The following is a 56,763-nucleotide window of genomic DNA, read 5'->3' on the forward strand; positions in this document are numbered from 1 at the left end:
CTTTGCCCACGATATGAATGTCCAAATGAATGCCTATTCGACTGTTGTCTGATTGGATTGTCAGGTGGTAGGTTCGTGGGCGAAGCCCACACTACGGGTTCGGTTTATCCAAAGTGTTCATTGAATAAGACCCGTATCGATTGAATAAAAAGGTCGTCTGAAAACCGAAATCTTAGGATTTTCAGACGACCTTTTTTAATGAAATCAATCACTAAATTTCAAACGACGCTTATCCCAATAACCGTCGCGCGGTTTCCTTCGATTTGAAACCTGATTTTATAATCCTCAATATTCATAACGTAAATCCGTTCGGGAATATTCTGATAGGCGGGGCGCGGGTCTTGGGCAATGCTTTGGCTGATGAGGTTTTTGGTGCTTTCAGATAAATTTTCTGCGCCGATGTTTTCCAGCCATACGACTTCAAGCTCTTCGGGTTTGCCGCTGACGAAGCCGGATGATGCGTCGGGTTTGGATTCGACAAAGGGGATGTAGGGCTTGATATCGACAATCGGCGTACCGTCGAGCAGATCTGCGCCGCTGCAATAGAGGCGGACGGATTTGTCGGTTTCGATGCGGTCGAGTTTTAAGAGTGATAGTCCGAGATGATTGGGGCGGTGGGGGCTGCGCGTGGCGAATACGCCCATTTTCTGCTTGCCGCCGAGCCGTGGCGGGCGCACCATTTTCGCCCAGCCTTCATCCAATACGCCGTGAAAAATAAAACTTATCCACACATAATCGAAGTGTTCTAATCCGCGTACGCTGTCTGCGGTAAATTCGGGATTCAGTTCGATGCAGACCTCTGCGGCGGGAACCAAACCGGGCTGGCGGGCGACGCCGAATTTCTGTTTGTAGGGCGAGCGGGCGGTGGCGATGGGGACGATGGTGTAAGTCATGAGGATTGTGGACAAGTTTTTCGGAAAAACGTTATCTTATCACAGCCGGTTTTACCGCTTTCGGGCAGTAATTTGTTATAATACAGGGCATTTTAATCGCTTTGAAATGATGAGATGATTGTTTCCATTGATGTTGATGCACAAAAAACTTTTACGCCTTTGTGTCCTAAAGAGCTGCCTGTAAAAGAGGGGCATTTGATTGTCGAAGAATTGAATGCCCAAGCCGCTTTGGCGGATTTGCGCGTGATGACGAAAGATGCGCATCATATGGCGGCGAAATGGCTTGTGGATAACCCTGTTGATATGTTGAAGCCGACAGGTTTGCCTGATGCGGATTTGACTTGGGTGGCTCATGCGATGGTCGGTACGCGCGGCTATGAATTGTTGGACGGACTGCCTTCTTCCAAGGAATACGATTATTGCGTTTGGAAAGGCGTTGATCCTGAATTGCATCCTTACGGCGCGTGTTTTCACGATATCGAGGAAAAACTGAGCACTGGATTGATTGAATGGCTGCGTTGTCAAAATACGGATACGATCATTGTCGGCGGTTTGGCTACGGATTATTGTGTGAAAACAACGGTTTTGCAGTTGCTCAAAGGCGGCAATTGGCAGGTTATCGTTAATGAAGCGGCTTGTCGGGGCATTGCGCCGGATACCATCGAAACGGCATGGCAGGAAATGCGTTCTGCCGGTGCAATGATCTTAAAAAACGCTGAAGAAATTAAAAAATATATTAATAATCAATAAGTTAAAATTGTTTCACGTGAAACACCCTTCCTAAATATGAAAATTTTGCTTGTCCGCTTGTCCAGTATGGGCGATTTAATTCACACTTTGCCCGCAATCGAAGATTTGGCGCGACAATGCCCTGATGTGGAACTCCATTGGCTGTGTGAAGCCGGATTTGCGGATATTGCGCGCCTGCATCCGTTTGTGAAAAAAATCCATGTGATGAAATGGCGGCAATGGCGCAAACATCTCTTTCAGGCAGAAACTTGGCAGGAAATAGGTCGTCTGAAACAGGCCTTGCGGCAGGAAGCATTTGATTTTGTATTGGACAGTCAAGGTCTGATTAAAAGCGCGTGTTTCGCCAAAATGGCAAAATCCCCTATTTATGGTTTGGATAAACACAGCGCGCGCGAGGGACTGGCTGCGCTGGCGTATGCGAAAACATACGCTGTACCGAAAGGGAAAAATGCTGTTTGGCGCAACCGTGAACTGTTTGCCCAAGTATTTGGGTATGCAATGCCGGAAACGCAGGTATTCGGCTTGACCGTTCCCGAAGCAGGTCGTCTGAAAAATTTGGAGCAACCGTATTATGCTGCTTTGCACGCGACTAGCCGAGACAGTAAATTATGGCCTGTGGAAAACTGGCGGGCGTTGCTGCAAAAGTTGAATGAAGAACAGCAATGCAATATTTACCTGCCTTGGGGAAATGAAAATGAAAAAACGCGTGCCAAACAAATTGCAGACGGACTGCCGTTTGCTATTGTGTGCGACAAAATAAATTTATTGCAGGCAGCGTATTTGCTGAAACATGCGGTCGGAATTGTCGGCGTGGATACCGGTTTGCTGCATTTGGCAAATGCCTTGGAAAAACCTGTGGTCGGTATTTATACCGATACCGATCCGATTAAAACAGGCGTTCAAGTTTCGGCTGTTGCAAAAAATTTAGGCAATATCGGGCAGATTCCGACTGTGGATTTGGTTTATCAAACGTTGATGGATTGTGTGGCTGCCGATGAAGGTTCAAAGGTCGTTTGAAACTGAAATAGCGCTTGATATTTTTCAGTTTGTTGAGTGTGGAATGTATATTCGCCAGTCTGAGTAAATGCTTTAAAAATGGTATAATCGGCAAGCATTATCCGAAAGATTTCTGAATGAATTCGTTTTTAAGAAAAACGGATTTGATTTTATAGAGAAGAAGGTTTGGTTTCGCTGGATGGTGAAAGCAGCGTTCTTTTTAGGAGAATTCAATGAAAGCACTGGTCGCAGTAAAGCGCGTAGTGGACTATAACGTCAAAGTTCGTGTAAAAGCCGATGGTTCGGATGTGGATATCGGTAATGTCAAAATGTCGATGAACCCGTTTGACGAAATCGCTGTGGAAGAAGCCGTCCGTTTGAAAGAAGCCGGAAAAGTAAGCGAAATCGTAGCGGTTTCTTTGGGCGAGAAAAAATGCGAAGAAACGTTGCGTACAGCTTTGGCGATGGGTGCCGACCGTGCAATTCATGTTGAAACCCATGCGAAATTGGAGCCGCTGGCAGTTGCCAAGCTGTTGAAAGCTGTTGCGGACAAAGAAAATCCGCAAATTTTCTTTTTGGGCAAACAGGCGATCGATGATGATGCCAATCAAGTGGCGCAAATGTTGGCAGCTTTGCTGAATGCGGCGCAAGGTACGTTTGCTTCAAAAGTACAAATTGAAGGCGACGAAGTTCAGATTGTGCGCGAAATCGATGGTGGCGAAGAAACCATCGCATTGAAACTGCCTGCGGTTATCAGTGCTGATTTGCGCTTGAATGAGCCGCGCTTTGTCAAACTCCCCAATATTATGGCAGCAAAGAAAAAACCTTTGGAAAAGCTGGCTCCTGCCGATTTGGTTGCGGATATTTCACCTCGTCTGAAAACGGTGAAATTCGCCGAACCTAAAGCGCGTCAGGCAGGCGTGAAAGTAGCAAGTGTTGCCGAATTGGTTGAAAAATTGAAAAACGAAGCCAAAGTGATTTGAGGAGACTGAAATGAGTGTATTGATTATTGCTGAACACGACAACAAACAGTTGAATCCTGCCACTTTGCATGCCGTTACCGCCGCTGTCAAACTGGGCAAAGTCGATTTATTGGTTGCCGGAAGCGGTGCATCGGCCGTAGTGGAATCCGCGAAACAAGTTGCGGGTGTGGAAAAAGTTTTGGTTGCGGATGCTGCCCATTATGCCGAAGGTTTGGCTGAAGAACTGGCTCCGCTGGTTGTCAAATTGGCGGCGGATTACCGCTATGTTGCAGCAACGGCAACCACATTTGGTAAAAACCTTTTGCCTCGCGTAGCGGCCTTATTAGACGTCCCGCAAATTTCTGATTTGACCGAGATTGTGGATAACACGACTTTTGTGCGCCCGATTTATGCGGGTAATGCATTTGAAACCGTGCAAGCTGATTCGGAAAAATTAGTGCTGACCTTCCGTGCGACGGCTTTTGACGCAGCGGCGGCGCAAGGTGGTAATGCTGAGGTAATTAATGTTGAAGCAACCCCTGCCCAAAACCTGAGCCGTTTTGTGAACCGCCAGCTTTCCCATTCCGATCGTCCTGAGCTGACTCAGGCAAAAGTCATTGTCTCCGGTGGCCGTGCTTTGGGTAGTGCGGAAAAATTCAATGAAGTGCTGACACCGTTGGCGGATGTTTTAGGCGCGGCAATCGGAGCATCCCGTGCGGCGGTTGATGCCGAATATGCGCCGAATGATGTGCAGGTCGGACAAACTGGTAAAGTGGTTGCACCGCAGCTCTATTTTGCAATCGGTATTTCAGGTGCGATTCAACACGTTGCCGGTATGCAGGACAGCAAAGTCATTGTCGCAATCAATAAAGATGCCGATGCGCCGATTTTCAATGTAGCCGATTACGGATTGGTAGGCGATTTATTCGAAATCGTTCCGCAATTAACAGAAGCATTGAAAAATTGATGTTTCACGTGAAACGTTCAGACGACCTTGTTATTAATGAGGTCGTCTGAAAACATTTCAGCATGATTACGACTTATAAAACCATTACTTCCCCGACGCAGGCTGAGTTTAAAGATAAAGGCAGCCGTTTTATTGCATTTGCCTATCCGATTCGGACGTTTGCTGATGTGAAAAAATACCTCGATCCGTTAAAGGAAGAACATCATAAAGCGCGGCATTGGTGCTATGCCTATCGTTTGGGCGTAGATGGCATGCAATTTCGTGCCAATGATGATGGAGAGCCGTCAGGAAGCGCTGGGCGACCAATTTTAGGACAGATTGATTCGGTGGGTGTAACCGATGTTTTGGTCGTTGTCGTGCGCTATTTCGGCGGTACTTTATTGGGTGTTCCCGGTCTGATTCACGCATACAAAGAGGCGACGGCTCAGGCGTTGGCAATTTCGGAAGTGGTTGAAAAGAATATTGAAAAAACCGTTTGGCTGAAATGTGAATATCCGTTTTTGAATGAAGCAATACGCATTGCTAAACAATATCAGGCGGATATATTGGAGCAGGATTTACAGTTGGATTGCCGATTGACGGTAAGTTTATCGTTGGCAAATTATGAGGCCTGTGTTGCAGCTTGGAAGAATACACGGCAGATTGAAGTAAATACGGAAAAGCCTTTTGAATGAAAGGTCGTCTGAAATGCTTTGTGATGGTATTTCAGACGACCTCTTTGCTGATTAATCTTCTTGCGTATATCTGTCCAAGGCATCGACGCTGGAGCGCAAATATAGCCAAGCCAATTGATGGAATTCGCCCAGCGCGTTCCATAAGGCATCTTCGCTCATAATGCTATATTCGCCTTCTGTACGCAAATCCACCTCCACTCCATCTTCAATAGCCCGATGGCAAGCCTGATATTCGTGGGTATAGAAATTATCCATATCGCGAATCAAAGCGACGGCATGTTTCCAACGCCGGATGTCTTCTTCCAATTGCGGTAGTAAATGACACCATTCGCGGTATTTACTTTGGATTTCATCAATACGTTTTTGCATAGCTGCTTGTCCTTTTTCAATTTTGTGGATAAGTTAAATAGGTTGCAGAGTGGAATGAAGCGGTTTTTGTTTGATTCCACTAAAATTTCTTTAAATGGGACAATAGTCCCTTTGTGTCGAGTTTTCGTTAAAAGTACATATTTGTCAAGGAGATGGGATGAAGTTGCTTGTTATCGGTAATGGCGGTCGCGAACACGCGTTGGCTTGGAAATTGGCGCAGTCGTCTAAAGTGGAAACAGTATTTGTTGCACCCGGTAATGCCGGTACGGCGATTGAACCTAAATTGCAAAACATCGCCTTGACTGCGCATCAGGATTTGATTGAATTCTGCCGCAAAGAAAATATTGCTTTTATCGTCGTTGGTCCTGAAGCGCCTTTGGCGGCGGGTATTGTGGATGATTTCCGTGCCGCAGGGCTAAAAATATTTGGTCCGACACAATATGCAGCGCAGTTGGAAAGTTCTAAAGATTTTGCCAAAGCATTTATGGCGAAATACAATATTCCGACCGCGCAATACCAAACCTTTGAAAACGCCGATGCTGCACACGATTACGTCAATCAGAAAGGTGCGCCTATCGTCATCAAAGCCGATGGTTTGGCGGCAGGTAAAGGCGTGATTGTGGCGATGACTTTAGATGAAGCGCATGCCGCGATTGACGATATGCTGCTGGGCAACAAAATGGGCAATGCCGGCGCGCGCGTTGTGATTGAAGATTTCCTGCAAGGCGAAGAAGCGAGCTTTATCGTCATGGTTGATGGCAATCATGTGTTGCCTATGGCGACCAGCCAAGACCACAAGCGTCTTTTAGACGACGATAAAGGCCCGAATACGGGCGGTATGGGCGCGTACAGTCCCGCGCCTGTGGTAACGCCCGCCGTGTACGAGCGCGCGATGAACGAGATTATTTTGCCGACCATAGCGGGAATGAAAGCGGAAGGGTATGAGTTCACCGGCTTCCTGTACGCAGGTTTGATGATTGATCAAAGCGGCGCACCCTATACGATTGAGTTTAACTGCCGTTTCGGCGATCCCGAAACCCAGCCGATTATGAGTCGTCTGAACAGCGACTTGTCGGATTTGGTCGAAGCGGCAATAGACGGCAAACTCGATAGCGTAACCGCGGAATGGAACCCGCAAACTGCCGTAGGTGTAGTGCTGGCAGCGCAAAACTATCCTGAAACGCCTAAAAAAGGCGATGTTATTTCCGGTCTGGATGCTGCCAACCAAATCGGCAAAGTTTTCCATGCAGGCACAACGGCAAATGAGAAAGGCGACGTATTGACCAACGGCGGCCGCGTATTGTGTGTCGTAGGGTTGGGCGACGATGTGGCTCAAGCCAAAGCCAAGGCGTATGGCGCATTGGAAAAAATCAGCTTCGACGGCATGCAATACCGTAAAGACATTGCTGATAAAGCAATCAACCGTTAATCAAAGAAACAGGTCGTCTGAAAACGTGGTTGTGTTTCAGACGACCTCCCCTATCATGTTATTCCCCAGAATCCTTTCAGCTTCGACGCTTTGCAAGCTGCAATCCCATCTTAAAAAAGGCGGCTTGGTCGCCTATCCTACCGAGTCTTGTTACGGCATAGGCTGTATTCCGACCTTGCCTAAGGCACTCAACCGATTGATTCATCTAAAAAAAAGACCGCAACATAAAGGCATGATTGTCATTGGCAACCAATTGGAACAATTACAGCCCCTGCTCAAAAGGTCGTCTGAAAACATTCAAACCATGCTCAGAAACGAATGGCCTGCGCCCAAAACCTTTCTGCTTCCTGCTGCTGCTGATGTTTTGCCCGCATTACGCGGAAAAGGACGCAGTAAACTGGCGGTCAGGGTTCCCGCCCATGCAGGTGCGCGCCGCTTGTGTCAGGCTTTGAAAACGCCTTTGGTCTCGACTTCATGCAACCGCGCGGGTAAACGCGCGTGTAGAACGGAGCGGGAAGTAAGAAGACAGTTTGGGAGGAATATATGGGTAGTCAGCGGTTTAATCGGCAAACAAAAATCGCCGAGCCAGATTATTGATGGAGAAACGGGCGTTCGCTTGCGTTAGAAAATCGGATGGATGGGATGAGTGGGAATTATGGTTTGAACCGATAAACCGCATATTTGAGAAAATGTGGATAATCCTGAATATAACTTTCCCGAAAAAAACAAAAAGGTCGTCTGAATCCCCATATTCATGGTTTTCAGACGACCTTTTGATTTGACTATTTTGTGGATAAGTATGTAGATAAGTTGAGTATTAGAGCTTACTGCCGCATACGGCTTCGAATTGTTTTTCGGTAATCGTACCGTTCATCACGCTCATCGGGCGGATATTCGTCGCGGTGTAGCTGTGTTTAGAAATTTCTTTGCCATGTTCGTCGAGGAGTTGCAAAGCGGTCAGGCGGTAGGTTTTGTTGGTGCAATGGATTTCCCAGTCGCCGATGGCGGTTTTGTAGGCGGGCGTGTTGACGAAGCGTTCTTCTTTCATCTTTGACACGGTTTTTCTATCGCGGAAAGTGACCAAAGTGCCGTTTTTCTTGATGCTGTTTTTATCAATCGCCACTTTGATATTGCCTTCGGAAATCGTACCGATGTTGTCCCAGTTGCCGCTGACGCCGCCACTTGTCGTCGTAGTCGTTTGACAGGCACTCAAAAGCAGGGCTGCGGATAAAGTTGAAATAAGGGAAAAGTGTTTGATGTTCATAAGTTTCGGTTGCTTAGGATAAATTATTAGACTGCCGTATTATGCGCGAAGACGGCGGGGCAGTAAATCGGCTTTGCAAAGTCTTAAAACCGCCAAAACATGAAAAGGTCGTCTGAAAACAGGTTTTCTAGTCGATTGACTTGAAACCAGTATGCCTCCTCGTCTGAGATTAAAGAGAACGGTTTTCCGTTGTAAAGCAAAAAGTGAGTCGGCTTCCTACTATCTGCATTGTCAGCAGTTCCGCCATCTTGTCTCAATCACAAATCAATCCACGATACCCAACCAAGCATAACCCGTTTTCAGACGAACTCATGTGGATAACTCAAATATCCCCCATGCAGGCAGTGTCTAAAACCGCTAAAATAACGCTTTTCCCTCCCTACGGAACCATCATGCCCCAGCCTTCCGCCCAACAGATTTTGCACGAAGTATTCGGCTATCCCGAATTTCGCGGCAAGCAGGAGGCTGTCGTCAATACATTGGCAGGCGGCGGAAGCCTGATGGTATTGATGCCGACGGGCGGGGGCAAGTCGTTGTGTTACCAAATTCCCGCGCTGATGCGCGAAGGCGTCGCCATAGTCGTTTCGCCGCTGATTGCCTTGATGAACGACCAAGTGGCGAGCCTGCACGCCGCAGGCATAGAAGCAGCAGCGGTCAACAGCAGCACAACAGTGGAAGAAGCCCGCGAAGTGGCGGACAAACTCGCCCAAGGTCGTCTGAAACTGCTCTACGTCGCACCGGAGCGGCTTGTTACCGACCGTTTCCTGCGTTTTCTCGATCAGCAAACCATCAGCCTTTTCGCCATAGATGAAGCACATTGCGTCAGCCAATGGGGACACGATTTCCGCCCCGAATACCAGCAATTAGGGCTGCTTGCCGAACGCTATCCGCAAGTGCCGCGCATTGCCCTGACTGCGACCGCTGATGCGGCGACCCGCGCCGACATCAAACATTTCCTCCATCTGGAAGACGCGCCCGAATTCATCTCCAGCTTTGACCGTCCGAATATCTATTATCAGGTTATCGAAAAAAACAACGGCAAAAAGCAGCTTCTCGATTTCATCCGCAAAGAAATGGAAGGGCAAAGCGGCATCGTCTATTGCTTAAGCCGCAAAAAAGTCGAAGACATCGCCCAATTCCTCTGCGAAAACGGATTGGACGCGATTCCCTACCATGCCGGCTTGAGCATGGAAGTGCGCGAAGCAAACCAACGCCGTTTTACCCGCGAAGACAACATCATCGTCGTCGCCACCGTTGCCTTCGGTATGGGCATAGACAAACCGGACGTGCGCTTCGTCGCCCATCTCGATATGCCCCAAAGCGTCGAACATTTCTACCAAGAATCCGGCCGCGCCGGGCGGGATGGGCTGCCTGCCGTGAGTTGGCTGTGTTACGGGCTGAACGACTGGGTATTGCTGCGCGAACGTATCGCCGAAGGCAACAGCGACGAAGTGCAGAAGCAAATCGAAATGCAGAAGCTCGATGCCATGCTTTCCGTCTGCGAAACCGCCGCCTGCCGCCGCGTCCTGCTGCTCAAGCATTTCGGCGAAGAATCCGCCCCCTGCGGGCATTGCGACAACTGCCTGCATCCGCCCGTACGCTTCGACGGCACCGTCCTCGTACAAAAGCTCCTCAGTTGCGTGTATCGCGCCGGACAACGCTTTGCCGCCGGCTATATCACCAACCTGCTGCGCGGTAAAAGCGACGACTGGATAGAGCGCAACGGCCACGACAAACTCTCCACCTTCGGCATCGGCAACGGGCAAACCGACAAAGAATGGCGCAGCGTCATCCGCCAGTGCATCAGCCTCGGCTACCTCACCGTCAATACCGCACAATATCAGGCATTGCAACTGACCGAAGCTGCAAAAAAAGTCCTTAAAGGCGAAACCGAAGTCATGTTGCGCCCGCTGCGCCGCGAAAAATCCGCCACTCAAAAGCCCAAAGACAACTGGCTGCGTACCGAACGCGAAGAACGCCTATGGCAAGCATTGCGGCATTGGCGGCAGCAGCGCGCCCATTCCGAAGAAGTCCCTGCTTATGTCGTCTGCGGTGACAAAACCCTGCGCGACATCGTCAAAAAAATGCCGCAAACGCTGGAAGATTTGCACCAAATCTACGGTTTGGGTGAGGCGAAAATCAAAAAATTCGGCATCGATATCCTCAATGTCTGCAAGAACGCAGCCGAAAACCAAAGCGGACAAGCGGGCAACGAAGACCCCCTATTTACCCCCCAAACCGAGCGCGAACAGCAATTACAGCAAAAGCTGGAAACCTGGCGTGCCGAGCAGGCAGCCGCCAAACAATGCGCCTTGGGCAAAATCCTTTCCAACATCAGCCTGACCGACCTTGTCGTCTTCACGCCCGCCGAAGAAGCCGACCTGCTCGGTATTCACGGCATAGGCAGCGAAAGAATTGCCCAATACGGGCAGGTAATACTCGACATCTGCCGCCCCTACGCAGACGGGCTTTCCGAGCCGAAACAGGCAGAACGCCAGCTCGCCCGCCGCCTGTTCCAATGGTGTTTCGATACCGCCCGATATGAAGGCGGAGAGATGCACGCCGTCGCCAGAAAACAGACTTTACGCGCCATCGCCAAAGCCCGGCCGCAAACTTTGACGGCGCTTTCCAAAATTGATGACGTGAGCGGGGAATGGTTGGAAAAATACGGCGAAGAAATCGTAGAAATCTGCACGCAAGATTGACCGTTAAAAAGACACAGAAAAAGGTCGTCTGAAACCTTGAAAACCTATTTCAGACGACCTTCTGAATATTAATATCGTTATAAAACAATAACAAACAAAATTTTTTCAATTGGCTTGTAAGCATTTTCAAGCTGTCGCGTCTAATCGGGCATGAAATGATTTTATGAAACGGTTATCATGAAAACGAATATCACAGCCCCGTGGCAATCAGCTTTAGGTTTATTGGTTTTGCGCCTGTTTGCCGCTTACGAATTTTGGGAATCGGGCATGCAGAAATGGAACGGCGAAAACTGGTTTGCCGAAATCAACGACCAATTCCCCTTTCCGTTCAATTTACTGCCCGACAGCATGAATTGGAACTTGGCGATGTGGGCGGAGCTAGTTTTTCCGGTTTTGCTGCTTTTAGGATTGGCAACCCGCCTGTCTGCCTTGGGATTAATCATTGTAACGGGGGTAGCATGGGCGGCAGTCCATGCGGGTGCGGGTTATAATGTCTGCGACAACGGCTATAAAATGGCTTTGATTTATATCGTGGTTTTAATCCCGATTCTGCTGCAAGGCGCGGGCTGTTTATCGCTGGATGCGCTGTTGAAAAAACGCTTCTGCCCGAAATGTCGCGTCGGAAATCAATGAAAAAGGTCGGGGAGCGGACTTTAAACGCGCCAACTCAAATTTTTAATCTGTTTAACTTGATACTTTAAAAAGGAAATCAACATGAAAAAAAATGTAGCCGCTGCCCTTGCAGGTGCTTTGTCTTTGGCCGCCGGCGTTGTTGCCGCTGACAAACCGGTAAGTAGCAAAGCAGGTGTTCAAAAATCTGCCCAAGGCTCTTGCGGTGCGGCTAAAGCTGCCGAAGGTTCATGCGGCGCCGCTGCTTCTAAAGCAGGCGAAGGCAAATGTGGCGAGGGTAAATGCGGTTCAACTGTGAAAAAAACCCCCGCTAAAAACGCCAAAGCAGCAAAAGCCAAAGCTAAAGCAGTTGAAGGCAAATGCGGCGAAGGCAAATGCGGTTCTAAATAATTTAGAACAAAAAGCCGCATTTTATTGATAAATGCGGCTTTTTATATGATTTTGACAGCAATTTCGTACCAAAACCGTCGGAACACCATCCAAAACGGAGCAACATCATGATTCAACACGCAGGTTTAGGCTACCGCCGCGACTTGGCGGAAGACTTCCTCTCGCTTTCAGACGACAGCCCGATACGCTTTATCGAAGCCGCACCCGAAAACTGGCTGAAAATGGGCGGTAGGGCGCGCAAACAGTTTGACCGCGTGGCGGAACGGCTGCCGCTGGCGTTGCACGGATTATCCATGTCGCTGGGCGGACAAGCCCCGCTGGATACCGCCTTGATAGACGGCATCAAAGAGATGATGCGCCGTTACGATTGCACGTTTTTCTCCGACCATTTGAGCTACTGCCACGACGGCGGCCATCTCTACGACCTGTTGCCGTTGCCCTTCACTGAAGAAATGGTGCGGCATACCGCGCGGCGTATCCGCGAAGTGCAAGACCGGTTGGGCTGCCGCATCGCCGTAGAAAACACCTCCTACTACCTGCATTCCCCGCTTGCCGAAATGAACGAAGTCGAGTTCCTCAACGCCGTTGCACGCGAGGCCGACTGCGGCATTCATCTCGATGTGAACAATATCTACGTCAACGCCGTCAATCACGGACTGTTGTCGCCCGAAGCCTTTTTGGAAAACGTTGACGCAGGTCGCGTGTGTTACATCCACATCGCCGGACACGACGTCGAAACCCCCGAGCTTTTGATTGATACCCACGGCGCGGCGGTTTTACCGACCGTTTGGGACTTGCTCGAACTCGCCTACACCAAGCTGCCGACCATCCCGCCCACCCTGTTGGAACGCGATTTCAATTTCCCGCCTTTTGCCGAACTCGAAGCCGAAGTCGCCAAAATCGCCGAATATCAAACGCGCGCCGGAAAGGAATACCGCCGTGCAGCCTGAAACCTCCGCCCAATATCAACAACGCTTTGCCCAAGCAATACGCGAAGGCGAAGCCGCCGACGGCTTGCCGCAAGACCGCCTGAACGTCTATATCCGCCTGATACGCAACAATATCCACAGCTTCATCGACCGCTGTTATACCGAAACGCCGCAATATCTCGACAGCGAAGAATGGGGTCGTCTGAAAGAAGGCTTCATCCGAGACGCGCGCACCCAAACCCCTTATTTCCAAGAAATCGCCGGCGAATTCCTCCAATACTGCCAAAGCCTGCCGCTTTCAGACGACCTCTTGGCACTGATGGACTTCGAACACACTCAACTGCTCGCCGAAGTCGCACAAACCGACAGCCAAGCCTCGCCCGCCGATTCAGACGATTTGGTGTACACCCTTTCTCCCGCCTCCTTTGTCCGCCGTTACCACTGCGACGTTACCGACGAATTGCAGGTGGCGGAAACCGCCGTTTTGGTGTGGCGCAACAGCGAAGACGACGTGATGTACCAAACCCTCGACGATTTCGACGCATTATTGCTGGAAACGCTGGCAGACACGCCCGCTTCCCTGAACGGACTGCAAGCCATGCTGGCAGAATTCATGTCGTCTGAAAACGGCTGGCAGGACGCATTAAGGCAGAAATGGGTGGATTGGCTGGAACAAGGTATTTTGGTTGCCGCATAAGCCAATGGCAATTAAGATTCGCATTTCGAGAGCAATGTATAGTGGATTAAATTTAAACCAGTACGGCGTTGCCTCGCCTTGCCGTACTATTTGTACTGTCTGCGGCTTCGTTGCATTGTCCTAATTTAAATTTAATCCACTATATTAGTGGGGCTGCCGTATTTGCTAGGGCAGCCTCAAAAAGAAAAAGGTCGTCTGAAAACTTTTCAGACGACCTTCTTGTTTACTGTTTTACCGTACGACAGTATCAATCGAGCAACGCGTCCACAAACGCGCGCGCGTTAAACGGGCGCAAATCGTCTATGCCTTCGCCCACGCCGATGTAGCGGACGGGAATAGGGCGGTCGGAGGCAAGCGTGGCAAGGATGCCGCCTTTTGCCGTACCGTCGAGTTTGGTCACAATTAGCCCCGTCAGCCCCAGCGCATCGTCAAAGGCTTTGACTTGGTTGACAGCGTTTTGCCCGATGTTGGCATCGAGGACGACGATGATTTCGTGCGGCGCGTCGGGCATCGCTTTTTGCAGCACGCGCTTCACTTTTTTGATTTCTTCCATCAAATGAAGCTGCGTGGGCAGACGGCCGGCGGTGTCGGCCAGCACGATGTCGATGCCGCGCGCTTTGGCGGCTTGGACGGCATCGAAGCAGACGGCGGCGGAATCGCCTGTGGTTTGCGAAATGACGGTAACGTTGTTGCGTTCGCCCCATGCTTGAAGCTGCTCGCGGGCGGCGGCGCGGAAGGTGTCGCCGGCGGCAAGCAGCACGGATTTGCCCTGCGCTTGGAAATATTTGGCGAGTTTGCCGATGGAGGTGGTTTTGCCCGCGCCGTTGATGCCCGCCAGCATGATGACGAACGGCTCTTTCGTCTCGGGCAAGACCAGCGGTTTTTCCAACGGTTTAATCAAGTCGTACAAAGCTTCTTTCAATGCGCCGCGCAACTCGTTGCCGTCTTTCAGTCCTTTGAGGCTGACGCGGTTGCGCACGTCTTTCATCAGGTATTCCGTCGCTTCCATACCCATGTCGCTGGTAATCAGCACGGTTTCCAGCTCTTCGTACAAATCTTCATCGATTTGCCCGCCGCCGAACACGCCCGCCAGCGATTTCGCCATTTTGTCGCGCGATTTGGTTAAACCCTGTTTCAAACGCGCCGCCCAGCCGAGTTTGGGTTCGGTTTCGGACGGTTCAGAGGTTTCAGACGACGTTGCGACGGCTGTATTTTCAGGGGTTTTTACGGAATGTTCTTCGGATGTTGCAGGCGCGGCTTCAGCTTGAATTTCTACGGTTTCGACAGTTTCTGCGGTTTCAGACGACCCGTCGCTGACCGCTTCATGGACGTGTTCTACTGCTGCGGAAACATTTTCGGCAACGGTTTCGCTGACCGCTTCCACGCGTTCTTCCACTTTTTCGACCGTTTCAGACGACGTTTCGCCGACTGCCTCGCGGACGTGTTCGACCGTTTCGGAAACATGTTCAACCACAGTCTCGCGGATTTCTTCGGCGCGCTCTTTTGCGTTTTCTACCGCCGTTTCGACTGCCTCCGTCAGCTCTTCCGCTTTTTCGCCGATGTTTTCCTGAACCGTTTCAAGCGTTTGCGAAACGGCAGTTTCGGCGTGTTCTACGGCTTCGGCGGCGGTTTCCTGAATGCGGGTTTCTTCTTGAGCGGGCGTTTCCTGTTTTTTCTTGCGGCGGAAGAAGCTGAACATTGAATTTTCCTTTTAATTTTAGAAGCTTGAAATAGAGCGTATTGTAGCGTATTTTACGCGGCAAGGTCGTCTGAAAATCCAGGCTGTAAGGTTTTGGCATCTTCAACGTCTAATAATACAAACCGTCCACACAGGAAACATAGAGATGAAACCTCGTACCTTCTTTTCCCTTTGCGCCAAGTTCGGCTGCCTGTTTGCGCTGGGCGCTTGTTCGCCCAAAATCGCCGATGCCGAAGCCGCGACCGTGCCGCACACTTTGTCCACGTTAAAAACCGCGGACAACCGCCCCGCCAGCGTTTATTTGAAAAAAGACAAACCCACCCTGATTAAATTCTGGGCGAGCTGGTGTCCTTTGTGTTTGTCCGAATTGGGGCAGACCGAAAAATGGGCGCAGGACAAGCGCTTCAGCTCCGCCAACCTGATTACCGTCGCCTCCCCCGGTTTTCTGCACGAGAAAAAAGACGGCGACTTCCAGAAATGGTATGCCGGGTTGAACTATCCCAAGCTGCCCGTCGTGACCGACAACGGCGGCACCATCGCCCAAAGCCTGAATATCAGCGTTTACCCTTCGTGGGCGTTAATCGGTAAAGACGGCGACGTGCAGCGCATCGTCAAAGGCAGCATCAACGAAGCGCAGGCATTGGCGTTAATCCGCGATCCGAATGCCGATTTAGGTCGTCTGAAAAACGCGTTCTACAAACCCGACACACAGAAAAAGGATTCAAAAATCATGAGCACGCGCACCATCTACCTCGCAGGCGGCTGCTTCTGGGGCTTGGAAGCCTATTTCCAACGCATAGACGGCGTGGTGGACGCCGTATCCGGCTACGCCAACGGCAAAACAAAAAATCCGAGCTACGAAGACGTGTCCTACCGCGACACGGGTCATGCCGAGACCGTCAAAGTCACCTACGATGCTGACAAACTCAGCCTCGACGACATCCTGCAATACTATTTCCGCGTCGTTGACCCGACCAGCCTCAACAAACAAGGCAACGACACCGGCACGCAATACCGCAGCGGCGTGTACTACACCGACCCCGCCGAAAAAGCCGTCATCGCCGCCGCCCTCAAACGCGAGCAGCAAAAATACCAACAGCCCCTCGTCGTCGAAAACGAGCCGCTGAAAAACTTCTACGACGCCGAGGAATACCATCAGGACTACCTGATTAAAAACCCCAACGGCTACTGCCACATCGACATCCGCAAAGCCGACGAACCGCTGCCGGGCAAAAGCAAGGCCGCCCCGCAAGGTAAAGGCTTCGACGCGGCAACATATAAAAAACCCAGTGATGCCGAACTCAAACGCATCCTGACCGAAGAGCAATACCAAGTTACCCAAAAAAGCGCGACCGAATACGCCTTCAGCCACGAATACGACCATCTGTTCAAACCCGGCATTTATGTGGACGTCGTCAGCGGCGAACCCTTGTTCAGCTCCGCCGACAAATTCGATTCCGGCTGCGGTTGGCCGAGCTTCACCCGCCCGATTAACGCCGCCGCCGTTACCCAACACGACGATTTCAGCTACAACATGCGCCGCACCGAAGTCCGCAGCCATGCCGCCGATTCGCACTTGGGACACGTCTTCGCCGACGGTCCGCAAGACAAAGGCGGACTGCGCTACTGCATCAACGGCGCGAGCCTGAAATTCATCCCGCTGGAACAAATGGATGCGGCAGGCTACGGCGCGTTGAAAGGCAAAGTGAAATAAAGGCGCGATAACACGAAAGGTCGTCTGAAAACGGCGGGTCGAGTAGGAATGCCCGACCCGCAAATTTTAGTGAATCAAAATAATAAACTTGCATACCATCATTTTCAGAAATGTTTCGCAGTTTCCGTCATTTCAAGCCTCTGGATTTCAGCCTGCGGAAAATGACAGCCGATGGGAAATGGCGTATTGAAAGTTGAATGAATCAGCTAAGGAAGAAAGGTCGTCTGAAAACGTTTTAACACCATTCGTTAGACGTTTTCAGACGACCTTTCATTTGTTTTGACAAACTGTTCAGCCTTTCGGATAAAACCGCACCACATTTTCCCCCTCGGGCAGCGTCAATTTTTTCACGGCATGGCCGTACACGGTTTCGAGTGTAATGGTCAAGCCACCTTCGGTTTCAAAAATCTTATCCACAAAGGCTTCAGCCGCGCGGTCATCGCTGAATTTCAAGGCGTGCCATAGACCTAAGGTTTCCATGTCCTGCTGGAACGTCGCCGCTTTGCGGTAGCTCAATTCGAGCTTGGCAGTATCGGTAACGGGGTCGTAGAAACCGTTATCGGCAAGCATGTCTCCGAGGTCGTGCATATCGATTAAGGTCGGCGTTTCATACGTTATCCCCGCGCTTTTCAGACGACCTGTCAGCTCGGTCAGGCTGTCGCGGCCGAAATGGGTGAAGAATAATAAACCGTCTGTTTTCAAGGCGTTTGCCCAGTTTTTCAGGACGGGCAGGATTTCGTCCGCGCGGGGCAGGCTGAGGTTCGCCCACAACATATCGGCAGCGGCTTCGGGCAGCGGGGCGGTGAGGGCTTGGCAATGTTGGGCGACGGTTTTGCCGGTGAGCTTTTGCCAAAAACCGTTTTTGCGCGCGGCTGCGGCGGTTTGAAGGAAGTCGGCGCGCGGGTCGTATTCTTCGAATACCGCGTTCGGATAACGCGCGGCAAGCAGGCTGCGGCTGATGTCTGCGTCCGCGCCGACCAGCAGGACGCGCTTGGGCGCGTTGCGGACGATTTGCAGCCGCTCGTCGGTGTCTTGGGCGAGATGGCGGTGGATTTGCCAGCGTTTGTCTTGGGGGTTCATGTTTCAGACGACCTTTTTTTCTTTTTTTGAAGGAGTAGTACCGTTATTGATGTTTGTATAGGAGTGGCGGTTCTATGTTCTTATGCCGTATTCCGAAAACCACCCTAATCCTCGTATGTCGTCATTCCCGCCTGCGCGGGAATGACGAAACGGGTTTTCTGCCATTTTAATCTATTAAAAATAGAAAAATTTCCTTAATCCTTAATTTCTAAATTCATATTTGTACAGAAATCAAAGTATGCCTTTTCAGACGACCTTTTCGACAAAGCCGCGGTAGCGTTCGGCAAATTCATCTGCGTGGCTTAAAAACGGGGCGTGTGCCGCTTTTTCCATCAAGACCAATTCGCTGTCCGCCAGATGGCGGTTGAGGTATTCGCCCATACGCGGCGGGGTGATGGCGTCTTTTTGTCCGAACACTAAAAGCGACGGGGCTTGGATGCTTGAAAGCAGGGGGCGGGCATCGGCTTGGTTGACGGCGTCCAGCGCAGCTTGCAGGGCGGGCGGTGCGCCGTGGCGGGAGAGATCGGGCAGGATGTTGCCGATGATTTCGGCGGCGTTTGGTGTATGCAGCAACTGTAATTGTAGAAACTGTTTGATATGTTTGGCATAATCCTGCCGAAACGCGCCGACCATCTTGCTCAAAGCGGAATTGGACAGCCCTTCGGGGTAGTCCGCGTCGGCAGTCAGGCGGGCGAAACTTGCGGTCAGGCAGAGCGAACGGACTTTGTCGGGACGGCGTGCGGCGAGATGGAGCGCGACCAAGCCGCCGAGCGACCAGCCGAGGATGTGTGCCGGTGTATCGATTTCTTCGGCGAAGGCTTCGGCAATCGCGGCGATGTTGAAGTTTTCGGCAAAGGGTGCGTCGCCGTGTCCGGGCAGGTCGAGAGCGTGGATGTCCCAATCGGCAGGCAGGCGCGGGATGAGGTCGTCGAAGACGTGGCGGTTCGCTGCCCAGCCGTGTATCAGATAAACTTTTTTGGCGGAGTGCGGCATGGCTGTTTTCTCTATGGATGTTTTCTCTTGGTGGTGCAATGCGGGATGGTGGAACAAAAGCCGTTGCGTATTATGCCACGCCTTGGTTTCAGCGTGCGAAAACCGGCTGTATGGCGGGTTTTGCGACGGTTGCGCGGCGGATTTGGAAGAGTTTTTTACGGACGTGGCAAACAGTTGCCCTTTGTGTTTCCGCCCTATACAGGGCGGGGCGGTGTGCGGCGGCTGTCAGAAGAAGCCGCCGGCATTTGAGCGGATGTGGGCTTCGCTGTATTATGAGCCGCCCGTCAGCAGTATGATACGCGCGTTGAAGCATTTGGCTGACCTCGGCATGAGCCGTCCGCTGGCGGAACTGATGCGCCGCCATGCGCCCGACTGGCTGGAAACGGAGCATTTCGATTTTGTGCTGCCCGTGCCGTTGAGCAAAGAAAGGCGGCTGTATCGCGGCTTCAACCAAAGCGAGGAATTGGCGGATATTCTGTCCGAACATTACGGCTGGACACTGCTGCCGCGGCAGACGGTTTTCAGACGACATCGCGAGCCGCAAAGCACGCTGAAAAGCGCAGATAGGGTTCGCAATATAAAAAATGCTTTTGAAATCAATGGTCATATCTCGAAAAACTGTAATATTTTGTTAATCGACGATGTGTTCACCACCGGCTCGACGCTGGACGAATTGGCGCGGACGCTGAAAAAATCAGGCGCAGGCAAGATTTTTTGCTGGAGTTTGGCGCGTCCGCCAATGAAAAAATAGCTTAAAGTTTTTGACACCTACGGAACATTTCGGCATTATGCCGCTCTATAAGTGATTGATTTATATGTTTACCATAGTTTTGTACCAACCCGAAATCCCGCCCAATACGGGCAATATCATCCGATTATGCGCCAACACCGGAGCAGATTTGCATCTGGTCAAGCCGCTCGGTTTTCCGCTGGATTCGGCAAAAATGAAACGCGCAGGTTTGGATTATCACGAGTTTGCAAAACTGATGGTACACGAGAATTTCGAAGATTGTCTCAAAGCCTTGGAAGGCCGCCGCATTTTTGCGCTGACCACTAAAGGCAAAACCCGTCCCGACGAAGTTTCTTTTGTTGAGGGCGATGTTTTTTTGTTCGGTCCCGAGACACGAGGCCTGCCCGCCGAAATCCTCGACACCCTGCCCGAAGGGCAAAAGCTGCGTCTGCCCATGAAGCCCGGCAGCCGGAGCATGAATCTTTCCAACACCGTCGCCGTGATTCTGTTTGAAGCATGGCGGCAAAACGGTTACGCAGGCGGTGTATAACATCCGCAAGGGAGTCTCCCTGAGCCGTTTGACAAAAACCAAGGCGATACTGTCCGACAACAGCTTGGTTTTTGTCAAACCGCCAATACGTCGTCTGAAACCGCCTGGGAGCCATCCCGTCGCGTTATCAACTCTAGAACGGACTACGTTTTGATTTTATCTAAAACCACCCTTTTCTCCACCCTGACTGCCGTTGCAATCAGCATCCTTTCCATTCATTCCGCCTCTGCCGACTCCATCGTCCGCGCCGAGAAGCTGAGCTCCTCAGCCAACCGCAGCTACAAAGTCGCCGGCAAACGCTACACGCCGATGACCAAAGTATCCAACTTCAGTCAAACCGGCAACGCCTCATGGTACGGCAGCCAATTCCACGGCCGTAAAACTTCCAGTGGCGAGCGTTACAACATGAACGCCCTGACCGCCGCCCACAAAACCCTCCCCATTCCCAGCTACGCCCGTGTGACCAACACCAAAAACGGTAAAAGCGTCATCGTCCGCGTCAATGACCGCGGTCCTTTCCACGGCAACCGCGTAATCGACGTTTCCAAAGCCGCCGCCCAACAATTAGGTTTCATCAACCAAGGCACGGCACACGTCAAAGTCGAGCAAATCGTTCCGGGTCAAAGCGCACAAGCCTACAACGGTCAAGACATTTTTGTCGATTTGAAATCCTTCGGTACCGAGCGTGAAGCGCAAGCCTATATGAACCAAGCTGCGGTAAACCTTTCTTACGGCAAAATGAATCCGAAAGTTTCCATGGAGAAACGCGACTACGAATACGTCGTCAAAATGGGTCCCTTCACCTCGCAAGAGCGTGCCGCCGAAGCCGAAGCCAAAGCACGCGGTCTGATTCAGGCAGCTTCGCTGTCCCTCTAAGCCGCATCCGTGTTTTCAGACGACCTGTTGCAAGACAGGTCGTTTTGTATTGAAGCATGGGTATAGTGGATTAACTTTAAACCAGTACGGCGTTGCCTCGCCTTAGCTCAAAGAGAACGATTCTCTAAGGTGCTGAAGCACCAAGTGAATCGGTTCCGTACTATCTGTACTGTCTGCGGCTTCGTCGCCTTGTCCTGATTTAAATTTAATCCACTATACAAAGCCGTCGTATCCTTGCATCCTTTCCCTTATAATCCCCCGCTTCTCAACCAAAGGAATCACCACCATGTCCCTCCCACCTTGCCCACAATGCCAATCCGAATACACCTACGAAGACAGCAGCCAATACATCTGCCCCGAATGCGCGTTTGAATGGACAGAAAACGACGGCGAAACCGCCGAAGAAACCCTGAGCGTCAAAGATGCCAACGGCGCCGTGTTGCAAGACGGCGACACAGTCGTCCTGATTAAAGACCTCAAAGTCAAAGGCAGCTCCATGGTCATCAAGCAAGGAACCAAGGTGAAAGGCATACGCCTGCAAGAAGGCGACCACAATATCGGTTGCAAAATCGACGGCAGCGCGATGAATTTGAAATCAGAGTTTGTCAAAAAAACATGATGTTGGTATAATAACCATTGGTGGGTCGCTAGGCCGACCTGAAAACCGTTTGTAAAGCTACTTGTCTCCGTAAGGGTTGCTTTCAAACGGTTTTCGCCTTTTTTAAAGCTGTTTTCCCATAAAAAAACGCACCTTATTGCGAGGTGCGTTTTGATTTGTACGGCTTAGAATTTGGCACCGGATTGGTTGGCCATATAATCGACCGCCGCTTTGACTTCGTCGTCGCTCAGGCTGGTATTGCCGCCTTTTGCCGGCATGGTGTTGAAGCCTTCGAGTGCATGCTTATGCAGGGTTTCTTTGCCTTGTTTGATACGCGGAGCCCAGTCGTCATTTTTACCGACGACCGGAGCGCCTGGGATGGTACCGCCGTGGCACATTTTACAGTTGGCTTCAAAAACGGCTTTACCGTCCACTTTGGCAGAAGAAGCATCTGCGGGTTTTTCTTCCGGTTTGGCTTCAGCAGGAGCCGCTTCTTTCACTTCTGACGCAGCTTTGTCGGCAGCCTCTTCTACCTTGCTTGCAGCTTCTTGAGCGGCAGAAGCAACGGTATCAACGGCAGAAGCAGCAGCGTCTTTAACATCGGAGGCAACGGCGGTAGCCGCTTCCTTAGATTCCTGCTTGGCTTCTTGAGAACAGGCTGTCAGTGCAGCCATCATCATTGCAGCAATTAGTAATTTGTTCATGTTCTATCCTTCTTTAAATTTTCTAGTTAAGGTACTGTTTATAATACAGCTATGAAATATTAACACATATAATATGAACGTTTCCGCCGATGTAATGAACTGTAGTAATGAATATTGTCATAAATCATATTTTGTACTGAAAAATGGATGAAAATGTTGACACCCATACAACCATTCCTATAAAACTTCCAGCTTATTGGGCGGTTTAAACCTTGTTTGCCATGCTTCAAAATCTGCCCAAATACCGCCAAATTTCAAAAGCCGAGTTTAAAAACCCGGCTTTTTTATGGGTGTTCCGTTTCATAGAAAATTCATCTTCAACCGCGATCAATCCGTGTTTTCTCTTAATGATAAAAGGTCGTCTGAAACCTACATCAGGTTTCAGACGACCTTTTTACCTTATCCGGTAGCCTCAAAAAATCTTTTTCATGGCTTTATGGATGAGGTCGAGTTGTTTTTTATATTCGCGGCAATGGGGGCATATCAGCAGGTGGCTGCCCAGAAAAATGCGTTCTGGAACGGTCAGGCGGGTTTCGTCCTGTTTTTTGGAGAGCAGGTAGGCGGTTTTGCGGCATTTGTTCATTGTGGTTTCCTAACAGGGTTAACCGGCATGTCCTGCATTGCCGAACCATTTGATTTGCAGGCATTGGCGCAGGGTTTCGCGGGCGCGGTGCATGATGGTATGGTAGTTGGACATGCTGATGCCGCATTGCTCGCGGATTTCGTCGGACGAGAAGCCGAGGATTTCTTTCATGGTAAACACGCGGGCAGTGTTTTCCGGCATTTGGTAGAGGCAGGTTTGCAGGATTTCACGAAACTCTTTGTTGTCCAACGTTTTTTCGGGCGAGGCCCAAGTTTGCGGATGGCCGTCCGTCGTCCAATGTCCGTCTGATGCAAACCGTTCTTCAAAGATTTCGTCCAACATTTCTTCCGCAGGCGTGGCGAATACTTCGCGCTGCCGTCCGATTTGGCGCAGGCAGTCGGTGATTTTGTTTTTCAAAATGGCAAACAACCAACTGCCCACTTGTGCATCACCTTTAAAACCTTCGGCAGCGCGGTAGGCGGAAAGCATGGTTTCCTGCACAAGGTCTTCCGCCAAATCGGGGCGGTCGGGCAACTGGATGCGGGCGAAACGCAGGAGCAGCTTGCGGGATTCGGCAAGCTCGGCGTCAGTCAATTCGGGGAAGGGCATAATGTATTATTATCGAATGAATGGGTACGGATTTTACGCCGATATGGGAAAGGTGTGTGATGAAACAGACGAACGCACAGACTCCGCCTTTCAGACGACCTGATACATTTCTTAACCGTCCAGCGTAAAAAGACGTACAAAACCCAAGCTGCCTCGGTCTAATCATTTATAATTTCATCAAAATAAAAACAAGGATTTCACACCATGGCAAAAAAATTCCCTATCTTCCCCAAAGCGCCGGAGCGCATCTGCTGGGGTTGCGACAAATATTGCAAAGAAGACGATTTGCAGTGCGGCAACGGCTGCGAGCGCATCCAACACCCCATCGAATTGGACGGGCGCGAGTGGTATAAAAAAGGCGACTGGAGCAATTTGTTGAGCGAAGAGCAGCAAATCGAACTGGGTTTGAAAGAAGCGCCCAAACCCGCCAAGCCGCATATCAAACTGCCGTTGCGGAACAAAACGGCTTAAGCACCCCGCTAAACTTAAGGGGTCGTCTGAAAACCGAAGGGGCGCGATCATGCGCCCTTATCTTTATTTCAACGATGCACCAACGTAATCGAATTCAACCACACCGCACCGCAGCCGCCCATCTCTATATAGCAAACATACTCAACTTTAAATACGGTATATCATCAAATTCCGTCATTCCCGCCCCCGCCTACGCGAGGACAGGCTACGGCGGGAATCCATTTTTTAAATTCAGAAACTGTTTTCCAAATCAAGGTTTCTCAAGTTTTACGATGGATTCCCGCCTGCGTGGGAATGACGACAGCCGGTAAGTGCATATCGAAAATAAAGTAATTTAACTTGTTCACACGAAGACAGAAACGACAACGGTTCAAAACTCCTGTCCCGATGCAGCCTCCCTTACCAAAGGTCGTCTGAAAACACAAAAATATGCTTTTCAGACGACCCCTCCCATCTCTCCCGAACCCGTCCGCGAAAAATGCTAAAATAACCAATTCATAAGCAAATCCACCTTTTCAGACGACCTCGATGCTCACCGATTTAGAAAAAAACGCCATCCGCGACCATTACCAAAATATCGGCAAAAACCTGCCCGGTTTCCGTCCGCGCGCTTCGCAGCGGGAAATGATTGCGGCGGTTGCCAACGCTTTTTCGCGGACGTTGACGCGCGAAGAAGGCGGCGAGCCGCCCAAGCGCGAGGGTGAGAGCATTGCCGTTATCGAAGGGCCGACCGGCGTGGGCAAATCGCTTGCCTACTTACTGGCGGGTGGCATTATGGCGCAGACGCGCGGCAAGCGGCTGATTGTGAGCAGCGCGACGGTTGCCTTGCAGGAGCAGTTGGTTGACCGCGATCTGCCGTTTTTGGTTGAAAAAAGCGGCTTGGAACTGACCTTCGCGCTTGCCAAAGGGCGTGGCCGCTATCTCTGCCCCTACAAACTCTACCAACTCACGCAAAGCAACGCCCAGCAAAACCTGCTCGGCTTTGAAGCCCCCGCCGTCTTGTGGGACAGCAAACCCAAGCCCGAAGAATTGAAGCTGCTGCGCGACATCGCCGACGAATTTTCCGCCCGTCGGTTCAACGGCGACCGCGATACTTGGCCGGAAAAAATCGACGACACCATCTGGATGAAGGTGAACAACGACAACTACGGCTGTCTCAAAGCCGCCTGTCCCAACCGCCCGGAATGTCCGTTTTACCTTGCCCGCGACACACTGGAAACCGTCGATGTCGTCGTAACCAACCACGATTTGCTGATGGTCGACATCAGCATGGGCGGCGGCGTGATTTTGCCCGACCCTGAAAACAGCTTCTACTGCATAGACGAAGCGCACCACCTGCCCAAAAAAGCACTCAGCCAGTTTGCCGCCGAGCATTCGTGGAACCAAGCGGTGTGGGCGTTGGAAAAACTGCCGCAGGTTACCGGCAAAATTGCCGCACTCACCGACAAAGGCGAGTTGGCGAATCTTGCCGACGAAGCCGCCGCCGCGCTGCTCGAAAGCCTGCACGAATGGCAGTTCCACCTCGCCGAAGAGCCGTCTTTGGGCTTGGGGTCGTCTGAAAACGACAGACGGACAAACAGCGAACCGACTTGGCTGTGGGAAGACGGCAAAATCCCCGAAGGCCTCGAAACCACCGTTTCCAACACCGCCATCGCCGCCCGCAGCCTCTACAAACACATCAACAGCCTCAGCGACGCATTGTCCGCCGCCCGCCGCGAAAAAGACCAAAACAGCGCGCAAATCGACCGCCTGAGTACCGAATTCGGCGTGTTCCGCGCCCGCATCGAACAAATCACCGCCACATGGGATTTACTCTCCACCGTCCCACTCGAGGGCGAAGAACCGCTGGCGAAATGGATAACCCGCCGCGCCGACGACAAAAACGACTACATTTTCAACGCCAGCCCCATCAGCAGCGCGTCCCACCTCGCCAACAGCCTGTGGCGGCGCGCGGCAGGCGCAGTGTTGACCTCCGCCACCCTGCAATCCTTGGGCAGCTTCAACCTGATCCTGCGCCAAACCGGACTGCAATGGCTGCCCGAAACCACCACCCTCGCCCTAGAAAGCCCGTTTGATTTCGACGCGCAAGGCGAACTCTACATCCCGCCCGTGCACGCCAGTCCCAAAGACCCCGCCGCGCACACCGCCGCCATTGTCGAATGGCTGCCCAAGCTCATTTCGCCCACCGAAGCCATCGGCACGCTCGTCCTGTTTTCCTCGCGCAAACAAATGCAGGATGTCGCCCTGCGCCTGCCCGAAGACTACCTGCCGCTCTTGCTCGTACAAGGCGAATTACCCAAAGCCGTCCTCCTGCAAAAACACCACCAAGCCATAGAAGAAGGCAAAGCCAGCATCATCTTCGGACTCGACAGCTTCGCCGAAGGACTCGACCTGCCCGGCACCGCCTGCGTGCAAGTTATCATCGCCAAACTCCCCTTCGCCATGCCCGACAACCCCATCGAAAAAACCCAAAACCGCTGGATAGAACAGCGCGGCGGCAACCCCTTCATCGAAATCACCGTCCCCGAAGCCGGCATCAAACTCATCCAAGCCGTCGGCCGCCTCATCCGCACCGAACAAGACTACGGCCGCGTGACCATCCTCGACAACCGCGTCAAAACGCAGCGGTACGGCCAACAATTACTAGCCAGCCTGCCGCCGTTTAAAAGGATAGGTTGAAATCCATAAATAAAAAGGTCGTCTGAAACCAGATTTCCAATTTCAGACGACCTTTTTCAAACCCGTATCCGTCAATAAAGTTCTAACGGCACGTCCAGCAATGCCTGCGCGTTTTCAATCTGCGCGGCGCAGGCGTAAACCTGCGGCAGGACGTGGGCGCAATAGACGCGGGCGTTGTGTTGCTGCGCGGCGTAGAAATTGCTGCCGAAGCCGCCGGCGTCTTCCTTTTGGGCGGCTTCGGCGGCAAGGTAGGCGCGGGCGAGTCCGATGGCGCCGAGTGTCAGCCCCATTTGTTGCAGGTAGGCGTTGGACGCGGCGGCGGCGAGGGCGGGACGGTCGGCGTATCCGACCATGCGGGCGATGCTTTGTTCCGCCGTTTCAATGGCTTGCGCCAGTTGCTGCGCGGCGGCAGGTTCGGCGGCGGCGAGTTTGTCCGCCAGCTCTTTTCCTTCGGCGAGCAGCTTCAAAGGCAGCGCGCCGTTTTTGCTGGTGGTTTTGCGCCCTGCCAAATCGGCGGCCTGTATGCCGTTGGTGCCTTCGTAAATCGGCGTAATCCGCACGTCGCGCAGGTATTGCGCCACGCCGCTTTCTTCGACGTAGCCCGCGCCGCCGTAAATCTGAATGGCGAGGTTGGTCAGGACGACGCCGTTGTCGGTCGGCCAAGCCTTGACGATGGGAATCAGGAAATCCAGTTCGCGCTCCGCTTCTTTGCGCAATACGTTGTCGGGGCAGGCGGCGGCAAAATCGGTCAGGGCGGCGGCGCGCAGATACAGGGCGCGTTGGGCGGCGAGCGTTGCCTTTTGTATCAACAACATACGGCGCACGTCAGGATGGTGGATAATCGCTACGTCGTCTGAACCGTCTGTCTCGTCGCGCCCTTGCACGCGCTCTTTCGCATAGGCGAGCGCGTTTTGGTAGGCACGTTCGGCAACGGCATGACCTTCGATGCCGACATTCAGCCGCGCGGTTTTCATCATGGTAAACATATACGCCAAACCCTTGCCCGCCCTGCCGACCAGATAGCCTTCGGCGTTGTCGAACTCCATCGTACAGGTCGGGCTGGCGTGTATGCCGAGCTTGTGTTCGATGCCGATGGCGCGCACGCCGTTGCGTCCGCCCAAGCTGCCGTCCGCGTTTACCAAATATTTCGGCACGATAAACATAGACACGCCCTGCACGCCCGGCGCGGCATCGGGCAGGCGCGCGAGCACCAGATGGACGATGTTTTCCGTCATTTCCTGATCGCCCCAAGTGATGAAGATTTTCTGACCGCTGAGGGCATACGCACCGTTTTCTTTCGGCACGGCGCGGGTGGCGATATGGTTCAAATCCGAACCCGCCTGCGGTTCGCTCAAATTCATCGTTCCCGCCCATTCGCCGCTGCACATTTTCGGCAGATAGGTCTGTTTCTGCTCCTCGCTGCCATGTTTGAACAGCGCGTCCACCGCCCCCAGCGTCAGCATCGGCATCAGCGACAGGGCAAGGTTGGCGGCGCACCACATCTCTTCACACACCGCCGACACGACCGCCGGCAGCCCCTGTCCGCCAAACTCTGCCGGCGCGCGCAAACCCGCCCAACCCGCTTCGCAGAAATCATAGTAGGCACGCGCCAAATCGGGATGGGTGGTAATCACGTCGTCTGAAAAACCTGCGCCGTGCAGGTCGCCGGTGCGGTTGGTGTCCGCCCATTGCTCCGAGGCAAACCGCGCCGCTTCGTCCAGCACTGCATCCACCGTTTCCGCATCCAAACCTTCTGCATGGGGCAGTTGCAGGATTTCGTCCAACCTGCCGTGCACGCGGATGCCGAAACGCAATTCGTTTACAGGGGCCGTGTAGCTCATGGAATCTCTCCGAAGTGAATGATTTGAAATGGATTTGGGATAAATTGGTATAGTTATACTAATCCTAAACCACAGGTTTGCAAAGCGCAGGTTTTCAGACGACCTCGGGCAAAATAAAAGGCTATCCTTCTATTTTTAAACAAATTATTTCAAATCAGGCAGCATGGGCGGAGCGCAGCAGGTTTGAGCGCGGTCAAAGTCGTCAAAGGTCGTCTGAAAAGGCGGTTTCAATGAAATGAGAAGGGGAGGGCAAGTTTTTCAGACGACCTTTTGTCCGTCTTTATCAACAAGAATCTGCTAAAATCGTCCGTTTCCCACTTCAACCTGACAGCAGCAATACATGAATATCTTTTACGAAGAGTCCGGCCAATTCAAAGTCGCCGCCATCGTCCAAAAAAACGACGCCACCTACCAAGTCGATACCCAACACGGCAAGCGCACCAAAGTGAAGGCGAACAACGTCTTTGCCGAGTTCGACGGCGATATGGCGGCGTTTTTGGAGAACGCGCAGGCGCAGGCGGCGGACATCGACACCGATTTATTGTGGGAAGTATGCGGCGAAGAAGAATTTTCCGCCGAGGCGATTGCCGAAGAATATTACGGCCATGCGCCGACCAAAACCGAGCTGGCGGCGACCTTGATTGCGCTTTACGCCGCGCCGATGTATTTCTACAAAAAAGCCAAAGGCGTGTTCAAAGCCGCGCCCGAAGAAACTTTGAAACAGGCGCTTGCCGCCATCGAACGCAAAAAACAACAAGACGCGCAAATCGACGCTTGGGCGGAAGCCTTGAAACGCGGCGAGATGCCGTCTGAAATCGCGGCGGATTTGAAAACCATTCTGCACGCGCCCGACAAGCAGTCGCTAACCTACAAAGCCTTTACCAAAGCCGCCGACGCGCTGAAAACCTCCGCCTACGAATTGGCGAAAAAAACAGGCGGCATTACGTCCATTCCCCAATATCTGCAAGACAGTTTTGAAATCAAATACTTCCCCAACGGAACAGGCTTTCCCGACCTCCCCTTACCTGAAATGCCCGACCTGCCCAAGGCCGATGTTACCGCCTTTTCCATCGACGACGAATCAACCACCGAAGTGGACGACGCTTTAAGCCTGACAGATTTGGGCAACGGCACGAAGCGCGTCGGCATCCATATCGCCGCGCCGTCGCTCGCCATTAAACAAGGCGACAAAATGGAAAAAAACATCATGGACCGCTTGAGCACGGTCTATTTCCCCGGCGGAAAAATCACCATGCTGCCCGAAAACTGGATTGCCGCGTTCAGCCTTGATGCGGGCGCGTACCGTCCTGCCGTCAGCATTTATTTCGATGTGGACAGCGAATTCAACGTCGGTGAGCCGACCTGCAAAATCGAAGCCGTCAACATCGCCGAAAACCTGCGCATCCAAGCCATCGAGCCGCATTTCAACGCCGAAACCGGCTTGGACGAAGCCGGCGAAATGATGTTCGCCCATCATCAAGACCTGATTTGGTTGCACCAATTCGCCGTCGCCCTGCAAAAAGCGCGCGGCAAATACGAACCCGACCGCGCGCCGCAATACGATTACAGCATTGAATTGGATGAAGAAGGCAAAGTCTCCGTCGTCCGCCGCGAACGTGGTTCGCCCATCGATATGCTGGTCAGCGAAATGATGATTTTGGCTAACAGCACTTGGGCGCAGATGCTCCATGACAACGACCTGCCCGGCCTCTTCCGCGTGCAACCCGCCGGAAAAGTGCGCATGAGCACCAAATCCGAGCCGCACATCGGCATGGGCGTGCAACATTACGGCTGGTTTACCTCGCCGCTGCGCCGCGCCGCCGACTACATCAACCAAAAACAACTCCTCAGCCTGATAGACGACACCGCCGAGCCGCTCTTCCGGCAAAGCGATGCCGAACTCTTCGCCGCCCTGCGCGATTTCGACACCGCCTACGCTGCCTACGCCGACTTCCAACGGCAGATGGAAGCCTACTGGAGCCTCGTGTACCTGCAACAGCAAGGCACAAGCGAGCTGACCGCAACCATCCTCAAAGAAGACCTCGTCCGCATCGAAGGCCTGCCGCTGGTAACGCGCGCCACCGGCATCCCGTTTGACGCGCTGCCTAAAACGCAAGTCCTGCTCAAAATCACCGAGCTTGACCCCGAAAAGCAATTTATCGCGCTGAACTATGTGAAAGCTGTCGCTCCTGCGGTTGCGTAAGTTTGCCGTCATGAAAAAAGGTCGTCTGAAAACCTGTTTTACAAGTTTTCAGACGACGTTTTTTTATTTCACAAAGACAAGTCCGACTGCCTACTCTATCTCAACAACTCATCCGTTATCCGTTGCAAAAACTCGATGCGTTCGGGCTTGGCTTCGCCTGCTTCGGCGGCGGCTTTGACGGCGCAGCCGGGTTCGGCGCGGTGGGTGCAGTTGTGGAAGCGGCATTGCCCGACGAGGTGGCTCAGGTCGGGGAAGTATTGCAGCAGGTCGGCGGCTTCTAGGTGGTGCAGCCCGAATTCTTGCAAACCGGGGGAGTCGATTAATTGGGTTGCTTCGTTTAAATCGTAAAGCTGGGCGTGGGTGGTGGTGTGTTTGCCGGAATCGAGCGCGGTGGATATGTCGCCGGTGCGGGCGGTTTGGTTGCCCAAGAGGGCGTTGGTCAGGGTGGATTTGCCCATGCCGCTTTGTCCGAGCAGGATGTTGGTATGCCCTTGCAGGACGGGGCGCAGGATGTCGGCGTTTTCCAGCGCGCGGGTTTCGATGACGGGATAACCCAGCGTTTCGTAGAATTTGAGTTTTTCGCGCCAGAGGGCGGTTTCGGGCAGGTCGGCTTTGTTCAGGACGATGACGGCTTGGATGCCCGCGGCTTCAGCGGCTAGGAGGGCGCGTTGCAGCAGGGCTTCGCTGGGCGAGGGAACGGCAGCGGTAACGATAAGGAGCTGGCTGACGTTGGCGGCGATGAGCTTGGTTTTCCAAGCGTCTTGGCGGTAGAGCAGGCTTTCGCGCGGCAGGTAGTCTTCGATGACGGCTTGTTCGGCGTTGATGTTTTGGATATGCACGCGGTCGCCGCAGGCGAAATCCACCCGCTTTTTGCGCGTGCTGGCTTCGTAGGTTTTGCCGTCGGGTGTGCGCACGATGTAGCGGCGGCCGTAGCTGGTAATGATTTGGGCGGTATCGGTCATGAACGGTTGGGTCGGGTGGATTGGATAAAGGGAATATTCGCAGCGGCGTGGCTGCCTTGCGGCGAAAAGGTATTGTACCGAAATAGGCAGGGGTCGTTTGAAACGATTCTATAGTGGCTTAACTTTAAACCAGTACGGCGTTGCCGCTTGGTCTTGATTTCAACTCAACCCGCGAGATTCGGAATGTTTTCAGACGACCTCTCAGCCCGTCACAATCCAAGCGACCACGCGTTAACGCCTTCGGAAAAATCTTCCAAGCGGTTTTCGTAATGCGCGAAGATTTCTTCGATGATTTCGTCTTCACCGTCAATCAGTCGGATTAAATCCATATCCGCTTCCGAAATCAGCCCGCGCCCGAGCAGCTCTTTGCGTATCCAGTCCAACAAGCCCGACCAAAAATCCTCGCCCACCAAGATAATCGGGCGGTCGGGCGTTTTGCCCGTCTGCACCAGCGTCAGGCTTTCAAACAGTTCGTCCAGCGTGCCGAAGCCGCCGGGCATGACGACATACGCGACCGCGTGTTTCACAAACATCACTTTGCGCGGGAAGAAATGTTGGAACTTGATGGACAAATCCTGATACGGATTGGCTTTTTGCTCGTGCGGCAACACAATATTCAGCCCCACCGCAGGGCTTGCGCCCGCAAACGCGCCTTTGTTCGCCGCTTCCATAATCCCCGGACCGCCGCCCGAAATGACGGAAAAACCGGCATCCGAGAGCTTGCGCGCCAGCCGCAGCGTAAATTCGTAGTCGGGATGATTTTCCGGCGTGCGCGCGCTGCCGTAAATGCTGACCGCAGGCTGAATCGCCCGCAGCTCCTCGCCCGCTTCGACAAATTCCGAAATAATCTTCAAAACATGATACGACTCCCGCGCCTGAATCTCGCGGCGCGCCTCATCGGTCAGCATAGGCTTGGGCAGTTTTTTGAGCAGGCTCACAGTTTTTCCTTCATCTTGTTGAACCCCCACATTGTAACCGACAGAACCCGAGGTCGTCTGAAAACGCAAACATGAACGGCAGCAAGTGTTCCTTATTTGAACCGAATCATGCGTTCCAGCCCAAGATTGCCGTCTCAGCCGCGACCGCTTGCGTTACAATTCCCCATTTCCGCCCACATCCCGCCATGCTCGACATCCTCTACCGCGACAGCCGCACCATCGCCGTCAACAAACCCGCCGGAATGCTCGTCCACCGAAGCTGGCTCGACCGCCACGAAACACAGTTCGTCATGCAGACCCTGCGCGACCAAATCGGACAACACGTCTATCCCGCCCACCGCCTCGACCGCCCCACATCCGGCGTCCTCCTGTTTGCCCTCGACCCCGAAGCCGCCCGCCTGCTGACGCAGCAGTTCGAACAAAAAACCACACACAAAACCTACTGGGCAATCGTACGCGGATATTTGCCCGACGACGGACTCATCGATTACCCCCTCAAATATCAGCCCGACAAAATCGCCGAATCCCAAACCGAAGCTACCCTCCAAGACGCCCAAACCCAATACCGCTGCCTGGCGCGCACCGAATTGCCCTTCCAATCCGCCGCCCGCTACCCGACCTCGCGCTACTCGTGGGCAGAACTCATCCCGTACACAGGCCGCAAACACCAACTGCGCCGCCACATGAAACACATCTTCCACCCCATCGTCGGCGACACCAACTACGGCGACCTGCGCCAAAACCACGCCACCGCCGCCCACCTCGGCACCACCCGCCTCATGCTCCACGCCCGCAGCCTGTCGTTCCAAAGCATCGAAAACGGCGAAACCCTGACCGTCTGCGCCGATACCGACGAGAGCTGGCGGATTTGGCTGGATAAGTTTGAAGCCTAAGCGAAAGGTCGCGCCAACAGGCAGGCTGGTGGCGCGGGTTCCGTATCAAAAACTAAGCCCGTAGCGTGGGTTTTACCCACGGAATGAATAGAAATGATTGGGTTCGGATGTCTGGGTTGAAAGTCGTGGGCAATGCCCACGCTACTCTTATAGTGGATTAAATTTAAATCAGGACAAGGCGACGAAGCCGCAGACAGTACAAGATAGTACGGCAAGGCGAGGCAACGCCGTACTGGTTTAAAGTTAATCCACTATATTTGACAAAAGGTCGTCTGAAAACCATCAGTTTTGGTTTTCAGACGACCTTTTGTTTCAACTCAATCTCAAATCATTAAGACAGTATCAAATCCGTTTCGCCAATTCTTCCGCTTTGCCGATGTACAGCGCGGGGGTCAGGGCGAGCAGTTGGGATTTGGCTTCGGCAGGGATTTCCAGCGATTCGATGAAGACTTTCAGCACTTCGGGCGTGATGCCGCCTTTGCCGCGCGTCAGGTCTTTCAGTTTTTCGTAAGGATTGGCGACACCGTGGCGGCGCATAACGGTTTGAATCGGTTCGGCGAGCAGCTCCCAAGTGGCATCCAAATCGGCGGCCAGCGCGGCGGGGTTGGGTTCGAGCTTGTTCAGGCCGCGCAGGTGGGCGGCGAAACCCAAAACGGCATAGCCTACGCCTACGCCCATGTTGCGCAGGACGGTGCTGTCGGTCAGGTCGCGCTGCCAGCGGGAGACGGGCAGTTTTTCGGATAAGAAACCCAATACGGCGTTTGCCATGCCGAGGTTGCCTTCGGAGTTTTCAAAGTCGATGGGGTTGACTTTGTGCGGCATGGTGGAAGAGCCGACTTCGCCCGCTTTGACTTTTTGTTTGAAGTAACCCAATGAAATATAACCCCAAACGTCGCGGTTGAAGTCGATCAGGATGGTGTTGATGCGGCTGAGGGTTTGGAAGAATTCAGCCATGTAGTCGTGCGGTTCGATTTGGATGGTGTAAGGGTTGAAGGTCAGGCCGAGGCTGATTTCGACGAAGTTGCGGCAGTGGGTTTCCCAATCGATGTCGGGATAGGCGACCATGTGGGCGTTGTAGTTGCCGACGGCGCCGTTGATTTTGCCGAGGAATTCTTGCGCCTGAAGGTTTTTGAACTGGCGTTGCAGGCGGTACACGATGTTGGCGGTTTCTTTGCCCAAGGTGGTCGGCGTGGCGGGCTGGCCGTGGGTACGGCTCATCATGGGGACGGCGGCAAGGTCGTGCGCCATGCCGGTGAGTTTTTCGATGATTTCGGCAAGTTTGGGCAGGATGACGGTTTCGCGCGCTTCTTGCAGCATCAGGGCGTGGGACAGATTGTTGATGTCTTCGCTGGTGCAGGCGAAGTGGATGAACTCGCTGGCGGCGGCGACTTCGGGTACGCCGGCGAAGCGTTCTTTGAGCCAGTATTCGATGGCTTTGACATCATGATTGGTGGTCGTTTCGATGGCTTTGACGGCGGCTGCGTCTTCCAAGGAAAAGTTTTCGATGACTTTGTCGATTTCGGCAAGCGTGAAATCGCTGAAGGCGGGAATTTCGGTAATTTTCGGTTCGGCGGCGAGGGCTTTGAGCCAGCTCAATTCGACTTTGACGCGCGCCCTCATCAGGCCGTATTCGGAGAAAATCGGACGCAATGCTTCAACGGATTTGGCGTAGCGGCCGTCTAGGGGGGAAAGTGCAGCGATAGGGTTGATCATGTCGGAGTCCTGTCGGTAGGTCGGTCAAACGGTTAAATCAAACAGTCAAATTGTTTGCAATTATACATGATTTAACGATATGCATTCGGGTCGTCTGAAACTACAACCTGCCCTTCAAAGCGTTTTTGACAAACGCCGCCGACTCACGCAATACCGTGAAACCATAGCCGCCGTAAGGCTCGGAACAAAACGGCGCGGCATACACCTGAATATCGTGTCCCTGCCACTGCTTGTCCGCCATCATCCGCGCCCGCGCCAAGTGAAAACCGGCACTGACAATGACGACACGCGGGCTGTTTTCAATAAATTTTCGGCTGAACACGATGTTTTCAAACGTATTGCCCGCTTCCCGCTCCTGAATAATGTCCCCCTTCGGTACGCCCATTTTCTCCGCAATCATCTGCATATTGCCTGCAGAGGACTGTAAATCACGGCTGACTCCGCCCGTCATCACCAGCTTCTTCACCTTGCCGGCACGATACAGCTCGACGGCCGCTTCAACGCGCGCCACCAAACAAGGATTCAGACGACCCTCTTCATAAGCACGGGTTGAAAGCACAACTGCAGCATCCGCCGGACGCACCGTATCCGCATCCAACCGCGACACCTGAAAATCGCGCCACATAATCCACAGCGGCAAAAGCGCGGCGGTAAAGAACAAAACCAATATAAAAACAAGGGCTTTTTTGAACATCCGAATCCTAAAAAGATGAAAGTAATTGGAACGCGGCTGTATGAGCAGGTTCCGATTATTCCTCAATTTTACGAAATTCATACATCAAAAGGTCGTCTGAAAACAGGATTTTCAGACGACCTTTTCATTCTTCCACAACTTACTTTTGCAGCTGTGCCACCAACTGCTGCAAAGCTGAAATCTCCCGATCCTTTTGCGCCAGCAGCAAATCCTTGTGGGCCAGCAGTTCACGGCTGTGTTCCAAGCCTAGCTTTAGTTTTTCGAGTTCAATCGTAATCTGCTCATTTGCCCCATAATTGGGATTGTTGCTGTTGTTCGTTCCGATCAACAAAACTAATTCTTTATCATCCGAAGCAATCAATTCACCAATATCGATTTTAAAAATTGCTGCCAGCTTTTCCAACTTTACTAAATCCAATTTTCTCTCGTCCCGTTCAAGCCGAGAATAACTGCTTTTCGACATATTCAGCCGTTCTGCCATATCTTCCTGTGACCAATTGTTCAACTCACGCAAAGCACGGATTTTGTTGTTGACAGACATTCACAGGCTCCTTGTAGTCGAATGTAATTAAAATTGGGAATTTATTCCAATAAACGGTCTTAAATTTTAATAACTGGTGTTGATAAAGGATGTACGGTAAAGATATTATCCTGGATGGCATATCTTTGCAAATTTATGCATTAATTAGTAAAGCAAAATGTCGGCAATAACTAGCTATTACATTTTTCAATACATCTTCTATTCAAACACAGGAATATAAAATGAAAAAATCTTTCTTGCTTTGTGCGACAGCGGTTTTATTGGCGGCTTGCGGTGGTGGCGGTGGCGGTGTTGCCGCAACACCCGATGGCACGAAGATTAATTTAGATTTAAGCCCGAAAGGTCATGTTGCTGGAAAAACTGACAATGGCTATATAGAGGGGCAAAACTATACCCATATGTTCTACGGTGCATGGTTGGATGACAGTAAACAATTAAAGGAATTACGCTATCAAGGTAGGGAAACCCCGCGCGATAACGTTCCGAATTCGGGTATAGCAACTTACTACGGTAAAGCAGTACGCGTAGATAACCATCCTTTGGGTGGCGGAGTACAAATCTTAACAGAGGATACTACGAGCCGTATCAATGTTAACTTCGGTACGAAAACGGTTAATGGTGAAATTACTATGCCCGGTTTGCGTCGTGACATTACCCTGCATGACGGTCCTTTGAGTGGAGCTTCCTATTCGGGACGTGCCAGTGTATTGGGTAATGACAGCGGTCGTTATGAAGGTAAATTGTTTGGTCCGAATGCCCAAGAAACCGCAGGATTGGTTAAATTCAATACCAACAGTGATTTAGACACTGCTTTCGGCGGTTCGCGTTACTGAAAGCCGTTTGAATTGGTTGCAAGGTAGGTTGCAATCTATCTTGTAACCAAATTATGCAATGATTAATTTGAAATGTTTATGAATGCACTATTTGTTTCGTGTTCGGATGTAGGTCGGATACTTGTATCTGACAAAACACCCACATATTCATGTTTGCTCAAATTATTACATTTGCGAAAATGTCAGATTTGAGAATCTGACCTGCCGCCGTTTTCATCTATCAATTTGTAATAAAAGGGAAATATAATGAAATTTTCAATGCTGGCGGCAGTATCTGCCGTTTTGATGCTATCCGCCTGTGTCACTTCCGTACCGATGGGTAATGCAGATGTTTCCTCAAAAGCCAAAATTTTTGCTCCGCCATCGGAAGGCAAGGCGGGGCTGTATGTGTACCGTTCGGGTATCTTAGGTGGTGCATTGAAGAAAGATATTTGGGTAGATGGTCACTGCTTGGGTACGTCCGCACCGAATGTGTTCTTCTATACGGAAGTTGATGGGGACAAAGAGCATATGGTAACGACTGCTTCGGAGTTCTCCACTAATAGTCTGTCGCTACATACAGAAGCGGGCAAACATTATTTCGTACGTCAATATATCAAAATGGGCGCTTTTGTCGGTGGCGCAAATGTGAAGCAGGTTTCGGAGGCTGAAGGTAAAGCCGAAGTGATGAAACTGAATATGGCAGCTATGGGGCAATGTCTTAAAGCTCATCCGTAATTTAGATTAAAAAAGGTCGTCTGAAATTTCAGACGACCTTTTTGACGTTTGGCGAAACACCGAGCCTTTATTCTTTGCGGCGGCTGCCTAAGTCGGCGGCGGCGGTAAAGAGTACGTCGGTGGAAGAGTTGAGGGCGGTTTCGGCGGAGTCTTGGATAACGCCGATAATCATGCCGACGCCGACGACGCGCATGGCGAAGTCGTTGTCTATGCCCAAGAGGCTGCAGGCGACGGGGATCAGCAGCAGCGAGCCGCCGGCAACGCCGGATGCGCCGCATGCGCCGACGGTGGCGACGAGGCTCAGGAGCAGGGCGGTTGGGTAATCGACGACGATGCCTTTGGTGTGGGCCGCCGCCATGGCTAAGACGGTGATGGTAATCGCCGCGCCTGCCATGTTGATGGTTGCGCCCAGCGGGATGGAGACGGAGTAGGTGTCTTCATGTAAGCCGAGTTTTTTCGCCAATGCCATGTTGACGGGGATGTTGGCGGCGGAGGAGCGGGTAAAGAAGGCGTAGAGTCCGCTTTCGCGCAGGCAGGTGAAGACCAGTCCGTAGGGGTTTTTGCGGGTTTGCGACCAGACGATGAGCGGGTTTACGACGAGGGCGATGAATGCCATGCTGCCGAGCAGGACTGCCAGCAGGCGTCCGTAGCTGAGGAAGGCGGCAAAGCCTGTTTCGGCGACGGTTTGGGAGACCAGTCCGAAAATGCCCAAGGGGGCGAAACGGATAACCCATTGTACGACGGTGGTAACGGCTTCGGAGAGGTCGGAGACGACTTGGCGGGTGGTGTCGGAGCCGTGGTGGCGTAATGCGGAGCCTAAGACCAATGCCCATGCGAGAATGCCGATGTAGTTGGCTTGCGCGATGGCGTTAATCGGGTTGGACACGAGCTTCATCAAAAGTTCTTTGAGGACTTGGACGATGCCGGAGGGTGGTGCGAGGGTGGAGGCGGCTACGTCTTTAAACACCAGCGCGGTCGGGAATGCCATACTGGCGGCAACGGCGACTGCGGCGGCGGCAAATGTGCCGAAGAGATACAGAATAATGATGGGTTTGATTTTGGCTTCGCCGCCTTTGCGGTATTGCACCAGCGCGGCGGTTACTAAGACAAACACCAATACGGGGGCGACGGCTTTCAATGCGCCGACGAACAATTCGCCGAGCAGCCCTGCGCCCAAGCCTGCTTTCGGGGAGATGGTACCGACCAATACGCCCAACATCAAACCGATGATGATTTGCGGTACGAGTCCGATACGGTTGACTGCGTTTAGCAGTGGATTACCACTTGCCATGATACATCCTCTTACTTTATGTGTTAAGAAACGTTGCATTTTAAAAGAAAATATCAATTATTGTGTAGGTTTACATATTAAATTGATTATCGTGGCGAAAAATGCCTGATTTTTTGGAGAATTGGGCAGTTTGTGCTGTATTTTTCGGGCTGAGAGGAGTTAATGTGTTTTGCTTCTGTCGCGCAGAGGCAGGGGTATCCGCCTTTTCAGACGACCCCTCTGCCTTGAGTCGGGTTTTAAACCCGATTGAAAATAATGGTAGAATTTAAAACTCTTCTGTCGTTGAAACATTTTTTGCCATGACCAGACTGACTTCGCCCATTTTGATTGCCTCACTCGCTCTTGCCTACGGACACGCAGCCGCAGCCGATCTGCCGCGTGCCGAAGACTACGAACCGATTCCCGGCTTCAAGCAGGGCGGGCAATCCGAGCAGGCTGACAAAGTAGGCAAACTGACGCCCAAATTTCCCGTCAAAATCGAAACCAAAAACAGCGAAGTCAAATCCATGCTCGAAGAATACCTGCCGCTGATTACCCAGCAGCAGGACGAAGAGTTGGACAAAGAGCAGGTCGGCTTCCTCGCCGAAGAAGCGCCCGACAACGTCAAAACCATGCTCAAAACCAAAGGCTATTTCAACGGCAGCGTCAACGTCCAAGACAACGGTTCGAGCTACACCGTCGCCGTCAACCCCGGCCCGCGCACCAAAGTCGACAACGTCAGCGTCGCCATCCTCGGCGACATCCTTTCAGACGACAACCTTGCCGAGTATTACCAAAAAGCCATGCTCAACTGGCAGCAGCCCGTTGGCGAATACTTTGACCAAGACGGCTGGAGCGGCAGCAAAACCTCCGTCCTCAGCGCAGTAACCCGTAAAAAATACCCGCTTGCCAAACTCAGCAACACCCAAGCCACCGTCAATCCCAACAACAACACCGCCGATTTGAACGTGATCGTCGAAAGCAACCGTCCCATTTATTTCGGCGACTTTGAAATCACCGGTACCCGCCGCTACCCCGAAAACGTCGTCGCCGGTCTGGCACGCTTCAAACCCGGCGCGCCTTACGATCTCGACCTCTTGCTCGACTTCCAACAAGCGCTCGAACAAAACGGACATTACTCCGGCGCATCCGTCCAAGCCGACTTTGACCGCCTCCAAGGCGACCGCGTGCCCGTCAAAGTCAACGTCACCGAAGTCAAGCGCCACAAACTCGAAACCGGTATCCGCTACGATTCCGAATACGGTCTCGGCGGACGCATCGGCTACGACTACTACAACCTCTTCAACAAAGGCTACATCGGCTCCGTCGTTTGGGACATGGACAAATACGAAACCACCCTTGCCGCCGGTATCAGCCAGCCGCGCAACAGCGATGGCAAATATTGGACGACCAACACGTCCTACAACCGCTCGACCACCCAAAACCTTGAAAAACGCGCCCTGACCAGCGGTATTTGGCGCGTACGCGACCGCAACGGCATCGAATCGCTCCTCGGTATTGAATTTATTACCGAAGAACGCAAAGTGCCCGATACCAATTACGACCTCGGCCGCAGCCATGCCACCATGCTGACCGCCTCGTGGAAACGCCAAAACATCGAAACCGAACTGCGTCCCGAAAACGGCTACTACCTCGACGGCAAAATCGGCGTAACGCTGGGCAAGCTCCTTTCTTCCACCGCCATGGCGCGCGCCACCGCCCGCGCAGGCTATTTCTACACGCCTGAAAACAAAAAACTCGGTACCTTCATCGTCCGCGGACAAGCAGGCTACGTTTACGCCCGCGAAGGTGAAAACGTGCCTTCCAGCTTAATGTTCCGCACCGGTGGCGCCTCTTCCGTACGCGGTTACGAACTCGACAGCATCGGTCTGGCAGGTCCGAACAATTCCGTCCTCCCCGATAGGGCATTACTGGTCGGCAGCCTCGAATACCAATTCCCGATTACCAAAAGCGTATCCGGCGCCGTCTTCCACGATTTCGGCGATGCCGCAGGCAACTTCAAACGCATGAGCATGAAACACGGTACCGGCCTCGGCGTGCGCTGGTTCAGCCCCGTCGCCCCGTTCTCCTTCGACGTTGCCTACGGACACCAAGACAAGAAACTCCGTTGGCACATTAGCTTGGGCACAAGGTTTTAAGGTCGTCTGAAAATGTGGACAGGCTTGCTGCAAAACCAATCAATATCCAAATTTCCAACCATTCTTTAACCATAAATAAAATAAAAATCATGAATTTCGATCTTGAAAACCTCTCGTCATTCTCAGGCTGGGAACGTCTCGTTGAAACCGGTATGGCATTCGGTACCAACCTCGTTGCGGCGTTGGCGATTTTCTTTGTCGGCAGATGGATAGCTTCCCGCCTTGTTATTTTGATGAAAGCTGCGCTAACCCGTGCCAAAGTAGATAGAACGCTGGTGAGCTTTCTGGGCAACGTAGCTAATATCGGCCTGTTAATCCTGATTATTATTGCCGCGTTGGGCAAGTTGGGCATTCCGACCACGTCGGTTACCGCATTAATCGGCGGCGCGGGCTTGGCGGTAGCTTTGTCGCTGAAAGACCAACTGTCGAACTTTGCCGCCGGTGCGCTGATTATCCTGTTTCGTCCGTTTAAGGTTGGTGATTTCATCAAAGTAAACGGCTTCGAAGGTACCGTGAGCGAGATTAAAATGGTGCAGACCGCGCTGAGTACGCCGGATAACGAAGAAGTCATCCTGCCCAACAGCGTCGTTATGAGCAACAGCATCGTGAATCGTTCTTCCATGCCACTGTGCCGCGTGCAGGTGGTGGTCGGCGTCGATTACGCCTGTGATTTGAAGGCCGCCAAAGCCGCCGTCTTGAAAGCCGCCACCGAGCATCCCTTGTGTGTGCAGACCCAAGGCAAAGAGGCAGTAACATATATTACCAACTTGGCCGACAGTGCCATCGAAATCACGCTTTGGGCGTGGACGAACGAAGCCGATTTGGGCGCGTTCCGCTTCGGGCTGAACGAGCAGGTAGTGGAAAACCTGCGTGCCGCCAATATCAATATTCCTTTCCCGCAGCGAGACGTGCATATCATCCAGAAGCAGGGGTAAGTTTCGGATTGGCGAATCCGACCTGCTGAAACCTTGGGCATGCGTTGTTTGAAATCCAAAGCCCATTCAAGGTCGTCTGAAAACCTATCTCATGGTTTTCAGACGACCTTTATTCTTCCCGCCGACAGGCATACAATCAAAAGTGCAGTACCTTTCATTGATTCAATACAAGGAGACAGTTATGCGCGGCATAAAATCAGTTGCATTGTTGTGTACTTTGGCATTGGGTGCACCGGCGTTTTCGGCGGGTTTGACCAAAACGCTGCCGGGCGATTTGACGACGGCTCAGGCGCAGGCGGTGGTGCAGGCTTCGATGAAAAAGGCGCGTGAAATCAAGGTGCCGATGAATATCGCGGTCATGGACGCAGGCGGTAATTTGAAGGCGTTTGCGCGTATGGACGATGCGTTTATCGGCAGTATCGATATTGCGCAGAAAAAGGCGAAAACGGCACGCTATTTCAATATGTCCACCCGCGATTTGGGCAAGGCTTCGCAGCCGGGCGGTGAGCTTTACGGCATTGAGGTGACCAACGACGGTTTGGTGATTTTTCCCGGCGGTGTGCTGCTGGTGGATAAAAACGGCGTTATCGTTGGCAGTGTCGGCGTGAGCGGCGGCTCGGTCGATGAAGACGAAAGTGTCGCGAAAGCAGGTGCGGGCGGTATTGTCGGGCAGGTAAGCCGCAACTTGAGGCAAAACCCGACGTATTTCTTTTCATTGATTTGCGTTGGGTTATTGAAATACGCAGAGGTCGTCTGAAAATGCGGGTCTAAACTCCCGCAGTCTTTTCAGACGACCTTTTTGCATTTGTTGACATTTTTACCGCTTCGGGCATGACGTTCGGGCATACGGGGTCGTCTGAAACCTGAAATGCTGTCTTTCCCAAGCACAATTCGCTGCAATGGGATATGATTATCCTTTTTCAGACGACCTGTCTTGATATGGGGTCGTCTGAAAAGCCGATTCCGTCGGGTGCGGCGGAGTCCTGAGAAGCCGTTAAGCCATACAAGAAAGCCAAGATGTCCGAAACAGCAGTCCAAGAAACCCAAAAAACGCCAAACAGTGTGCCTACGTCGTCTGAAACACAACCCACCCCGCCCAAGCGCAAGAGACGCTGGTTGCGGGGTCTGTTGCTGACGTTGGTTGTGCTGGTGTGCGCGCTGGCGGGCTTTATCGGCTGGCTGGTGGGGACGGAATCGGGTTTGCGTTTCGGTTTGTACAAGATTCCGTCGTGGTTTGGCGTGAAGATTGCGTCGGAAACGCTGGAAGGTACGCTGGTCAAGGGCTTTCACGGCGATAAGTGGATGATTGAAACGGATGGGGCGGATGTGAAAATCAGCGCGTTCCGTTTTGATTGGAAGCCGTCCGAGCTGTTTCAGCGCAGCCTGCACATTACTGAAATTGTGGCGGGCGATATTGCGGTCGTGCCGAAGCCGACGCCGCCGAAAGAGAAAAAGCCGTCTAAAGGACTGCCTGAGAGTATTGATTTGCCTGTGTTGGTGTTCGTCGACCGTTTGGAAACGGGCAGGCTCAGCGTAGGCAAAAATTTTGACACGCAGACGGTCTATCTCGACCATCTGAATGCGGCATACCATTACGATCAAAAAGAACACCGCTTGGATTTGAAAACCCTCGATACGCCGTGGAGTCATTCGACGGGTTCGGCGGTGGTCGGGCTGGAGAAGCCGTTTGCGCTCAATACGACGATTCAGACGAAGGGCGAGCTGGAAGGCGAGACGATAGAGGGTAAGGCGCGTCTGTGGGGCAGTTTGCAGGATGTGCAGACTGAAATTCTGCTGGACGGCGACAATGTGCATTTGTCGGCGAAATCTACGGTGCATCCGTTTGCCACTTCGTTGGACAAGATGATCGGCGAGGTGCTGGTCAAGGGCTTCAACATCAATCCGACCGCTTTCCTGCCGTCGCTGCCTAAGGCAAACCTGACGTTTGACGCGACCGTCGTGCCTTCGTTTACGCACGGTATCGCGCTGGACGGCTCGCTCGACTTGGAAAACAAGGCGGCGGGTTTTGCCGATGCAAAATCCATTCCGGTGCGCAATATTCTGGCGGACTTTACCATCAACGACAACGGCGTGGTAACCGTCCAAGAGTCTGAAATCGGGCTGTTGGAGGAAGGTTCGTTCAATGTCGCCGGTACGGTCGATACGGTGAAAAATGCGCTTGCGCTCAAGATTAATGTGAACAACCTGGTTTCAGACGACCTTGTCCGCACCAATGTTGCCGGTCAGTGGAACGGATTTATCAGCGTCAACGGCGAAACCGCCTCGCCCGCTGTCGATTGGAATCTTGAAAGCGGCAACGCGCAACTCTCCGGCCTGTTGTCCTTCGTTACCGACAGAAAACTCGGTCAACGCACCCTCAAGCTCGACCGCGTCCGCATCGCACCGCAAAACGGTGGCGAACTGACGGCGCAAGGTTCGCTCGAACTTTTCAAAGACCGCCTGCTCAAGCTCGATATTGACAGCAAAGCGTTCAATCCGTCCCGTCTCGACTCAAAACTGCCCGCCGGCAGCGTCAACGGCACCATCAATCTCTCAGGCGAACTGGCGAAAGAAAAATTCGCCGGCAAAATGCAGTTTGCGCCGAGTACGTTAAACAACGTCCCCCTCAGCGGCAAAGCCGACGTCGTTTACGAATCCGGACACCTCCCGCGCGCGCTGACCGACCTGCGTTTGGGCAACAATATTGTCAAAACCAACGGCAGCTTCGGCAAAAAAGGCGACCGCCTCAATATCGACATCACCGCTCCCGACCTTTCCCGTTTCGGTTTTGGACTGGGCGGGCTGCTCAACACGCGCGGCTATATTTCAGGCGACCTCAAAGGCGGGCTGAAAACCTACGAAGCCGACCTCTCCGGCGAAGCGCGCGCCCTGCGTGTCGGCGATGCCGTCAACATCCGCATGCTTGACTTCAAACTCAAAGGCACGCCCGACATCAACCGTCCGCTTGCCGCCGACATCAAAGGCAGCCACATCGCCCTTTCCGGCGGCACGACCGTCATCGATGCGGTTAATCTGTCCCTCAACGGCACGGGTGCGCAACACCGCATACATGGCACCAGCAGCATGGCGTTGGACGGCAAACCCTACAAATTCGAAGTCAACGCCGCAGGCGGTCTGAACAAAGACTTCAATCAGTGGAAGGGCAGCGTGGACACGCTCGACATCGGCGGCGCGTTCAACCTCAAACTGCAAAACCGCATGAACCTCGAAGCAGGTGCGGAGCGTGTTTCCATGAGCGCGGCTCGTTGGAGCGCGATGGGCGGCAGCCTCAACCTGCAAAACTTCGTTTGGGACAAAAAAGCCGGCATCACCAGCAAGGGCAGCGCGCAAAGCCTGCACATCACCGAGCTGCAAAACTTCGTCAAAATCCCCGTCGAACACAACTTGGTACTCGGCGGCGATTGGGATTTGGCGTACAGTCAAAACGCCCGCGGCTACCTCAACATCAACCGCCAAAGCGGCGACATCATCCTGCCGAACAAAGACCCGAAAAAACAGATGCCTTTGGGCTTAAGCGCGCTTTCCCTGCGCACCCGTTTCCAAAACGGCCGCATCGACAGCACGCTTGAAGGCAATACCCGTTTCGGCAGCGTCAACGCCAATTTGGGCATCAGCCAGCAGTTCGGCAACAAAATCGCCAACGCGCCCATAAGCGGCAAAATCAACCTCAACGTCCCCGACTTGGGTGCAATCAAAACCTTCCTGCCTGCTACCGCGCAAGGCATTACGGGTCGTCTGAATGCCGCCGCCACCATAGGCGGGCGCGTCGGCGCACCTACCGTTGCCGCCACCTTGAACGGCACCAGCAACTACGGCACTGCCGAAGGTACGGTCAACATCGGACAAGGCGCCAGCATGGACACCGCGCCTTTGAGCGGCAAACTCAACCTCAACGTCGCCGACCTCGAAGTCTTCCGCAATTTCCTACCCGTCGGACAAACCGTCAAAGGTCGTCTGAATGCCGCCGTCAGCCTTGGAGGACGCGTCGGCGAACCGCAGCTTTCTGGTACGCTCAACGGCGAAAACCTCTACTACCGCAACCAAACCCAAGGCCTCATCCTCGACAACGGCGTTTTACGTTCCCATTTGCAGGGGCAACGCTGGGTCATCGACAGCCTCAAGTTCCACAAAGGCGGTACGCTCGAGCTTAAAGGCTCCGTCAACCTTGCCAACGCCGACCCTGACGTTAACGTGGATGTCGTCTTCGACAAATACGACACCCTTTCCCGTCCGAACCGCCGCCTGCGCCTCTCCGGCAGCGCGAAAGTGCAATACAACCAGCAAAAAGGCGTGTTTCTCAACGGTACGTTGAACAGCGACTACGGTATGTTCGGTTCGCAAAAATCCTCCATGCCCTCGTTGGACGACGATGTCGTCGTGTTGGGCGAAGAGAAAAAACAAACCGCCGCCGTGACGCCTATCAACCTCAACCTCACGCTCAACCTCAACGACAACATCCGTTTCGTCGGTTATGGCGCAGACATTACCATAGGCGGCAAGCTGACCATCACTTCCCGCCCGGGCGAAGCCATCCAAGGCGTCGGTACGGTGAAAGTCGTTAAAGGCCGCTACAAAGCCTACGGTCAAGACCTCGACATCACCAAAGGTACGGTTTCTTTCGTCGGTCCGTTGAACAATCCTAACCTGAACATCCGCGCCGAACGCCGTCTTTCTCCTGTTGGGGCAGGTGTCGAAGTCCTCGGCAGCCTAAACAATCCGCGCGTGACCCTCGTTGCGAAAGAAGCGATGAGTGAAAAAGACAAGCTCTCTTGGCTCATCCTCAACCGCGCCAGCAGCGGCAGCGACGGCGACAATGCCGCCCTTTCCGCAGCAGCAGGCGCGCTGCTTGCCGGACAAGTCAACGACAGGTTGGGACTCGTGGACGATTTGGGCATCACCAGCCAACGCAGCCGCAACGCCCAAACCGGCGAACTCAACCCTGCCGAACAAGTATTGACCGTCGGCAAACAGATTACCAACAATCTCTATGCAGGTTACGAATACGGTATTTCCAGTGCCGAACAGTCCGTCAAACTCGTGTACCAGCTCACGCGCGCCATCCAAGCCGTTGTCCGCGTCGGCAGCCGTTCATACGGCGGCGAGTTGAAATACACCATCCGTTTCGACAGGCTCTTCCGTTCGGATTACGAAGACGACCGCAAAATTGAAGAAGCGGAAAAACAAAAAGCCGCTCAAACGCAATAACGCCGACTGAAAGGAAAAGGTCGTCTGAAAACCACACTTTAGGGTTTTCAGACGACCTTTTTTATATTTTTAAGTCTGCCTGCTTATTATCAAGCCAAATCAAGCTGCTTTTCCAAATTCTCCACCAACTGGTCATCCAGTTTCAAGGCTTGCGACAGCCGGCTTAAGAATACGATTTCTTTACGGGATAAATCGGCACACACCAATCTTGCCGCCAGATAGGTTTCTGCGGCCAAAGCTTCATCGTTGCCGACGGCTGCTGCGATTTCCTCGACTGTTGCCGGTCTTTCATATTCGGCGGCAAGCCAGGCGGCGGTTTCTGCATCTGTACCGCTTTCACGGGCAATAACCTGTTTTTCCGCTTCATCAATCAACCCGTCCGATGCGGCGGCTGCAATCATGGTGCGCAGGATGACGCGGCTGTGTGTTTCGGCAAGTTGGCCGACAGGTTCGAACGCTTGTTGCGGCAATTCGGGTTGGTTGCGGTTTTGCTGCCAGCTTTGATAGCCTTTGTAGGCAATATAACCCAAAGCTGCGACCGAACCGGCTTTGACCAGTTTTTTGGTGTTTTTCTTTTTCATCAGCATAGAAGCCAGTCCTGCCACTAATGCACCGCCGCCGAAAGAATTAAGCGGGCTGTCGGCGACGGATTTGCTATTTTTTTGAACCGTTCCCAAAATTTGGTTGAGCAGGTTGTTGAAATTCATTGTGATTGTCCTTTTTGAGGGTGGGTTTTTAAATCATATGGGTATTCAGACTTAAAACAAGGCATGGGGGTGTTAAAGGATGCAAATGCTTATGAAGTATAGGGGAAGTCGTCTGAAAATCAAATCGGGCAGGGTTTCTGGCTTGTTAAGCATTACCTGCAAAAAGGATGGCGAACTGTCGGCAAGAGGTAAATAAAACAGTAAGGAACAAAACACAAATAAGAATCGTTATCATAAACTTATTGAATTTATTAAGATTTTTTTGCAGGTTGACCGACATTTACCTTTTAATGGATTTTGAAATTCGATAAAATAGCAGGATATTAAGATTTGTCTGTCAACCAGTTAGGCATAAACCCATGTTGGCCAGTTACTTTCCCGTCCTCGTATTCATCCTCGTCGGCCTTGCGGCCGGCGTGCTGTTTATCCTGCTCGGCACGATTTTAGGTCCGAAACACCACTACGCCGAAAAAGACGCGGCTTACGAATGTGGTTTCGAAGCCTTTGAAAACGCCAGGATGAAGTTTGACGTGCGTTATTATCTCGTCGCCATCCTGTTCATCCTCTTCGATTTGGAGGTTGCGTTTATGCTGCCGTGGGCGGTGGTGTTCAAAGATTTGGGCGCATACGGCTTCTGGTCTATGCTGGTGTTTATCGTCGTTCTGACGGTAGGCTTTGTTTACGAATGGAAAAAAGGTGCGCTGGAATGGGAATAGAAGGCGTTTTGAAAAAAGGTTTCATCACCACCAGCGCGGATACGGTGCTGAACTATATGCGTACCGGTTCGCTGTGGCCGGTTACTTTCGGTTTGGCCTGCTGCGCCGTGGAAATGATGCACGCGGGTATGGCGCGTTACGACCTTGACCGTTTCGGCATTATTTTCCGTCCGTCGCCCCGTCAGGCAGACCTGATGATTGTGGCGGGTACGCTCACCAATAAAATGGCGCCCGCCCTGCGCCGCGTGTACGACCAACTTGCCGAGCCGCGTTGGGTATTGTCTATGGGTTCGTGTGCCAACGGCGGCGGCTACTATCATTATTCTTATTCCGTCGTGCGCGGTGCCGACCGTGTCGTGCCGGTGGACGTTTATGTGCCGGGTTGTCCGCCGACTGCGGAAGCCCTGATTTACGGTCTGATGCAGCTCCAACAAAAAATCAAGCGCACTTCCACCATCGCTCGGGACGAGTAGGGCAGGGAACGATATGGCAAGCATTCAAAACTTATACGATACCGTCAGCCGCGTTTTGGGCAATCAGGCAAGCAAAGTCATTTCCGCTTTGGGCGAGATTACCGTCGAGTGTCTGCCTGAACATTATGTTTCAGTGATGACCACGTTGCGCGACCATGAAGAACTGCATTTCGAGCTTTTGGTTGATTTATGCGGCGTCGATTACAGCACTTACAAAAATGAAGCATGGCAGGGCAAACGTTTCGCCGTTGTCAGCCAGCTTCTTTCTGTTAAAAACAATCAGCGCATCCGCGTGCGCGTCTGGGTTTCAGACGACGATTTCCCCGTGGTCGAATCTGTGGTTCCCGTTTACAACAGCGCGGATTGGTACGAGCGCGAAGCCTTCGATTTGTACGGCATCATGTTCAACAACCATCCCGACTTGCGCCGCATCCTGACCGATTACGGTTTCGTCGGACATCCGTTCCGCAAAGATTTCCCGATTTCCGGCTATGTCGAAATGCGTTACGACGAAGAGCAAAAACGCGTGATTTACCAACCTGTTACCATCGAGCCGCGCGAAATCACGCCGCGTATCGTCCGTGAGGAGAACTACGGTGGCCAATAAATTAAGAAACTACACCATCAACTTCGGCCCGCAACACCCTGCGGCGCACGGCGTATTGCGTATGATTTTGGAGTTGGAGGGCGAAACCATCGTCCGTGCCGACCCGCATATCGGCCTCTTGCACCGAGGTACCGAAAAACTGGCGGAAACCAAAACCTATCTGCAAGCCCTGCCTTATATGGACAGGCTGGACTACGTTTCCATGATGGTCAACGAGCAGGCGTATTGCTTGGCGGTAGAAAAACTTGCCGGAATTGATGTGCCTATCCGCGCCCAATACATCCGTGTCATGTTCGCCGAAGTAACGCGTATCCTCAATCACTTGATGGGCATCGGTTCGCACGCCTTCGACATCGGCGCGATGACTGCCATCCTCTACGCCTTCCGCGACCGCGAAGAGCTGATGGACTTGTACGAAGCCGTTTCCGGCGCGCGTATGCATGCCGCCTACTTCCGTCCCGGCGGCGTTTACCGCGACCTGCCCGACTTCATGCCCAAATACGAGAGCAGCAAATTCCGCAACGCCAAAGTATTGAAGCAGCTCAACGAATCCCGCGAAGGCACCATGCTCGACTTCATCGACGCCTTCTGCGAACGCTTCCCGAAAAACATCGACACACTCGAAACCCTCCTGACCGACAACCGCATCTGGAAACAACGTACCGTCGGCATCGGCGTCGTCTCCCCCGAGCGCGCCATGCAAAAAGGCTTTACCGGCGTGATGCTGCGCGGTTCGGGCGTGGAATGGGACGTACGTAAGAAACAGCCGTATGAAGTGTACGACCAAATGGATTTCGATATTCCCGTCGGCGTCAACGGCGACTGTTACGACCGCTACCTCTGCCGCATGGAGGAAATGCGCCAATCCGTACGCATCATCAAACAATGTGCCGACTGGCTGCGCGTCAATCCCGGCCCGGTCATTACCACAAACCACAAATTCGCCCCGCCCAAACGCACCGAAATGAAAACAGGCATGGAAGACCTGATTCACCATTTCAAACTCTTCACCGAGGGTATGCACGTTCCCGAGGGTGAGACCTACACCGCTGTCGAACACCCGAAAGGCGAGTTCGGCGTTTACATCATTTCAGACGGCGCAAACAAACCCTACCGCCTGAAAATCCGCGCACCCGGCTTCGCCCATCTGCAAGGCATGGACGAAATGGCAAAAGGCCACATGCTCGCCGACGTTGTTGCCATCATCGGTACGCAGGACATCGTATTCGGGGAGGTTGACCGATAATGTTATCCGCAGAATCCTTAAAACAAATCGACATCGAGTTGGCAAAATATCCCGCCGACCAACGCCGTTCCGCCATCATGGGCGCGTTGCGTATCGCCCAAACCGAAAAAGGCTGGCTCGCCCCCGAAACCATCGCCTTTGTTGCCGACTACATCGGCATCACGCCGGCGCAGGCATACGAAGTCGCCACTTTCTACAATATGTACGACCTCGAGCCGGTCGGCAAATACAAACTGACCGTCTGCACCAACCTTCCCTGCGCCCTGCGCGGCGGCATGGATACCGGCGAATACCTGAAGAAAAAACTCGGTATCGGCTACGGCGAAACCACGCCCGACGGCAAATTTACCCTCGTTGAAGGCGAATGCATGGGCGCATGCGGCGACGCTCCGGTCATGCTGGTTAACAACCACAGCATGTGCAGCTTTATGACTGAAGAAGCGATTGAGAGGAAACTTGCGGAACTGGAGTAGGTCGCGGGTTTACTTGAAAAATAAATTTAATTTTGAATAAATGGAAGAAAGCTATGCAATTAGATAAAGAGAAATTTGATTGCTTGTATCGTTATTTAATTTTAGTGGCACAGAACAAGCGTGTCGTAATGTACCACGAATTAGAAAGTGTGTTCCGATTAAGTCATAAATTAGTTGGTTTGTATGCTGGTGCAATTGGTGATTTTTGTTTAGAGCAAAATTTACCTTTGTTAAACTCCCTAATTGTTAGTGCACAGGAATGTCAGCCTTCCGACGGGTTTGCTAACTATTTAGAAAAAAGTGGAATGGATAGTTGGGGAGATTGTCTTGTTAAATGTTGGCAAGAATATCACGTTACTACTACACAAGTACAAAAACGTGGAAATTATCAGGGTATTACAGATTTAATTGATGATTCAAAAGTTTTAAGTTCTATCTTTACTAAATAAAATAAATTCATAGCAAAGTAAGTCGGATCTAGACTCAACAAATATGTTTTCAGGTCGTCTGAAACAGCGGCCGCAACCGATACGAAAACGAACAGGCACACCAAAAATGGCTATTTACCAATCAGGCGTGATTTTTGACCAAGTGGATACCGCCAATCCCGACTGCTGGACATTGGACGAATACGTCAAACGCGGCGGTTACAGCGCGCTGCGTAGAATCCTGTCCGAAAACATCTCGCAAACCGACGTGATTGACGAAGTCAAAACCTCCGGTCTTCGCGGGCGCGGCGGTGCGGGCTTCCCGACCGGTTTGAAATGGAGCTTTATGCCCCGTTCCTTCCCCGGCGAAAAATACGTCGTCTGCAACACCGACGAAGGCGAACCGGGTACGTTCAAAGACCGCGACATCATCATGTTCAACCCCCATGCCCTGATTGAAGGCATGATTATCGCCGGTTACGCGATGGGTGCGAAAGCGGGCTATAACTACATTCACGGAGAAATTTTCGAAGGCTACCAACGCTTTGAAGCCGCTTTGGAGCAGGCGCGCGCCGCAGGCTTTTTGGGTAAAAATATTTTGGGTTCGGACTTTGAATTCGAACTCTTCGCCCACCACGGCTACGGCGCATACATTTGCGGCGAAGAGACCGCATTGCTCGAGTCGCTGGAAGGCAAAAAAGGCCAGCCGCGCTTCAAACCGCCGTTTCCCGCTTCGTTCGGCCTGTACGGCAAACCGACCACCATCAACAATACCGAAACCTTCGCCTCCGTACCGTTTATCGTCCGCGACGGCGGTCAGACGTTTGCCGACAAAGGCATTCCGAATGCAGGCGGTACTAAATTGTTCTGTATTTCCGGTCATGTCGAGCGTCCGGGCAACTATGAAGTGCCGTTAGGCACACCGTTTGCCGAAATCCTGAAAATGGCGGGCGGTATGCGCGGCGGTAAAAAACTTAAAGCCGTTATTCCCGGCGGTTCGTCTGCGCCAGTTTTGCCTGCCGATATCATGATGCAGACCAATATGGACTATGACTCGATTTCCAAAGCCGGCTCCATGCTCGGTTCCGGCGCGATTATCGTGATGGACGAAGACGTGTGCATGGTCAAAGCCCTCGAACGCTTAAGCTACTTCTACTACGACGAGTCTTGCGGCCAATGTACGCCTTGCCGAGAAGGTACGGGCTGGCTCTACCGCATTGTCCACCGCATCGTAGAAGGCAAAGGCCGCATGGAAGACTTGGATTTGTTGGATTCCGTCGGCAACCAAATGGCAGGCCGCACCATCTGCGCCCTCGCCGACGCCGCCGTTTTCCCCGTCCGCAGCTTTACCAAGCATTTCCGCGATGAGTTTGTGCATTACATTGAACACGGCGGACCGATGAAGCCGAATAAGTGGTGTTGAGGTTTCAGACGATCTGAGTATCGGTGTGTTTGGGATTCACCAACGACTTGATTCCCTCTCCCGCTCGCGGGGGAGGGTTAGGGTGGGGGTGGTGCTTGGAATATTTTGAAACAGATTTTTATACGGGCAAGATTCAGACGGCCTCCGTATAGGTCGTCTGAAAAAGATTGAGGCCAACCCGGCTATGCGGTACAGCACAAGAAATACGGCATTAAAACAGAATGTCCGTAATCTGAAGCAGAATATGACTTTGGCCGAGCAGAAATTGTGGTATTACTTGCGCAGCAAACGGTTGAACGGAATAAAATTCCGACGCCAACTGACAATAGGCGGATACATCGTCGATTTTGTCAGTATGGAGCATCGTTTAATTATTGAATTGGACGGTGGACAACATTCGGAACAGATTGAGTATGACGAGCGGCGGACGGCGTTTTTGAATGCTCAAGGTTATCGGGTGTTGCGATTTTGGAATAATGAAGTTTTGCAGCAAACCGAAGCAGTACTAGAAAAGATTATCGAAATGTGCGGTGAGAAATAAGACGGCTGTAACGTTGCAAAGCTACCTCCATCCTAGCCTTCCCCCGCCGGACGGGGAAGGGACAGACGGTAGCAGATTTGAATGTTTCGGGTTGATTCCTGAAATAAAGCAAATATAAACATGATATTGAAAGACATTGCGGCGGAATCTGTTACTTTATGTTCTGACAGAAACCTGTTTCCTCTCCCGTACGGAGGAAGAGGGTGGTGGATGGGTTGTACAGAATTTGGATTTTTAAAATTTAAGAAATCCCTCCTAAAAATAAACAAGCAATAAACTTATACTTTAAAAGGCCGTCTGAAACCCATTTTTTTCAGATGACCTCCATAAAAGATTATTTATCAAATACCCGTAACTAGGAACGAACCATGTTACAAATCGAAATCGACGGCAAACAGGTATCTGTGGAGCAGGGCGCGACGGTGATTGAAGCCGCGCACAAGCTCGGTACTTATATCCCGCATTTCTGTTACCACAAAAAACTTTCCATCGCCGCCAACTGCCGTATGTGTTTGGTGGACGTGGAAAAAGCCCCCAAACCGCTGCCCGCCTGCGCCACGCCGGTAACGGACGGCATGATTGTGCGTACGCATTCGGCAAAAGCCCGCGAAGCGCAGGAAGGCGTGATGGAGTTCCTGCTCATCAACCATCCGCTCGACTGTCCGACCTGCGACCAAGGCGGCGAATGCCAGTTGCAGGATTTGGCGGTGGGCTACGGCAAAACCACCAGCCGCTATACCGAAGAAAAACGTTCCGTCGTCGGCAAAGACATGGGGCCTTTGGTTTCCGCCGAGGAAATGAGCCGCTGCATCCACTGCACCCGCTGCGTACGTTTCACCGAAGAAATCGCCGGTTTGCAGGAAATTGCGATGGCGAATCGCGGCGAACACTCCGAAATCATGCCCTTTATCGGCAAAGCGGTGGAAACCGAGTTGTCGGGCAACGTCATCGATTTGTGCCCCGTCGGCGCGCTGACCAGCAAACCGTTCCGTTTCAACGCGCGTACTTGGGAATTGAACCGCCGCAAATCCGTTTCCGCCCATGACGCTTTGGGCAGCAACTTGATTGTGCAAACCAAAGACCATACCGTCCGCCGCGTATTGCCGTTGGAAAACGAAGCCATCAACGAATGCTGGCTGTCCGACCGCGACCGTTTCGCCTATGAAGGTCTGTATCACGAAAGTCGTCTGAAAAACCCGAAAATCAAACAGGGCGGCGAGTGGATGGACGTGGATTGGAAAACCGCGTTGGAATATGTCCGCAGCGCGATTGAATGTATCGCCAAAGACGGCAACCAAAACCAAGTCGGCATTTGGGCGAACCCGATGAATACGGTTGAAGAGCTGTATTTGGCGAAGAAATTTGCCGACGGTTTGGGTGTTAAAAACTTCGCCACCCGCCTGCGCCAACAGGACAAACGTCTTTCAGACGACCTCAATGGTGCGCAATGGTTGGGACAAAGCATCGAATCGCTGGCGGACAACGAAGCCGTACTGGTGGTCGGTGCGAACCTGCGCAAAGAACAGCCGCTTCTGACCGCCCGCCTGCGCCGTGCCGCCAAAGAGCGCATGGCCTTGAGCGTGTTGGCAAGCAGCAAGGAAGAATTGTTGATGCCGCTTCTGTCTCAGGAAGCGGTGCATCCCGACGAGTGGGCAGGTCGTCTGAAAAACCTGTCTGCCGATGCGGAACACGCGATTACCGCGAGCCTGAAAAACGCTGAAAAAGCAGCGGTGATTTTGGGCGCGGAAGTGCAAAACCATCCCGATTACGCCGCGATTTATGCAGCCGCGCAAGAGCTGGCGGACGCGACCGGTGCGGTGTTGGGCATTCTGCCGCAGGCTGCCAACAGCGTCGGCGCAGATGTCTTGGGCGTGAACTCCGGCGAGAGCGTTGCCGAAATGGCAAATGCGCCGAAACAGGCAGTTTTGCTGCTAAACGTCGAGCCGGAAATCGATACGGCAGACGGCTCAAAAGCCGTAGCCGCGTTGAAACAGGCGAAAAGCGTGATGGCGTTTACGCCGTTTGTCAGCGAAACGCTGTTGGACGTGTGCGACGTATTGCTGCCGATTGCGCCGTTTACCGAAACCTCGGGCAGCTTCATCAATATGGAAGGCCTTCTGCAATCCTTCCACGGTGTCGTTCAAGGTTTCGGCGATTCGCGTCCGCTGTGGAAAGTGTTGCGCGTATTGGGCAACCTGTTTGACCTGCAAGGCTTTGAATACCACGATACCGCCGCGATTCTGAAAGACGCGCTGGACGCGGAAAGCCTGCCGTCCAAACTGA

General features: G+C 52.4%; 52 protein-coding genes and 3 pseudogenes (1 of these 55 only partly in view). 37 read left to right on the forward strand and 18 right to left on the reverse strand.

Annotation, left to right across the window (positions count from 1 at the left end; translation table 11 throughout):
- Window positions 1–218 precede the first annotated feature (218 nt).
- Window positions 219–893, reverse strand: coding sequence for a tRNA (N6-threonylcarbamoyladenosine(37)-N6)-methyltransferase TrmO (tsaA, locus tag AC5M9B_RS06480; protein WP_070654945.1), 675 nt, complete (start codon window positions 891–893; stop codon window positions 219–221).
- Window positions 894–1,007: 114 nt separating this feature from the next.
- On the opposite strand from tsaA, the gene AC5M9B_RS06485 reads away from it, so the two are divergent.
- From AC5M9B_RS06485 to AC5M9B_RS06505, 5 genes are all read left to right on the forward strand, one after another.
- Window positions 1,008–1,643, forward strand: coding sequence for a nicotinamidase (locus AC5M9B_RS06485; protein WP_070654946.1), 636 nt, complete (start codon window positions 1,008–1,010; stop codon window positions 1,641–1,643).
- A 36-nt stretch (window positions 1,644–1,679) separates the two neighbouring features.
- On the forward strand, window positions 1,680–2,660 hold the full coding sequence (waaC, locus tag AC5M9B_RS06490) for a lipopolysaccharide heptosyltransferase I (RefSeq protein ID WP_070654948.1): 981 nt from the start codon (window positions 1,680–1,682) through the stop codon (window positions 2,658–2,660).
- 212 nt (window positions 2,661–2,872) lie between these two features.
- Window positions 2,873–3,622, forward strand: a complete 750-nt coding sequence (locus AC5M9B_RS06495) for an electron transfer flavoprotein subunit beta/FixA family protein (RefSeq protein WP_209283029.1) — start codon at window positions 2,873–2,875, stop codon at window positions 3,620–3,622.
- 10 nt (window positions 3,623–3,632) lie between these two features.
- Window positions 3,633–4,568 carry an electron transfer flavoprotein subunit alpha/FixB family protein gene (locus AC5M9B_RS06500; protein WP_070654954.1) on the forward strand — a complete coding sequence of 312 codons (936 nt, stop codon included), beginning with the start codon at window positions 3,633–3,635 and terminating at the stop codon, window positions 4,566–4,568.
- 62 nt (window positions 4,569–4,630) lie between these two features.
- Complete coding sequence (locus AC5M9B_RS06505) at window positions 4,631–5,242, forward strand: IMPACT family protein (protein WP_070654956.1); 612 nt, start codon at window positions 4,631–4,633, stop codon at window positions 5,240–5,242.
- A gap of 51 nt (window positions 5,243–5,293) precedes the next feature.
- Here the strand turns inward: AC5M9B_RS06505 and AC5M9B_RS06510 are convergent, their stop codons facing one another.
- Window positions 5,294–5,611, reverse strand: coding sequence for a DUF4298 domain-containing protein (locus AC5M9B_RS06510; protein WP_070654958.1), 318 nt, complete (start codon window positions 5,609–5,611; stop codon window positions 5,294–5,296).
- A gap of 157 nt (window positions 5,612–5,768) precedes the next feature.
- Here AC5M9B_RS06510 and purD point away from each other — a divergent pair, with 157 nt between their 5' ends.
- A complete protein-coding gene (gene purD / locus AC5M9B_RS06515) occupies window positions 5,769–7,040 on the forward strand; it encodes a phosphoribosylamine--glycine ligase (RefSeq protein ID WP_487648402.1) in 1,272 nt (423 codons plus the stop codon).
- Window positions 7,041–7,095: 55 nt separating this feature from the next.
- Window positions 7,096–7,665, forward strand: coding sequence for an L-threonylcarbamoyladenylate synthase (locus tag AC5M9B_RS06520; RefSeq protein WP_003743580.1), 570 nt, complete (start codon window positions 7,096–7,098; stop codon window positions 7,663–7,665).
- A 192-nt stretch (window positions 7,666–7,857) separates the two neighbouring features.
- Here AC5M9B_RS06520 and AC5M9B_RS06525 read toward each other — a convergent pair whose 3' ends face one another.
- Window positions 7,858–8,304, reverse strand: a complete 447-nt coding sequence (locus AC5M9B_RS06525) for a surface-adhesin E family protein (RefSeq protein WP_003743578.1) — start codon at window positions 8,302–8,304, stop codon at window positions 7,858–7,860.
- 392 nt (window positions 8,305–8,696) lie between these two features.
- On the opposite strand from AC5M9B_RS06525, the gene recQ reads away from it, so the two are divergent.
- The 5 genes from recQ to AC5M9B_RS06550 all read left to right on the forward strand — a co-directional run bounded on the left by recQ (window position 8,697) and on the right by AC5M9B_RS06550 (window position 13,655).
- Window positions 8,697–11,009 (forward strand): DNA helicase RecQ, encoded by a 2,313-nt coding sequence (gene recQ, locus AC5M9B_RS06530; protein ID WP_487648416.1) that lies wholly within the window; start codon window positions 8,697–8,699, stop codon window positions 11,007–11,009.
- A 177-nt stretch (window positions 11,010–11,186) separates the two neighbouring features.
- Window positions 11,187–11,642 (forward strand): HvfX family Cu-binding RiPP maturation protein, encoded by a 456-nt coding sequence (locus AC5M9B_RS06535; RefSeq protein ID WP_049231311.1) that lies wholly within the window; start codon window positions 11,187–11,189, stop codon window positions 11,640–11,642.
- 81 nt (window positions 11,643–11,723) lie between these two features.
- Window positions 11,724–12,029 carry an HvfA family oxazolone/thioamide-modified RiPP metallophore gene (locus tag AC5M9B_RS06540; RefSeq protein ID WP_487648403.1) on the forward strand — a complete coding sequence of 102 codons (306 nt, stop codon included), beginning with the start codon at window positions 11,724–11,726 and terminating at the stop codon, window positions 12,027–12,029.
- A 107-nt stretch (window positions 12,030–12,136) separates the two neighbouring features.
- Window positions 12,137–12,979, forward strand: a complete 843-nt coding sequence (locus AC5M9B_RS06545; RefSeq protein ID WP_004565697.1) for an HvfB family MNIO-type RiPP peptide maturase — start codon at window positions 12,137–12,139, stop codon at window positions 12,977–12,979.
- The gene (locus tag AC5M9B_RS06550; protein ID WP_487648404.1) at window positions 12,969–13,655 is read left to right on the forward strand and encodes an HvfC family RiPP maturation protein; all 687 of its coding nucleotides are present in this window, start codon (window positions 12,969–12,971) and stop codon (window positions 13,653–13,655) included. Before AC5M9B_RS06545 ends, AC5M9B_RS06550 begins: the two co-directional genes overlap by 11 nt.
- Before the next feature lie 33 nt (window positions 13,656–13,688).
- Here AC5M9B_RS06550 and AC5M9B_RS06555 read toward each other — a convergent pair.
- Together AC5M9B_RS06555 and ftsY are read right to left on the reverse strand one after the other, a co-directional pair.
- Window positions 13,689–13,799 (reverse strand): annotated as a pseudogene (locus AC5M9B_RS06555) (IS5/IS1182 family transposase); the annotation flags it as partial.
- A gap of 103 nt (window positions 13,800–13,902) precedes the next feature.
- Entirely contained in the window at window positions 13,903–15,354 is a 1,452-nt protein-coding gene (gene ftsY / locus AC5M9B_RS06560) for a signal recognition particle-docking protein FtsY (protein ID WP_487648405.1), read from the reverse strand.
- Window positions 15,355–15,499: 145 nt separating this feature from the next.
- Here ftsY and msrAB point away from each other — a divergent pair, with 145 nt between their 5' ends.
- A complete protein-coding gene (gene msrAB / locus AC5M9B_RS06565) occupies window positions 15,500–17,068 on the forward strand; it encodes a bifunctional peptide-methionine (S)-S-oxide reductase MsrA/peptide-methionine (R)-S-oxide reductase MsrB (protein WP_487648406.1) in 1,569 nt (522 codons plus the stop codon).
- 291 nt (window positions 17,069–17,359) lie between these two features.
- Here msrAB and AC5M9B_RS06570 read toward each other — a convergent pair whose 3' ends face one another.
- Both AC5M9B_RS06570 and bioH read right to left on the reverse strand, forming a co-directional pair.
- Window positions 17,360–18,148 (reverse strand): class I SAM-dependent methyltransferase, encoded by a 789-nt coding sequence (locus AC5M9B_RS06570; RefSeq protein ID WP_487648407.1) that lies wholly within the window; start codon window positions 18,146–18,148, stop codon window positions 17,360–17,362.
- 246 nt (window positions 18,149–18,394) lie between these two features.
- The gene (gene bioH / locus AC5M9B_RS06575; RefSeq protein ID WP_070654972.1) at window positions 18,395–19,141 is read right to left on the reverse strand and encodes a pimeloyl-ACP methyl ester esterase BioH; all 747 of its coding nucleotides are present in this window, start codon (window positions 19,139–19,141) and stop codon (window positions 18,395–18,397) included.
- Window positions 19,142–19,154: 13 nt separating this feature from the next.
- Here bioH and AC5M9B_RS06580 point away from each other — a divergent pair, with 13 nt between their 5' ends.
- From AC5M9B_RS06580 to AC5M9B_RS06595, 4 genes are all read left to right on the forward strand, one after another.
- Window positions 19,155–19,892, forward strand: a complete 738-nt coding sequence (locus tag AC5M9B_RS06580) for a ComFC family protein (RefSeq protein WP_083310369.1) — start codon at window positions 19,155–19,157, stop codon at window positions 19,890–19,892.
- 64 nt (window positions 19,893–19,956) lie between these two features.
- Window positions 19,957–20,421 (forward strand): tRNA (uridine(34)/cytosine(34)/5-carboxymethylaminomethyluridine(34)-2'-O)-methyltransferase TrmL, encoded by a 465-nt coding sequence (gene trmL, locus AC5M9B_RS06585; RefSeq protein WP_070655029.1) that lies wholly within the window; start codon window positions 19,957–19,959, stop codon window positions 20,419–20,421.
- Window positions 20,422–20,571: 150 nt separating this feature from the next.
- Window positions 20,572–21,297 (forward strand): septal ring lytic transglycosylase RlpA family protein, encoded by a 726-nt coding sequence (locus tag AC5M9B_RS06590; RefSeq protein WP_070654976.1) that lies wholly within the window; start codon window positions 20,572–20,574, stop codon window positions 21,295–21,297.
- 286 nt (window positions 21,298–21,583) lie between these two features.
- Entirely contained in the window at window positions 21,584–21,916 is a 333-nt protein-coding gene (locus AC5M9B_RS06595; RefSeq protein WP_019270833.1) for a zinc ribbon domain-containing protein YjdM, read from the forward strand.
- Window positions 21,917–22,080: 164 nt separating this feature from the next.
- Here the strand turns inward: AC5M9B_RS06595 and AC5M9B_RS06600 are convergent, their stop codons facing one another.
- From AC5M9B_RS06600 to AC5M9B_RS06610, 3 genes are all read right to left on the reverse strand, one after another.
- The gene (locus tag AC5M9B_RS06600) at window positions 22,081–22,599 is read right to left on the reverse strand and encodes a c-type cytochrome (RefSeq protein WP_019270832.1); all 519 of its coding nucleotides are present in this window, start codon (window positions 22,597–22,599) and stop codon (window positions 22,081–22,083) included.
- A 412-nt stretch (window positions 22,600–23,011) separates the two neighbouring features.
- Window positions 23,012–23,182, reverse strand: a complete 171-nt coding sequence (locus AC5M9B_RS06605) for an anti-sigma factor family protein (protein WP_141752020.1) — start codon at window positions 23,180–23,182, stop codon at window positions 23,012–23,014.
- 18 nt (window positions 23,183–23,200) lie between these two features.
- Complete coding sequence (locus AC5M9B_RS06610; protein ID WP_070654978.1) at window positions 23,201–23,791, reverse strand: sigma-70 family RNA polymerase sigma factor; 591 nt, start codon at window positions 23,789–23,791, stop codon at window positions 23,201–23,203.
- A gap of 204 nt (window positions 23,792–23,995) precedes the next feature.
- Between AC5M9B_RS06610 and AC5M9B_RS06615 the strand changes: the two genes are divergently transcribed.
- Window positions 23,996–24,262, forward strand: a complete 267-nt coding sequence (locus AC5M9B_RS06615) for a DUF3079 domain-containing protein (protein WP_003766405.1) — start codon at window positions 23,996–23,998, stop codon at window positions 24,260–24,262.
- A 528-nt stretch (window positions 24,263–24,790) separates the two neighbouring features.
- Window positions 24,791–26,941 (forward strand): ATP-dependent DNA helicase DinG, encoded by a 2,151-nt coding sequence (dinG, locus tag AC5M9B_RS06620; protein ID WP_487648408.1) that lies wholly within the window; start codon window positions 24,791–24,793, stop codon window positions 26,939–26,941.
- A gap of 71 nt (window positions 26,942–27,012) precedes the next feature.
- Here dinG and AC5M9B_RS06625 read toward each other — a convergent pair whose 3' ends face one another.
- Window positions 27,013–28,782, reverse strand: coding sequence for an acyl-CoA dehydrogenase family protein (locus AC5M9B_RS06625; RefSeq protein ID WP_487648409.1), 1,770 nt, complete (start codon window positions 28,780–28,782; stop codon window positions 27,013–27,015).
- A gap of 340 nt (window positions 28,783–29,122) precedes the next feature.
- Between AC5M9B_RS06625 and AC5M9B_RS06630 the strand changes: the two genes are divergently transcribed.
- On the forward strand, window positions 29,123–30,985 hold the full coding sequence (locus AC5M9B_RS06630; RefSeq protein ID WP_487648410.1) for a ribonuclease catalytic domain-containing protein: 1,863 nt from the start codon (window positions 29,123–29,125) through the stop codon (window positions 30,983–30,985).
- A 95-nt stretch (window positions 30,986–31,080) separates the two neighbouring features.
- Here AC5M9B_RS06630 and rsgA read toward each other — a convergent pair whose 3' ends face one another.
- Entirely contained in the window at window positions 31,081–31,947 is an 867-nt protein-coding gene (gene rsgA, locus AC5M9B_RS06635) for a ribosome small subunit-dependent GTPase A (protein WP_487648411.1), read from the reverse strand.
- A gap of 209 nt (window positions 31,948–32,156) precedes the next feature.
- Window positions 32,157–32,885, reverse strand: a complete 729-nt coding sequence (locus tag AC5M9B_RS06640; RefSeq protein WP_070871290.1) for an LOG family protein — start codon at window positions 32,883–32,885, stop codon at window positions 32,157–32,159.
- Between the two features lie 185 nt (window positions 32,886–33,070).
- Between AC5M9B_RS06640 and truC the strand changes: the two genes are divergently transcribed.
- Both truC and AC5M9B_RS06650 read left to right on the forward strand, forming a co-directional pair.
- Entirely contained in the window at window positions 33,071–33,778 is a 708-nt protein-coding gene (gene truC / locus AC5M9B_RS06645) for a tRNA pseudouridine(65) synthase TruC (RefSeq protein ID WP_487648417.1), read from the forward strand.
- A gap of 148 nt (window positions 33,779–33,926) precedes the next feature.
- A pseudogene (locus tag AC5M9B_RS06650) lies at window positions 33,927–34,077 on the forward strand (IS5/IS1182 family transposase); the annotation flags it as partial.
- Window positions 34,078–34,120: 43 nt separating this feature from the next.
- Here AC5M9B_RS06650 and purB read toward each other — a convergent pair.
- From purB to AC5M9B_RS06665, 3 genes are all read right to left on the reverse strand, one after another.
- Window positions 34,121–35,491, reverse strand: a complete 1,371-nt coding sequence (gene purB / locus AC5M9B_RS06655; protein WP_070654991.1) for an adenylosuccinate lyase — start codon at window positions 35,489–35,491, stop codon at window positions 34,121–34,123.
- A 100-nt stretch (window positions 35,492–35,591) separates the two neighbouring features.
- Window positions 35,592–36,185: a YdcF family protein gene (locus tag AC5M9B_RS06660; RefSeq protein ID WP_487648412.1), complete on the reverse strand. Its 594-nt coding sequence runs from the start codon at window positions 36,183–36,185 to the stop codon at window positions 35,592–35,594.
- Between the two features lie 139 nt (window positions 36,186–36,324).
- A complete protein-coding gene (locus tag AC5M9B_RS06665) occupies window positions 36,325–36,726 on the reverse strand; it encodes a helix-turn-helix domain-containing protein (protein ID WP_019270821.1) in 402 nt (133 codons plus the stop codon).
- Window positions 36,727–36,947: 221 nt separating this feature from the next.
- Between AC5M9B_RS06665 and AC5M9B_RS06670 the strand changes: the two genes are divergently transcribed.
- Window positions 36,948–37,559, forward strand: coding sequence for a Slam-dependent surface lipoprotein (locus AC5M9B_RS06670; RefSeq protein ID WP_019270820.1), 612 nt, complete (start codon window positions 36,948–36,950; stop codon window positions 37,557–37,559).
- A 246-nt stretch (window positions 37,560–37,805) separates the two neighbouring features.
- Window positions 37,806–38,276 carry a DUF2846 domain-containing protein gene (locus AC5M9B_RS06675; protein WP_019270819.1) on the forward strand — a complete coding sequence of 157 codons (471 nt, stop codon included), beginning with the start codon at window positions 37,806–37,808 and terminating at the stop codon, window positions 38,274–38,276.
- 67 nt (window positions 38,277–38,343) lie between these two features.
- Here AC5M9B_RS06675 and sstT read toward each other — a convergent pair whose 3' ends face one another.
- Window positions 38,344–39,567 carry a serine/threonine transporter SstT gene (gene sstT, locus AC5M9B_RS06680; RefSeq protein WP_487648413.1) on the reverse strand — a complete coding sequence of 408 codons (1,224 nt, stop codon included), beginning with the start codon at window positions 39,565–39,567 and terminating at the stop codon, window positions 38,344–38,346.
- Between the two features lie 299 nt (window positions 39,568–39,866).
- Between sstT and AC5M9B_RS06685 the strand changes: the two genes are divergently transcribed.
- The 4 genes and pseudogenes from AC5M9B_RS06685 to AC5M9B_RS06700 all read left to right on the forward strand — a co-directional run bounded on the left by AC5M9B_RS06685 (window position 39,867) and on the right by AC5M9B_RS06700 (window position 47,866).
- Entirely contained in the window at window positions 39,867–41,705 is a 1,839-nt protein-coding gene (locus AC5M9B_RS06685; RefSeq protein WP_209283027.1) for an autotransporter assembly complex protein TamA, read from the forward strand.
- An 89-nt stretch (window positions 41,706–41,794) separates the two neighbouring features.
- On the forward strand, window positions 41,795–42,640 hold the full coding sequence (locus AC5M9B_RS06690) for a mechanosensitive ion channel family protein (RefSeq protein ID WP_070655000.1): 846 nt from the start codon (window positions 41,795–41,797) through the stop codon (window positions 42,638–42,640).
- Window positions 42,641–42,821: 181 nt separating this feature from the next.
- Window positions 42,822–43,313, forward strand: a pseudogene (locus AC5M9B_RS06695) (GlcG/HbpS family heme-binding protein); the annotation flags it as partial.
- Between the two features lie 344 nt (window positions 43,314–43,657).
- Window positions 43,658–47,866, forward strand: coding sequence for a translocation/assembly module TamB domain-containing protein (locus tag AC5M9B_RS06700; RefSeq protein ID WP_487648414.1), 4,209 nt, complete (start codon window positions 43,658–43,660; stop codon window positions 47,864–47,866).
- A gap of 89 nt (window positions 47,867–47,955) precedes the next feature.
- On the opposite strand, the gene AC5M9B_RS06705 is transcribed toward AC5M9B_RS06700, so the two are convergent.
- Window positions 47,956–48,573 carry a tellurite resistance TerB family protein gene (locus AC5M9B_RS06705; RefSeq protein ID WP_060975565.1) on the reverse strand — a complete coding sequence of 206 codons (618 nt, stop codon included), beginning with the start codon at window positions 48,571–48,573 and terminating at the stop codon, window positions 47,956–47,958.
- Between the two features lie 359 nt (window positions 48,574–48,932).
- Between AC5M9B_RS06705 and AC5M9B_RS06710 the strand changes: the two genes are divergently transcribed.
- From AC5M9B_RS06710 to nuoG, 9 genes are all read left to right on the forward strand, one after another.
- Window positions 48,933–49,289, forward strand: a complete 357-nt coding sequence (locus AC5M9B_RS06710) for an NADH-quinone oxidoreductase subunit A (RefSeq protein WP_003741940.1) — start codon at window positions 48,933–48,935, stop codon at window positions 49,287–49,289.
- Window positions 49,280–49,762 (forward strand): NuoB/complex I 20 kDa subunit family protein, encoded by a 483-nt coding sequence (locus AC5M9B_RS06715; RefSeq protein WP_003677002.1) that lies wholly within the window; start codon window positions 49,280–49,282, stop codon window positions 49,760–49,762. Before AC5M9B_RS06710 ends, AC5M9B_RS06715 begins: the two co-directional genes overlap by 10 nt.
- Window positions 49,763–49,775: 13 nt before the next feature.
- Window positions 49,776–50,369 carry an NADH-quinone oxidoreductase subunit C gene (locus tag AC5M9B_RS06720; RefSeq protein WP_019270812.1) on the forward strand — a complete coding sequence of 198 codons (594 nt, stop codon included), beginning with the start codon at window positions 49,776–49,778 and terminating at the stop codon, window positions 50,367–50,369.
- Window positions 50,359–51,615, forward strand: coding sequence for an NADH dehydrogenase (quinone) subunit D (nuoD, locus tag AC5M9B_RS06725; protein WP_003759415.1), 1,257 nt, complete (start codon window positions 50,359–50,361; stop codon window positions 51,613–51,615). Before AC5M9B_RS06720 ends, nuoD begins: the two co-directional genes overlap by 11 nt.
- Window positions 51,615–52,088, forward strand: a complete 474-nt coding sequence (nuoE, locus tag AC5M9B_RS06730; protein ID WP_070655005.1) for an NADH-quinone oxidoreductase subunit NuoE — start codon at window positions 51,615–51,617, stop codon at window positions 52,086–52,088. The genes nuoD and nuoE overlap by 1 nt, the downstream gene beginning before the upstream one ends.
- Before the next feature lie 53 nt (window positions 52,089–52,141).
- The gene (locus AC5M9B_RS06735; protein WP_045072626.1) at window positions 52,142–52,537 is read left to right on the forward strand and encodes a hypothetical protein; all 396 of its coding nucleotides are present in this window, start codon (window positions 52,142–52,144) and stop codon (window positions 52,535–52,537) included.
- A gap of 106 nt (window positions 52,538–52,643) precedes the next feature.
- A complete protein-coding gene (gene nuoF, locus AC5M9B_RS06740; protein ID WP_003759417.1) occupies window positions 52,644–53,939 on the forward strand; it encodes an NADH-quinone oxidoreductase subunit NuoF in 1,296 nt (431 codons plus the stop codon).
- Between the two features lie 184 nt (window positions 53,940–54,123).
- The gene (locus tag AC5M9B_RS06745) at window positions 54,124–54,480 is read left to right on the forward strand and encodes an endonuclease domain-containing protein (RefSeq protein WP_070655006.1); all 357 of its coding nucleotides are present in this window, start codon (window positions 54,124–54,126) and stop codon (window positions 54,478–54,480) included.
- A 368-nt stretch (window positions 54,481–54,848) separates the two neighbouring features.
- A protein-coding gene (nuoG, locus tag AC5M9B_RS06750; RefSeq protein ID WP_070655008.1) for an NADH-quinone oxidoreductase subunit NuoG crosses the window boundary here: on the forward strand, window positions 54,849–56,763 show its 5' portion. Its footprint extends 347 nt past the window's final position; 1,915 of the gene's 2,262 nt are visible here — the first part of the coding sequence; its start codon is at window positions 54,849–54,851; its stop codon lies beyond the right edge, outside the window.

This window comes from Neisseria flava (assembly GCF_982712965.1).

Bases quoted from the DNA above. Each gene is read 5' to 3' on its own strand.
- nuoF (WP_003759417.1), top strand. From the start codon at position 52,644: ATGGCTATTTACCAATCAGGCGTGATTTTTGACCAAGTGGATACCGCC.
- AC5M9B_RS06745 (WP_070655006.1), top strand. From the start codon at position 54,124: ATGCGGTACAGCACAAGAAATACGGCATTAAAACAGAATGTCCGTAAT.
- AC5M9B_RS06545 (WP_004565697.1), top strand. From the start codon at position 12,137: ATGATTCAACACGCAGGTTTAGGCTACCGCCGCGACTTGGCGGAAGAC.
- sstT (WP_487648413.1), bottom strand. From the start codon at position 39,567: ATGGCAAGTGGTAATCCACTGCTAAACGCAGTCAACCGTATCGGACTC.
- AC5M9B_RS06580 (WP_083310369.1), top strand. From the start codon at position 19,155: ATGGATGTTTTCTCTTGGTGGTGCAATGCGGGATGGTGGAACAAAAGC.
- AC5M9B_RS06500 (WP_070654954.1), top strand. From the start codon at position 3,633: ATGAGTGTATTGATTATTGCTGAACACGACAACAAACAGTTGAATCCT.
- AC5M9B_RS06600 (WP_019270832.1), bottom strand. From the start codon at position 22,599: ATGAACAAATTACTAATTGCTGCAATGATGATGGCTGCACTGACAGCC.
- rsgA (WP_487648411.1), bottom strand. From the start codon at position 31,947: ATGACCGATACCGCCCAAATCATTACCAGCTACGGCCGCCGCTACATC.
- nuoE (WP_070655005.1), top strand. From the start codon at position 51,615: ATGTTATCCGCAGAATCCTTAAAACAAATCGACATCGAGTTGGCAAAA.
- AC5M9B_RS06615 (WP_003766405.1), top strand. From the start codon at position 23,996: ATGGCAAAAAAATTCCCTATCTTCCCCAAAGCGCCGGAGCGCATCTGC.
- truC (WP_487648417.1), top strand. From the start codon at position 33,071: ATGCTCGACATCCTCTACCGCGACAGCCGCACCATCGCCGTCAACAAA.
- purB (WP_070654991.1), bottom strand. From the start codon at position 35,491: ATGATCAACCCTATCGCTGCACTTTCCCCCCTAGACGGCCGCTACGCC.
- AC5M9B_RS06685 (WP_209283027.1), top strand. From the start codon at position 39,867: ATGACCAGACTGACTTCGCCCATTTTGATTGCCTCACTCGCTCTTGCC.
- AC5M9B_RS06605 (WP_141752020.1), bottom strand. From the start codon at position 23,182: ATGAACAAATGCCGCAAAACCGCCTACCTGCTCTCCAAAAAACAGGAC.
- AC5M9B_RS06485 (WP_070654946.1), top strand. From the start codon at position 1,008: ATGATTGTTTCCATTGATGTTGATGCACAAAAAACTTTTACGCCTTTG.
- AC5M9B_RS06595 (WP_019270833.1), top strand. From the start codon at position 21,584: ATGTCCCTCCCACCTTGCCCACAATGCCAATCCGAATACACCTACGAA.
- tsaA (WP_070654945.1), bottom strand. From the start codon at position 893: ATGACTTACACCATCGTCCCCATCGCCACCGCCCGCTCGCCCTACAAA.
- AC5M9B_RS06700 (WP_487648414.1), top strand. From the start codon at position 43,658: ATGTCCGAAACAGCAGTCCAAGAAACCCAAAAAACGCCAAACAGTGTG.
- trmL (WP_070655029.1), top strand. From the start codon at position 19,957: ATGTTTACCATAGTTTTGTACCAACCCGAAATCCCGCCCAATACGGGC.
- AC5M9B_RS06510 (WP_070654958.1), bottom strand. From the start codon at position 5,611: ATGCAAAAACGTATTGATGAAATCCAAAGTAAATACCGCGAATGGTGT.
- waaC (WP_070654948.1), top strand. From the start codon at position 1,680: ATGAAAATTTTGCTTGTCCGCTTGTCCAGTATGGGCGATTTAATTCAC.
- recQ (WP_487648416.1), top strand. From the start codon at position 8,697: ATGCCCCAGCCTTCCGCCCAACAGATTTTGCACGAAGTATTCGGCTAT.
- AC5M9B_RS06610 (WP_070654978.1), bottom strand. From the start codon at position 23,791: ATGCCCTTCCCCGAATTGACTGACGCCGAGCTTGCCGAATCCCGCAAG.
- AC5M9B_RS06690 (WP_070655000.1), top strand. From the start codon at position 41,795: ATGAATTTCGATCTTGAAAACCTCTCGTCATTCTCAGGCTGGGAACGT.
- bioH (WP_070654972.1), bottom strand. From the start codon at position 19,141: ATGCCGCACTCCGCCAAAAAAGTTTATCTGATACACGGCTGGGCAGCG.
- AC5M9B_RS06675 (WP_019270819.1), top strand. From the start codon at position 37,806: ATGAAATTTTCAATGCTGGCGGCAGTATCTGCCGTTTTGATGCTATCC.
- AC5M9B_RS06720 (WP_019270812.1), top strand. From the start codon at position 49,776: ATGGCAAGCATTCAAAACTTATACGATACCGTCAGCCGCGTTTTGGGC.
- AC5M9B_RS06710 (WP_003741940.1), top strand. From the start codon at position 48,933: ATGTTGGCCAGTTACTTTCCCGTCCTCGTATTCATCCTCGTCGGCCTT.
- AC5M9B_RS06715 (WP_003677002.1), top strand. From the start codon at position 49,280: ATGGGAATAGAAGGCGTTTTGAAAAAAGGTTTCATCACCACCAGCGCG.
- AC5M9B_RS06525 (WP_003743578.1), bottom strand. From the start codon at position 8,304: ATGAACATCAAACACTTTTCCCTTATTTCAACTTTATCCGCAGCCCTG.
- AC5M9B_RS06520 (WP_003743580.1), top strand. From the start codon at position 7,096: ATGTTATTCCCCAGAATCCTTTCAGCTTCGACGCTTTGCAAGCTGCAA.
- AC5M9B_RS06735 (WP_045072626.1), top strand. From the start codon at position 52,142: ATGCAATTAGATAAAGAGAAATTTGATTGCTTGTATCGTTATTTAATT.
- AC5M9B_RS06505 (WP_070654956.1), top strand. From the start codon at position 4,631: ATGATTACGACTTATAAAACCATTACTTCCCCGACGCAGGCTGAGTTT.
- AC5M9B_RS06625 (WP_487648409.1), bottom strand. From the start codon at position 28,782: ATGAGCTACACGGCCCCTGTAAACGAATTGCGTTTCGGCATCCGCGTG.
- purD (WP_487648402.1), top strand. From the start codon at position 5,769: ATGAAGTTGCTTGTTATCGGTAATGGCGGTCGCGAACACGCGTTGGCT.
- ftsY (WP_487648405.1), bottom strand. From the start codon at position 15,354: ATGTTCAGCTTCTTCCGCCGCAAGAAAAAACAGGAAACGCCCGCTCAA.
- AC5M9B_RS06495 (WP_209283029.1), top strand. From the start codon at position 2,873: ATGAAAGCACTGGTCGCAGTAAAGCGCGTAGTGGACTATAACGTCAAA.
- AC5M9B_RS06705 (WP_060975565.1), bottom strand. From the start codon at position 48,573: ATGAATTTCAACAACCTGCTCAACCAAATTTTGGGAACGGTTCAAAAA.
- dinG (WP_487648408.1), top strand. From the start codon at position 24,791: ATGCTCACCGATTTAGAAAAAAACGCCATCCGCGACCATTACCAAAAT.
- AC5M9B_RS06660 (WP_487648412.1), bottom strand. From the start codon at position 36,185: ATGTTCAAAAAAGCCCTTGTTTTTATATTGGTTTTGTTCTTTACCGCC.
- AC5M9B_RS06665 (WP_019270821.1), bottom strand. From the start codon at position 36,726: ATGTCTGTCAACAACAAAATCCGTGCTTTGCGTGAGTTGAACAATTGG.
- AC5M9B_RS06670 (WP_019270820.1), top strand. From the start codon at position 36,948: ATGAAAAAATCTTTCTTGCTTTGTGCGACAGCGGTTTTATTGGCGGCT.
- AC5M9B_RS06630 (WP_487648410.1), top strand. From the start codon at position 29,123: ATGAATATCTTTTACGAAGAGTCCGGCCAATTCAAAGTCGCCGCCATC.
- AC5M9B_RS06570 (WP_487648407.1), bottom strand. From the start codon at position 18,148: ATGAACCCCCAAGACAAACGCTGGCAAATCCACCGCCATCTCGCCCAA.
- msrAB (WP_487648406.1), top strand. From the start codon at position 15,500: ATGAAACCTCGTACCTTCTTTTCCCTTTGCGCCAAGTTCGGCTGCCTG.
- AC5M9B_RS06540 (WP_487648403.1), top strand. From the start codon at position 11,724: ATGAAAAAAAATGTAGCCGCTGCCCTTGCAGGTGCTTTGTCTTTGGCC.
- AC5M9B_RS06535 (WP_049231311.1), top strand. From the start codon at position 11,187: ATGAAAACGAATATCACAGCCCCGTGGCAATCAGCTTTAGGTTTATTG.